Below are 41,537 nucleotides of genomic sequence, written 5' to 3' on the forward strand. Positions count from 1 at the left end.
GTTCCGTTGTTGGCTTCGGTGAATTTTTCCTGGCAATACTTGGCCATGGCTGGCTCCTTGAAGGATGCAACGTGTGGAACGGTGGACTTCACATCACGGTGAAATAGTCGCGCCAGGCGGCCTCCAGCGTGATCCGGGTAGGCATCGGCACGGCGGCGTTGTTGAACGTGGGCGGTTGGTTATTGCCGTAGTAGTAAGCGGTGCGGTCGTTCGTCGCCATATGGTCGCGCGTGGCATTGTCGACGCAACGGCTCATATGGATAGCCGGGAAGTTCGGATTCTCGTAGTACACCCAGACGCCTTGGCCGTTCGCGGGGTCGCGATACGCGCTGACTTTCCAGTCGTCCATCATGGTTGCTCTCCTTGAAAACGCTACTGCGATTGACGTGCCGGTGGGCGTGTTCCCGCCAGCGCTACGAAACCGGCTTGCTGATCACGCCCAGCAAGACCGGGACATCCGAGCCGCTGCCATCGAACGAGACTTCGGTACCGTTGCAGCCCCGGCATGCCACGGCGCCCGGGGCATCCTGGGCGGCGCCCTGAACGGCAAAGGGGCCGACCCGCGTCAGCGAAGCAGCGAGTGCCTGCGCCTGCTGCGGACTGCCCGCGCGCAGCGCGATGCGCGGCTGATAGCCGATGACCGCGCCTGTTGGCAACAACGCGAGCGCGCCGGCGGCCCCGAAGAAGTCGGGCGCGCCCGCCGGCAGCGCGGCCTGGCCGCCATCCAGCAGGCTGGCTTCGAACCAACTGCCAGGCGTCAGCGCGAAGACGCCGAACCCACCCAGCGACAAAGCCAATCCGTTGACGCCGTCAGGCAGGCCATTCGGCGCACCTTCGACCATGGCCGCTAGCGGCGCCGCGTTGATTGCACCCGCGACCGCCGCGCCGCCGGCGCCTTGCAGCCCCAGGAAGGAAGGCCAGTTTCCCGCCGCCGGCAAGGCAGCAGCAGGCGCGGCCCCGGCCAGAGCGGCCAGCGCCGGAGGCGGCAGGGACACCGACCAGGCCGTAGCGCCGCCGGCTGGCGCCGCGCGCCATGCGGCCAGCCCCGCAAGCCAGCCATCGAGCGCGTATCGCGGGCAGCGGAATTCCACGCCCGCCGCATAGAGGCTGGCGGCCATGTTCAGGTCCGAGGCCTCTTGTTGCGATGCCAGCAAGCAGCGATTCAGGGCTGCCGTGAGCGCCGGCACGCGTTCACCCAACGCCGCCAGCAGCGTTTGATGCGCTTGCGCAGGCGCAGGCGCAAGCGCGGCAGGCGCCACGGCGTTGGCCGCGGCGTTGACGCCCGCGGGCATGGGGGGGCCGGGCTGCCACGCCCGCACCGCCTGCCGGTAGCGCGCCAGGTCGGCCTGCAGGCTGCCCGCCCCGGCAGCCGCCTGCAACAGCGCGGGCTGCCCTGCGGCGCTTTCCACCAGGTAGCTCAGGCAAAGCCAGTAGGCGGCAAACAAGCCGCTGTAAGGCGCGTAGGCACCCGCGGCAGCGGGAATGCCGTCGCCCAGCTGGTAGGTGCACCAGTTGCCCACCTGCGCATCCGCGTTGCCCAGTCCGCTGAAGGTGGCGGCCCCCGCGACGGAGAACACGTCGTTGCCAGCCACGCCCGCATGGCTGGCAAGTGCCGCGGCATACATGCGCCAGAGCGCAAGGTCGGATAGCACGGCGAGACCTCCCGGCAGGATGGACAGGATGAACGGCTGGGCGGCGCAGCCCCTCGCCTGAGCGCGCGAGGGACTGCGATCGCGACGGCCTCAGGTGCCCAGCTGCTGGCTTACTACCGCAAGCAGGATCGGCAGGGTGCTGCTGACCGGCCCGATGGTGACCGTGGCCGATGCATCGTCCCACTTGATGTCCTGCTTGGTGCCGTTGGTCGACACCGTGGCCGAGCCGATGCGGAACGGGCCGATGCCGATCGACGCGGTCGCCTGCGCTTGCCAGGTGTTCTTGACGTTGCTGTAGTCGCTGGCCGCCATCTTCAGCTTCACGGTCGGCTGGAAGCCCACCACGATCTGCGTCGCCATCCGCGCCAGCGAGCCGCTGTCGGCGAAGAAGGCCGGCGCGCCGGATTTGAGCCGCTGATGGTAGGTCGACACCAGCCCGCCGTTGTCCCACCACAGCCCGGGGCTGACCGGGAAGGTGCCGAAGCCGGTGAAGTCCACGGTCAGGCTGAAGTCACTGCTGGTGGTATTGATGCTGGTCTTTTGCCCGCTGGCCGAACCGCTGCCGAAGAAGGAGAAGAAGTCGCCGAACAGGCTGGCGTTTACCGAGGTGCTCCAGCCGAACTCGTCGAAGTCGTAAGTCTTCGAAGCGGAAGTCACCGAGATCGACGCGCCGGCGTTGTTCTTGCCGGCGACGCTGGCCTGCTGCCACTCGGCGTACTTGGCGCTGAACGCCTGCAGGGAATAGGACGGCGCGAAGGCCGAGATCAGGTTGTTCACCGGCACCGGATTGGTGCCACCGATCACCACCGGCTGGCTGCCCGCGGGCGCCACGCTGCCCACCTTGACCGGCATGTTGTACGGGTTCTGCAGCGTCATGCTCTGCGCGCCGTTGATGCCCACCTTGGCCCGCGCCTGCTGCACCACGCTATAGCCGGCCCCGTAGGCCTTGATCATGATCTCGTCATACGCGCTGGCCGCGCCGATCAGCGCATTGTTGGCGCTCAGGTAGGACGGATAGCTCTGCTGCACCCAAGTCTGGAAGGGAGGCGGCGTGGGATTGACGTTCTTGTACGCCCCGTAAGCCGTATAGGCCGCTACCTGGACATTGTTGAATGCGGTCTGCGCGGTATTGAGCGCCGCCGCGGCCTGGTTGACCTGGCTGCCCAGGTTCGGATTGACCATGGCGCCAAGATCGATCCAGTCGAGGAAGGTCGCGTACGTGGCCAGAAGGCCGCCCGCCGGCGCATAGGCCGGACTGTTGGCAGGCACGACATCGCCGATGCCGTACACATAGGCATTGATGATGTCAGGGTCGGCGTTGCCCAGGTCCACGTTCAGGGTGGTTGAGCCGGCGCTGAACTGCTGCTGTGCGGACATGCCATTGGGGAAGGCGGTCGCCTGCAGGGCGCCCATCCACTGCTTCCACAGACCCACGGTATCGACGTTTGCCATTTTTTCTGCTCCAGATCGTTTGCCGAGAAGGGACGGTGGCGGCATCCAGGCCCCACCCTCCGCCGACGCGCCGTGCCCCGCCGCCATCGCGCATGCACCGTTCGTCTGGAGTTCATGGTCGGTTATCGCGGGCGCCGCCGAACTGTGCCGCGGCCTGATTCGCACCTTCAGGAATGCTGATTCGCGCATCGGCAGCATGGATAGCGCGGCCGGCGGCGGCGTAGCGCCTAGAAGAGGTCTTCGCGAATCGCGTAGCGCGTCAACTGGGCAATGCCCTTGACCTGAAGCTTGGCCATGATGTGCTCGCGATGGGTACCCACCGTCTTGCCGCTGATGTGCAGCCGTTCGGCGATCTCCCGGGTGGAGTGCCCCTCCACCAGCAACTGCAGGATCTGCCGCTCGCGCGTGCTGAGCTGCGCGCTCGGCTCGATCGAGCCGTGGTGCCGCGCGCGGCGCAGGCTGGCGACCATCGCGGTGGCTACCTCGGGACTGAGATAGGAACGCCCTCCCGCCACCGTGCGGATGGCCTTGCCGAGTTCGTCGCAGGCGCAATCCTTGAGCAGGTAGCCAAGCGCGCCGGCGTCCAGCGCGGCGGCGATCATGCGCTGCTCGCCATGCGCCGAGAGGCACAGGACGCGCGCCGAGGGCACGTCCGACACGATGCGGCAGAGCGCGTCGATGCCGTTGAGTATCGGCATGCCGAGATCGAGGGCGATCACGTCCGGGAGCAAGGCCTGCGCCATGCGCAAGGCTTCCATGCCGTCGCCGGCCTGGCCGATGACGGTCATGTCCGCTTCGCGCTCAAGCAAGGCGGCAAGTCCCTCCCGGAAGAGCGTGTGATCGTCGGCAAGCAAGACACGGGTGTGCGGCATGCTCAATCTCGCCGCATGGTGTGGATTCCGTCGCGGTGCACCGGGCCGCCGGCATCGCCGCCCGCCGCCCGCCAGTGCCCCGTGGGCATCACGATGCGCACGTGCGTGCCGCTGCCGTGCGCGGAGCCCACTTCGAGGCGTGCCCCCAGCGCGCGAAGCTGTGCCGCGCTGCTGGGCAGGCCAAAACCGCCCCCGGCACTTCCCTTGCCGGCAACTGAGCCCGGATCGAAGCCACAGCCGTCGTCCTCCACGCTGACCGTGACGTGGCCGTGCTCACAGGCCGTACGCACCCACACCTGGGATGCGCCGCTATGCTTGCGAACGTTGGCAAGCAACTCCTTCACCACGCGCAGCAACACCGCGGTGGCGGCTTGCTCAAGCGGCACCTGGGGGCCGCGCAGATCCAGCAGCAGGCGGGGAACCCCGCTCGATCCGTCCCCTGCGCGATGCGCCAGGCTACGCAGCGCATCGTCTAGCGGCCCCTGTGCCAGCAGGCCAAGGCCGAGATCGATCGTCGCCGCGCGTACGCTGGCGGCAGCCTCCGCCACCAGCGTACGCGCCTCGTCGATCAGCGCGCGTGCCTGCGGCGGGCATGCCAGCGTCTCCAACTGGCCCAGCCGCAATAGCGCGAGGGCAAGCGCCTGGCCCACTTCGTCGTGCAGGCTGCAGGCGATGCGCTGCCGCTCGCACTCCCGGGCCGCATGGCTGGCGTCGAGGATGGCCTGCTGTTGCTCGCGCCGCCGCCCGCGCACTGGACGATTGGCCTGGTACGCGGGCCTGCGCCCTGGGACAAGCCCGTCACTGCCCCCGGGCGCCGCCCCGGCATTCTTGTTTCGCAACATGCCTGCCCCCTTGAACCAACGAACTCACCCGCGCGCGAAAATCTCTTCTTAATATTATTCAATTGACATACAGTTCCATGAATCCCGCGCCAGCTCTGGCTTTCCGGACTTCGCGGTCAAGCCTTGCGCAGCATCATCCCGTCGCGCGCACGCGCCTTGCAATACTGCCAATGCCGTATCTCCGTTAGCACGGAGCCAGGGATTCACTCATGGCGCCAGCAGGCCATGACGCAGGAAATAGATCGCCACGCCGGCCGCATTGCCCACGCCGAGTTTCCGGTACAGGTTCTCCCGATGCTTCCGCACGGTCAGGTTGCTCAGGCCGAGTTCCCTGGCAATCTGCTTGCTGGTATGCCCCGCCGCTACCCGTTGCGCAATGTCACGCTCGCGCTGCGTCAGCACAGCCGGTGGCACGCCCGCCGGATGCGCCGCCATTGCCGTCTCGATGGGCCGCGCGAGATCGACGAAAGCCGTGCGCCACCGCGTAGGCGGCAAGCTGCGCCGCATTGCGCAAGCCCGTCTTGGCCAGCAAGTTGCTGCGATGCTTGCGGGCGGTCAGCACGCTGATCTGCAATTCAGCGGCGACAGCGCGGCAACTCATGCCGGATGCGATCAGCCCCAGGACTTCACGTTCGCGCTGCGTCAGCGTGGCGGAGAGAATGCGTTGAGCCTGCATGTGTTGCCTGGGACGGGATGAAGCTCGCAATTCTGGCAGATGGCAGCCCGCCGGGTGACGCGACGGACAGCGTCATGCCCGCGCGCCACCCGGCGGAAAAGCCGGTCGCAGGCCAAGGGCCGGGTGGGCGCGGCCACCATGCGGAACGGTTATGACCGCATCGCTACGAATCCAGTAACTGACGAGAAAATTGTCGTGCCCGGCAAAGCTGGGGATGTGTCCATGCTAGTCGATGGCCAGTGAGTCAAGTATTCCGATGGAGCCCTGTTGGCGTAAGTTTCAATGCTCCGAAAGAGACAACCGCAGGCAACCAACTGATGGTATTGGGACCCGCAGGTCCGGCCGGCGTGTGCGCCGGACATCGAGGACGGCAGTCGACGCCAGTGACCCTCCCATAAACGGCGGCGGACACCTGCCTTCTGCAAGCTCCCGGTCTTGTTGGACGTCACTGTCAAAGCAGTCGCAACAGCCGCGAGGCGACGGCCTTGGCACGCGTAGTTTCAGCGCCATGTTGTGTTGTTTCTTTCGCTGTGTACGTTTTGTAACCGGCAGTTACGAGTAGAATGCGCACCGCGGCGCGCCCCCAAGGCGGGCCGCCCGTGATTGCAGGTGCCAACGATTCTTTCATTGGTTAAACGGGAAACAGGTGCGCCGCCCTGAAGCGGCAATGCCTGTGCTGCCCCCGCAACGGTAAGCAGGTTAGGGAACTGTCATGCCGATCCATCGGATCGGCGGCCACTGCGCAGGATTCATTGGCGTGGGAAGGCGACGGATTTCCGGGAGCGCACGCTCCCGCCTGCCAGCCCGGATACCGGCCTGTCGTCAACATCGACATTTTCCGTCCGGGCGGGGTCGTCCGGCTTCACGATGAAATACAACCTGTCTGCGCATTCCGCTGGCCGCCCGCGCTCGGCTCAAACTTCGTCACGTGTGGCACGTGGAAGTCGGCCTCGTGTTCTGGCCGTATCTCTTGGCACCATTGCCAGCCTGAATCTTCCCAACGCTTTTGCCCAGGAGGCATCCGACAAGAAGGATGCGTCGCTGCCACCAGTGGTAGTCAGTGAGAACGCCCAGCCGGGCATGGCGTTGTCCAGGCCCGAATTCACCGGCAGCCGCATGGGCCTGACGCCGCTGGAAACGCCGGCGAGCGTGGAGGTCCTCAGCGGCGAGACGATTCGTGCGCGTGGCGATCAGACCGTGCGGGAAGCCGTCACCCGCGCCACCGGTATCACCGGTAACCCGGCCCCCGGCAATGGCGGCACGTCGCTGACCGCGCGCGGTTTCGCGGGCCAGGGCTCGGTCATGCAACTGCTGGACGGCACGCGCATGTACGTGGCGTCGGGCACGGTGACGTTCCCGTTCGATACCTGGTCCGTCGACCGCATCGAGGTGCTGCGCGGCCCGGCCTCCGTGATGTACGGCGAGGGGGCGATTGGCGGCGTGGTCAACGTCGTGCAGAAGAAGCCAATCCGAGGGCCGATCGAGAACGAACTGCAGATCACGGGCGGCACCGAGAAGACTGCGCGTGTGGCCTTCGACAGCGGTGGCAAGATCAACGACAACCTGTCATACCGCTTCGCCACCGCGGCCAACCGCTCGGCGGGCTGGGTGGACCGCGGCGATTCCAACAATCTGATGGTGTCGGCTTCGGTGCGGCTGGACGTGAATCCGGAATTCAACCTGACGTTGTCTTATGACGACGGCACCCAGCATCCGCAGCAATACCTGGGTACGCCGCTGGTCAATGGCAGCCTGGACACCTCGCTGCGCAAGAAGAACTACAACGTTGGCGATGCCGAAATCAGCTATCGCGACCGCTGGACGCGCCTGAATGCCGAATGGACGCCCAACGACCGCGTGAAGGTGCGCAACCAGTTCTATTACCTGACCAGCCATCGCCACTGGCGCGACAGCGAGACCTACACCTATCTGCCGGCGACGTCGCAGGTGCGCCGCACCGACTACCTGGAAATCCTGCATGACCAGGAGCAGGTGGGTGACCGCGCCGACGTGACCGTGCACAGCAAGCTGCTCGGGCTCGACAACACGACGACGGTTGGCTTTGACATCAACAAGATCAACTTCACGCATTCGAACAATTCGCCTTATGGTGGGACGTCGACCGTGAATGCACGCGATTTCGATCCGGGCCTGTTCTTCAGCCCGCCGGGTATCGTCACCTCGCCGCGTTTCCGTACCAACACCACGCAGTACGCGCTGTTCGGCGAACACCGCATCGCCTTCACGCCGCAGTGGTCGGTCATCGGCGGCGTGCGCTTCGATCACGCCGAACTGACACGCACCGATCTGCTGGCTGGCTCGGCCTGGGAAAAGACGTTTGCCAACACCACGTGGCGTGTGGGCACGGTCTATCAGTTCACACCGAGCCTGGCGGTCTATGCGCAGTACGCCACGGCCACGGATCCGCTGGGCGCGCTGATCACCACGTCGGACGCGCAACGCAACTTCAATCTCGCCACGGGTAAGCAGGTGGAAGTGGGCGTCAAGCAGGCGTTCTGGGGTAATCGTGGCGAATGGACCTTCGCGGCCTACGAGATCCGCAAGAACGACCTGCTGTCGCGCGATCCCGTGAACCCGGCTATCACGCAACAGGTCGGTGAACAGTCGTCGCGCGGTCTGGAGGCATCGGCCAGCGTGGAACTGCTGCGCGGCTTGCGTCTGGATATCAACGGTACCGTGCTGCGGGCGCGCTACGAGGACTTCAACGAGTCCGTGGGTGGCGTGCTGGTGTCGCGTGCCGGCAATGTGCCTGCCAGCGTGCCGCAGCAGGCGGCCAATGCATGGCTGACGTGGACCTTCCTGCCGCAATGGACGTTCGGCGCGGGCCTGCGCTATGTGGGCGGCCGCTATGCCGACACGGCGAACCGGGTGCGCGTGCCCAGCTATACAACGGTCGATACCGTACTGTCATGGCGCGTGACCAAACAAACGGCACTGACAGTGCGCGTCTACAACCTGTTCAACAAGGACTACGCCGAATCGGTTTCCAACGGCGGCCAGCAATGGCTGCTCGGCCGTCCGCGCGCGGCGGAGTTGTCGGCCAACTTCTACTTCTGAGGTGGAATCGTGTGGCGCAAGACCAAGCGCTGGCTGTACCTGATCCATCGCTGGATGGGGATCGCGGGTTGCCTGCTGATTGCGATGTGGTTCGGCTCGGGACTGGTCATGATGTACGTGGGCTTTCCCGCGCTGACCGACGCCGAACGGCTTGCGGCGCTGCCAGCGATCGATGCCAGCCGCGTCGTCGTCGCGCCCGATGCAGCCATGCAGGCTGCGGGTCTGGACCAGTATCCCCGCGGCCTGCGGCTTGAGATGGCGGGCGACCTGCCGGTCTATCGCATGATCGATGGCAAGGGCCAGCCTCACACGGTGTCGGCAGTCGATGGCCGCGTGATCGACCGCGTCGACGCGGATACGGCCCGGGCCACCGCGCAGCGGTTTGCCGGCAAGCCCGCGCGATGGCTGGAGACGGCGGAACGCGACCAGTGGACGGTGCCAAACGGGCTCAACGCCTGGCGGCCGCTCCATCGCATCGCCATCGACGACGACGCGGGCACCGAGCTGTATGTCTCCGCGAAAACGGGCGAGGTCATGCGCGACACGCACCGCGCCGAACGGCTCTGGAACTGGCTGGGCTCGGTCCCTCACTGGCTCTACTTCACGCCGATCCGCAAGGACCCGCCGCTGTGGCGGCAGGTGGTGTTGTGGACGTCCGGCCCGTGTGTCGTGGTGGCCATCACCGGTATCTGGATCGGCTGGCTGCGGCTGCGTGTGCGGCGCCGCTTCGCCCACGGCAGCATGGCGGGCGCGTCGCCGTATCACGGCTGGATGGCGTGGCATCACGTGGCCGGACTCATCGGCTCGCTGTTCTTGCTGTTCTGGCTGATCTCGGGATGGTTGTCCGTCAATCCGAACCAGTGGTTCAACGGGCGCGGATTCGATGGTGCGGCATTGCAGCGCTATGCCGGGCACCACGCGGCATCCTTCCCCGCTCCGGCGTGGCAAGCGATTCGACAGGGCGATGGAGCACGCGAGATTCGCATGAACTGGGTCGGAGGTGCCCCTGTACTGCTGGTGGCATCAGGCGAGGGCAATACTCAGGCGCTTGATCCGCGCAGTGGTCTTCCCTTGCAATGGGATCGTGGCGCACTGATTCGCTCTGCGGCCACGCTGCTACCCGCAGCCAGCATCGCATCCAGTGATGTGCAGACGGAACCGGACGCCTACTGGTACAGCCACCACAACCCGCGCCAACTACCTGTGCTGCGCGTCGGCTTCGACGATACGGACCATACGTGGGCCTATATTCACCCGACGACTGGCCAGGTGATTGGCCGAAGCGACGATAGCCGCCGCGCGTACCGCTGGCTGTTCAACGCAGTCCACAGCTATGACTTCGTGACGCTGACACACCATCGACCATGGTGGGATGCGGTGATGTGGGCGTTGTCGATCGTAGGTCTGGTGATGTCGGTCAGCGGCGTCGTGGTCGGCTGGCGGCGGTTGCGTCGCTGACTGGCTGGTTGATCAATCGTCGGCAAATCGGTATGACACCAGCGACTCCGTGTTGCTGTCCACAAGGATCGTCTTGCCGGCCGGCGGAAACGCCCGCTGCACACAGTTTTCCCGTGGGCACACACGGCAGCCGGGCCCGATTGGCACAACGTCGGATGGGTGTTCGATGTCAATGTGGTCTGCGTAGACGAGTTCGCGCGCGTGCGCCAGTTCGCAGCCAAGGCCGATGGCGAACAGCTTGCGTCGCGTGCGGTAGCCACCGCCGCCGCGTTCGATCGTTCTGGCAATGCCGAAGTAGCGGATGCCGTCGGGCATCTCCGCGATCTGCGTGAGAATCCGGCCTGGCTGCGCGAACGCCTCATGTACGTGCCAGAGCGGGCATGCGCCGCCGTGCCGGGCAAAGTGGAATGACGTCGCGCTCTGCCGCTTCGAAATGTTCCCTGCCTGATCCAGGCGTATGAAGTAGAACGGCACGCCCCGGGCGTTGGGGCGCTGCATCGTCGACAGGCGATGGCATATCGTCTCGATGCTCACCTGAAAGTGCTGCTGTAGCAATTCGATGTCATATCTCACGCGCCGGGCGGCATCGAGAAAGCCGCCATACGGTAGCAGCATGGCGCCGGCAAAGTAGTGCGAGAGCCCCTGTCGCGCGAGTTCCCGAGTGGAGGCGTCGGAGAACCCGGCACGCCCGATTTCGCCTTCGATGACGTCGCCATGCATCAGTAGCGCGTACTGTGTCGCAAGCTGGAATGCCTGTTGCGCGTCACTGAGTCCGGCACGCAGCGCGATCTGTCGGCGGGCGGGATCGAAGCGGCGCAGCCATCCGCCAGCGTCCTCCGCCTCGGTGACTGTGACGCCGAAGCCATCGCGCAGCAATTTCTGTAGCGGCGCGCTTCGGCCGCCCGGTGTCAGGTTCGCCGACGCCGCCAACTCTTCCGCGAGGACGTCGAGCGCATCCAGGTAGTTGTTTTCGCGATTGAAATGATCCCGCACTTCTTCGTGGGGGAGTGGCGCCGCAACCTCACGCAGCATGTCCGATCGGGCGTCCGGGCCAAGTTCGCCATAGAAGCGGTCGACGGCCTGCGCGTATTCGTCCCGCAGCCGCCCGTGCCGCGCATAGAGACTCAGGAACGCCTCGACCAGATCGGGTGCCTGCTCGGTCATCCTTTGCAGCGCGGCTGGTGCAATCGTGCTTGACCAGACCGTGCGATCCCGCAATGCGACGTCAAGCTCGGCAAGCTGGCGTTGGTCCTGCTCCTCCGAAAACTGCCCGACATCGCCGCCAAACACCTCGGCAAGTTTCAGCAACACCGCAGCCGTGACCGGGCGCTGGTTGTTTTCGATCTGGCTGATGTAGCTCAGTGACAGGGACAAGCGGCTTGCCAGCGTCACCTGACTCCATTCCCGCTGCTCGCGCAGTCTCCGTACGCGCGCGCCGACAAATATCTTTCTCGACTTCGTCATTTCACAACCTTCACAAAATTACGGGAGGGATTGCGAAGATCTTCACAGGTATTCTCTTTTACTTCAGTAAGTTGTGTGGGTTTGTGAAGATTGCGAGTAGATTTTCTCCGAGTTTGATGTCGATGTCGAGCCAACCGGAGACCCCATGCATTCCGCCGAAATTCCCAGCATTCCGCTGCTCATCAATGGTGAGTTCGTCCAGTCGCGCACGTCGGAGTGGCGTGATGTTGTAAACCCTGCGAACCAGCAGGTGCTGGCCCGCGTGCCGCTGGCGACCGCTGACGAAGTTGCCGCCGCCGTGGCAGCCGCGCAGACGGCTTTCGCTTCCTGGCGGAAGACGCCGATCGGCACGCGCGCACGGATCTTCCTCAAGTACCAGGAGCTCATTCGCGCCAATATGAAGTCGCTTGCCGCGACGCTGACCGCCGAGCAAGGCAAGACACTGGCCGATGCCGAAGGCGACGTATTCCGCGGACTCGAAGTCGTCGAGCATGCCGCGGCCATTGGCAATCTGCAGCTCGGAGAGCTGGCGCACAACGTGGCGTCCGGCGTGGACACCTATACGCGCCTGCAGCCGCTCGGTGTTTGTGCCGGCATCACGCCGTTCAATTTTCCGGCCATGATTCCCCTGTGGATGTTCCCGATGGCCATCGCCTGCGGCAATACATTCGTGCTCAAGCCGTCGGAGCAGGACCCGATGGTGACCATGCAACTGGTGGAGCTGGCATTGCAAGCGGGGATTCCAAAGGGTGTTCTCAACGTCGTGCACGGCGCGGCCGATGTGGTGAACATGATCTGCGATCACCCGGATATCAAGGCCATTTCGTTCGTCGGTTCGACGAAGGTCGGGACGCATGTGTATGAGCGCGCTTCGCTTGCGGGCAAGCGCGTGCAGTGCATGATGGGCGCAAAGAATCACGCCATCGTGCTGCCCGACGCGCACAAGGAGCAGACGCTCAATGCGCTGGCGGGCGCCGCGTTCGGCGCGGCCGGCCAACGATGCATGGCTGTCTCGGTGGTGGTGCTCGTCGGCGACGCCAATCGCTGGGTACCGGATCTCGTGGCGAAGACCAGGACGCTGAAGATCGGGCCGGGACAGAACAATCCCGATGTGGGGCCCGTGATCTCGCGCCATGCCAGGACACGGATCGAAGGCCTGATCGCGCAAGGCGTCGAGGAGGGCGCGACGCTGGAACTCGATGGGCGCATGCCGGAACTGCCCGGCGGCCTGGCGGAAGGCAATTTCATCGCGCCGACGATTTTCTCGGGAGTGCGCCCGGGAATGGCGATCTACGATCAGGAGGTGTTCGGTCCCGTGCTTGCGGTGGTGGGCGCCGATACGCTGGACGAAGCGATCGCACTCGTCAACGCCAATCCGAACGGCAACGGCGTCGCAGTATTCACGCAGTCCGGCGCGGCGGCGCGCAAGTTCGAGGAAGAGATCGACGTCGGACAGGTCGGCATCAACGTGCCGATCCCAGTGCCCGTGCCGATGTTTTCGTTCACCGGTTCGCGTGCGTCCAAGCTGGGCGATCTCGGGCCCTACGGCAAGCAGGCGGTGCTGTTCTATACGCAGACGAAGACCATCACATCGCGCTGGTTCGAGGACGACGTTTCCACCGGCGTCAACACAACCATCCGGCTGCAGTAGCAGGGAAGCCGGCGATGGACTTCGACCTGAACGAGGATCAGCTCGCCTTCCAGCACACGGCGCGCGAATTCGCCGAACACGAATTCGCGCCCTTTGCGGCCGAGTGGGACGAGGCTCGGCATTTTCCGCGCGATGCGATCCGCAAATCCGGTGAACTGGGCTTCTGCGGGCTCTATGTGCCGGCGGAATTTGGCGGCGTGGGATTGTCGAGGCTTGACGCGACCATTGTTTTCGAGGAGCTGGCGAGCATCTGCCCATCCACAACGGGATTCATCACGATCCACAACATGGCGACCTGGATGGTGACCACGTTCGGCTCGCAGGAGCTTGCGGCGTACTGGGGGCCACGTCTTGCCAGCGGCAGCGCACTGGCATCGTATTGCCTGACGGAGCCCGGGGCCGGGTCTGATGCGGCATCGCTGCGCACCACGGCGCGCATGGAACGCGATGGCTTTGTGGTGAATGGCAGCAAGTCGTTCATTTCGGGCGCAGGGGAGACGGACGTGCTGGTTCTCATGGCACGCACGGGCGGACCCGGCGCGCCGGGCGTTTCCGCGCTGCTGGTTCCGGCGGACAGCCCGGGTATCCAGTATGGAAAGAAGGAAACCAAGATGGGCTGGAACAGCCAGCCAACGCGCACCATCAGCTTTGACAACGTGCGCGTGCCGGCGGGCAATCTGCTTGGCGAGGCGGGCAGCGGCTTCAGGATAGCGATGAAGGGGCTCGATGGCGGGCGCATCAATATCGCCACCTGCTCGATCGGCGCCGCGCAAGGCGCATTGCGTGTGGCACATCGATACATGCATGAGCGGGAGCAGTTCGGCAAACCTCTGGCGGATTTCCAGGCGCTGCAGTTCAAGCTGGCCGATATGGCTACCGAACTGGTGGCGGCCAGGCAGATCGTGCGGCTTGCAGCGTCGAAGCTCGACGCTTGCGATGCCGAGGCTTCGGTCTACTGCGCCATGGCCAAGCGCCTGGCCACCGACGTGGGCTTCAACGTCTGCAACGAGGCCCTGCAGATTCACGGCGGCTACGGTTATCTCCGCGACTATCCGCTGGAGCGGTTGCTGCGTGATGCACGCGTGCATCAGATCCTTGAAGGCACGAATGAAATCATGCGCGTGATCGTCGCCCGCAGGCTGTTGCAGGACAACGCAACGGAGGTGATCCGATGAGCGACGCCATGGAACGCGATACGCCCGTAGTGATCTCGACAATCGAGACGGCCAGCGGTCATCTGTTCGGCCGCGTGACACTCAACGCCCCCGATAGTCTCAATGCGTTGACCATGGCGATGGTCGAGCGGATCGATCCTCAGATGGAGCGGTGGGCGGTTGACTCGCGCGTTGTCGGCGTCCTGCTGGACGGCGTGGGCGAAAAGGCATTCTGCGCTGGCGGCGACATTGTCGGGCTATATCGCTCGATCAAGGCCGTGGCGCCTGGTGAAGTGCCGCGCGAGGCAGCCGCATTCTTCGCGCGTGAATATCGCCTGGATTACCGCATCCATCGGTTTCCAAAGCCTGTTCTCTGTTGGGGAACGGGCATTGTGATGGGCGGCGGGATTGGCTTGCTGGCCGGTGCATCGCACCGCGTTGCGACGCAAACCACGCGCATGGCGATGCCGGAAGTCGCGATCGGGCTGTATCCGGACGTGGGCGGGAGCTGGGTGTTGTCGCGCATGCCCGGCAAGGCGGGCATGTTCCTTGGGCTGACCGGGATGTCGCTGAACGTCACTGACGCGCTATATGCGGGACTGGCAACGCACGCGGCACATTCCGGCCAACGAGGCATGCTGCTCGAAACGATTGCAGCCGCGCCATGGCACGGCGATGCCGATGCCGATGCAGCCCGATTGGACAGCTTGCTCGCGGCATTGCAGAACGGCCTGGAGCTACCCGAGTCCGCGCTGAAGACGCATGCTGCCCGGATCGACGCATTGATCGGCGACCACGACGATCTCCATCAGATCGTCAGGCGGCTGAAGGCCCTGAACGACGACACGGATCCATGGCTGGCGAAGGCTGCAAGCGCCGTTGCCAGTGCTTCGCCAACGTCTCTGGCACTCACGTATGCGATGCAACAACGCGCCCGCGACATGTCGCTGGCGGAAGTCTTCAGGCTGGAATGGCAGGCATCGCTCGGTTGCTGTACGCATCAGGATTTTCCGGAAGGGATTCGGGCCTTGCTGATCGACAAGGACAAGCGACCGCAGTGGAAGCCCGCCACGCTTGAAGCGGTGACACCAGAACACATTGCAAACCATCTCGCGCCGCTGCATGGCGGCGCGCATCCCCTGGCCGATCTGGCCTGAACGAGGAGACATCGATGTCCAGCAGCACCCGTATTGCCTTTATCGGACTCGGAAACATGGGCGCGCCCATGGCGGTGAACCTGCATCGCGCGGGATTCGACGTCACGGCATTCGACCTCGGTGCCGACGCGCTGGCCCGTGTTCGCTCGGAGGGCCTGAACACGGCAAGTTCGGCGCGAACCGCCGTGGATGGCGCTTCGATCGTGATCTCGATGCTGCCGAACAGCCGGCATGTGGAATCGCTCTACCTTGGGAGCGATGGACTGCTGCCGGTGCTCGAGGCCGGCACACTGATTGTCGATTGCAGCACGATCGCACCCGCATCCGCGAAGAAGGTCGCCATGGCCGCGGCGGAAAGTCGACTTGAGATGATCGATGCACCGGTCTCCGGGGGAACGGCCGGCGCGGCTGCGGGAACCCTGACGTTCATCGTCGGCGGCACCGAGGGCGCATTGGCAAGGGCCAGGCCAGCGCTCGACGCGATGGGCAAGAACATCTTCCATATGGGCGCATCGGGCGCCGGTCAGGTGGCAAAGCTCTGCAACAACATGGCGCTCGGCGTGATCATGGCCGTGACTGGCGAGGCCCTGGCACTGGGCACTTCACATGGGCTCGATGCGGGCACGCTGTCGCGGATGATCGCTGTCAGCACGGGACGAAGCTGGGCGACGGAAGTCTGCAACCCATGGCCCGGCGTGCTTGAGAACGCGCCGTCCTCGCGTGGCTACACAGGCGGCTTTGGCAACGACCTCATGCTGAAGGATCTGGGCCTGGCGGTGGAGGCGGCGATGTCAGTGGGCGCCACGGTTCCGCTTGGCGAGCTCGCACGTAACCTGTACTCGTTGAACCATCGCTCGGGGCGGGGCGGGCTGGATTTTTCCAGTGTAATCAGGCTGTACACGGAAGAGGCGGACGACGACCGGCGCGCCTGACGCCGCATTCGTCGCAAACTGGCAACACTTCGACCCCTTCCGTTACTTTTTCTTTCGCGCCGCACGCAAACGATAAGCATTAGCATTTACATTCTTGGCCTTCGCAGGTTTTTGCTACAAGGAAGGTCAGTCATGAAATCGAGCCGCTGCGGCGTTTCTCGCCCTGCTCCCAGGATCGCGCTTTGCGCAACAGCAGTGGCTGTTACCGCACTTTGCATGACGCCGCCTCGGGCCGAGGCGCAGCAGAGCGATGAGTCATCGGGGCAAAGCGGCAACGCCGAGCGTGTTCTGGAAACGGTCCAGGTGTCGGGAAACTGGCTCGGGACCGGGCTGCAGAACAGCGTGAAGACCTTCCCGGGCGCGCGCACGGTGGTCAGTGAGCAGCAGATCGAGCAGAGTGGCGCGCAGAGTATCGGCGACGTCATGCGCCGCATCCCGGGCGTGCAATCGACCGACAACTCCGGCACCGCCGGCAGCGCCGTTTCGCTCAATATCGGTGTGCGCGGGCTGACTGGTCGCTATACGCCGCGCTCCACGGTGCTTCTCGACGGCATTCCGATGGCCGTGGCGCCTTACGGCCAGCCGCAGCTGTCGTTCGCGCCGGTGAGCCTGGGCAATATCGAATCGATCGACGTGGTGCGCAGCGGCGGCGCGGTGCGCTACGGCCCGCAGAACGTTGGCGGCATCATCAACTTCAACACCAAGCCAATCCCGACCGGCCCCGGCATCACCGGCGAGGCCTCGGTCCGCGAGAACATTTACACCGAGGGCGGCGGCAGCAACACCCAGTACAACGCGTTCGTGGGCACCACGCTCGATAGCGGCCTGGGCCTGGCGCTGTTGTACTCGGGCATGACCGGCCGCGAATGGCGCAAGGGCAGCGACGACGACGTCCACGACCTGGCCGTGAAGTTCGCCTACGACATCACCCCGACCCAACAGGTCTACGGCAAGGTGAGCTACTACGACGTCAAGTCGCGCACGCCGGGCGGCCTGACCGTCGCGCAATTCAACGCCGATCCGTTCCAGAACACGCGGCCGAACGACTACTGGAGCGGCAACCGCTACGGCTTCGACCTCGGCTACGTGAACACGATTTCCGCGAATCAGGAATTCGAGATCCGCACGTTCTTCAACGACAGCTATCGCCAGAGCACGCTGCAGCAGAGCGCCACCGTGATCGCGCACCAGCCGCGCAACTACACCACGTTCGGCATCGAACCGCGCTTCACGCAACGCGTGGCGCTGGGCCCGACCACGCACGACATCACGGTCGGCTACCGCTACATCCGCGAGCGCGGCGACGACAACACGTACAACCAGAACCTCATCACCGGCGTGAAGGCCGCGACCACGACGTTCGACAATGCCACGGACGCCCACGCCGTCTACATCGACGACCGCATCGCGTATGGCAACTGGCGCATCGTGCCGGGCGTGCGCTTCGAGCATATCGACACCACACGCCAGCAGCGCGGCACCACGACGCAGTGGGATAGCCTGAACAACAAGGCGCTGCCGTCGGTCAACGTGTCGTACCTGGTGAACAATGCGTGGACCGTGTTTGCCGACTACAGCACGTCGTTTGGCCCGGTGCAGAATACCCAGCTGAATTCCCAGACGCCGAACAATCCGCTGCAGCCGGAAGTGGCGAAGACGTTCGAAGTGGGTACGCGCTGGACCGACAACAACATCAAGGCTGAACTGACGGCCTTCAAGATCAAGTTCGACAACCAGATTCTGCAGGTGCCGGGCCTGTTCCCGGCCACGTTCCAGAACATCGGCGCCACCGACCATGATGGCGTGGAAGCGGCGATCGACTACGCGTTCGACCGCGGCAGCCTGCTGGGCGGCCTGAACCTGTACGCCAACTACACATACACGCGCGCGATCCAGAAGTCGGGCACCACGGCGGGCCTGGATGTGCCGTTCTACTCGCGCACGACCGATACCATCGGCGCACGCTACGACTGGCACAGCTGGACGTTCAACGTCTCGACCACGCACCAGAGCAAGCAGTACGCGGATCTGGCCAACACGGTGGCGGAGTCCGCGGACGGCAGCAATGGGCTGATCCCGGGCTTCCGGACGTGGAACATCCAGGCGATGTTCAAGGTGCCGCAGCGCAAGAACACCGATATCGCGATCGGCATCAACAACCTGTTCGACAAGCGCTACTACACGCGTACGACCGACAGCAACGCCGGCCGACTGGTTGGCGCGCCGCGCATGGTCTACATCCAGGCGCGTGCTGCGTTCTGATGACCGTGTGAGTCGCTGAGGGGCGTCCATCTACCGTCCCTCGGCGCCGACTGCCGACAACTGCCCGGTCATTTCCCGGAAGGCATACCAACCCGCGCCCCTGTATTGGGCGCGGGTTTTGCGTTTCTGATGCGAGTGTTCACGGGTCTCGCTGCCGCCGTTTCACCGCATCGAGGAAAATCCGCGCCGGGGTTGTGACGGTAAACTGTCGCGACGAAGGCGACATCGCCGTGCCGTTTGGTGGCGACAAGGCGTCGGGATTCGGCAGGGCGGAATACCGGTCGTCACTTCGTCATTAGTCGTCAACTACTCTCATCGGGGAAGCAGGTGTTGCGTTCCCGTTCGATGAACAACTGTAAGTGCTGTCATGCAAGGCAAGAGAAAAGCAACGCTGATTGGGCTGACCGCAGTTCTGCTATGGAGCTCGATCGTCGGCCTGATTCGTGGTGTGAGCGAAAGCTTCGGCGCCACCGGCGGCGCCGCCCTGATTTACACAGTCGGCGCGATATTGCTGTCTTTCACCGTCGGATTCACGAAGGTTCGGCAATTCTCCGGGCGATACCTGTTCTGGGGCAGCATCCTGTTCGTTGCCTACGAGCTTTGCCTGTCCCTGTCGATCGGCTATGCGAACAGCGGCAGGCAAGCCATTGAGGTTGGGATGGTCAACTACCTGTGGCCGAGCTTCACGATGCTGGCCGCCATTGCGTTCAACAAGCAGAAGTCCAATCTGCTGATCGTGCCGGGCTTCGCGGTAGCCGTTGTCGGAATCTGTCTAGTACTCGGCGGAGATCAGGGCCTGGACATCGCAGGCATGGTCGGGAATATCAAGACGAATCCGCTCAGCTATGGACTAGCCTTCTTTGGTGCGTTGATCTGGGCAGCCTATTGCACGGTGACCAGCAGGATGGCTGGCGGCAAGAATGGCATCACGCTGTTCTTCACATTGACGGCGCTGGCATTGTGGCTGAAGTACTTCACGACGGAAGACGGCGCGATGGGAATGAGCTATCACGGGATCATCTATCTCGCGATGGCAGCGTCAGCCATGGGGTTCGGCTATGCCGCATGGAATGTGGGCATTCTGCATGGGAACGTGACCATTCTTGCCGGCGCGTCGTATTTCATCCCCGTGCTGTCCGCGGCCCTGGCGGCCGTGCTGTTGCAAGCACCGCTTTCGCTCGCATTCTGGAAGGGCGCCGCCATGGTTTGCGCCGGCTCCATTCTTTGCTGGTTTGCGACACGAGGGCAGAGTGCGAAGCCAGCACCGTCAGCACGTTCTCGCCAGAGTTAGCGACCCCGGCCGATCGAACGGAGCAAGCGCTCGCCGGCTGTGGTGATCTGTATCGCGTTGCGCTCGGCGTTCCGGGATTCAAGACGGACCAATTGGCGTTCGACCAGGGTGCCGATATCGTCTGGGTCCAGTTCTCCGTGCCGCTCTGAGTTGCTGAGAATCAGCAAGGCTGCGAATTCATGAGGACTTAGCATCTCGATTGCCCCTTGTGTTGCGTTGCCTGGCGTGGCTTGCGGCGCGGGCATGTGCATGCCGTGGTGGCCGCTCGTCTCCGAATCTTCTAGTTCGTTAAACGACTATAGTCACGCCGCCGGCGGCTGCGGGGGCCGAGACAGGCCCGGTTGAGCAGGGTCAATTTGTGATGTGGCGGCGTCGCCGTCCAACTCGTCTGCGTTGGGAGAATTCGCAGGAGGGAGACGCAAAAAAACGCGCCGGTGCGATCAGGCATCGGCGCGTCAGGAATCAAGGGACCCGCGAGAAGCAGGATTGGCCGCGCAGCCTAATCCGCGCGCTCGGAGCGCACCAGCAATACGGGTTTGTTGGTCTTTGCGATCACGCCTTCCGAGACGCTGCCCATGATCAGCCGCTTCATGCCGCGCCGGCCATGCGTACCCATGACGATGAGATCGGCGCTCCATTCGTCCGCCTGGGCGACGATCGTCGAGGAGATCTGCCCAGGTGCAACGGGCCTCTCGATCAGTTCGGTGATGCAGCGGATACCGGCCTCGTTCAGTTTCCGCGCCGCCGAGGCCAGCGCCTGCTGCCCGACGCTGATCAAGCCGCGCAGCACGTCATTGGGGTCGATATAGCTGGTTTCGAAGAACAGATCGCTGTCGTCCACGACAAAGATGGCCTTCACTTCGGCATTCGTGGCCCTGGCCATGTACTGCGCCTGCGAGATGGCGAGTTCCGAAGAGGGGCCGCCGTCAACGGCGAGAAGGATGCGCTGGTACATGAGAGTGTCCTCTGTCTGGATCGGGGGGCGGATGCGGTCGAAAACCCGAGAGGCATCCTTGATCTCAGGGTAGGCCGTTCGGGCGCGCCGCGTTTGCGTTACATCAAACGGGCATGGCCGCCGAGCTCAGAACAACAAGAGCCGCATACGCCATATATGTAGAGATCTCTACAGCATTGAAGATTAGTCTATGGGTTCCTATGATGTGCCCATGACCCCCGCCTCCGATGCCTGGAACCTGCTGATCGTCAGCCTGCCGACCTCCGGCGCCACCGCGCGCATGCGGATCTGGCGCGCCCTCAGAAACCTCGGCTGCGCCGCGCTGCGCGACGGCGCCTACCTGTTGCCGGCAGGTCAGGAGCACGTGGCACAGCTACGCAAGCTGGCCGACGAAACGCTGCAGGAAGGCGGTCAAGCCTGGCTGTTGCATGTGAACGCCCATGATCCGGACGAGGCCGCTGCCTACCGTGACCTGTTTGACCGGGGGGCCGACTACGGCGAACTGCTGGCGGCACTCTCTGAATCCCGCGCCACCCTGGCCGGGCTGAACGGGACCGAACTGAGCCGGCTGCTGCGCCGGCACGGGCGGGTGTACGAATCCATTCGGCATATCGACTTCTTTCCCAATGAGGCATCGGCCCGCGCCGAGGCGCAGTGGCAGGATTTCGCCGGCGCCATCGAGACCCTTCAATCCCCCGGGGAGCCGCATCCGCTGGCGGACGGCATCGCCCGACGGGACCCGATGCAGTATCAGGGCCGATTGTGGGCAACACGCCGCCGCCTGTGGGTGGACCGCGTGGCGAGTGCATGGCTGATCCAGCGATTCATCGACCCGCATGCCCGTTTCGTGTGGCTCGACACGCCGGCTGATTGCCCGGCCGACGCGCTCGGCTTCGACTTCGACGGCGCCACGTTCACACACGTCGGCGACCGGGTTTCCTTCGAGGTGTTGCTGGCGAGCTTCGGCCTGGAAACCGACCGCGGCCTGCGCCGCCTGGGCGCGATGGTGCATTCGCTCGACGTCGGCGGCGTGGCGGTGCCGGAAGCCAGCGGCTTCGAAGCCATGCTGGCGGGGGCTCGTGAACGGCTGGCCCACGATGACGCGCTGCTGGCCGAGACGGGGCAGGTGCTCGACTCCCTGTATACCCATTTCTCCGCAAGCGGAAGACCCTGATTCGAGTGTTCAAGGAACATCCATGTCCGATACGCAGCAAGCCGGTCTTCCCCAGGTGCCGACCGCCGAGCAGCCTGGCTACACGCTCTGGCACCTCGTGCTCTATTTCATTCGTCTTGGGACGTTCGGCTTCGGCGGCCCGGTGGCGCTGACGGGCTACATGCACCGCGACCTGGTGGACCGGCGCCAATGGATCACGGATGCCGACTACAAGGAAGGGCTGGCCCTCGCGCAACTGGCGCCCGGACCACTGGCTGCCCAGCTCGCGATCTATCTGGGCTACGTGCATTACCGCATTCGTGGCGCCACCCTTGTCGGAATCGGCTTTGTGCTGCCATCGTTCCTGATGGTCATCGCACTAGGCTGGGCCTATGTCCGCCTCGGCGGATTGTCGTGGATGCAGGCGGTGTTCTATGGCGTGGGCGCGGCGGTCATCGGCATCATCGCGATCAGCGCCTGGAAGCTCACCATGAAGAGCGTGGGCAAAGACAAGCTGCTTTGGGCGATCTACCTGATTCTCGTCGCCGTGACGGTTGTGACGGAATCGGAGGTCGCGTGGCTGTTCCTTGCGGCCGGCTTCGTGAACTGGTTCTGGCGCGCGCCGCCCAGGTGGCTGCACCAGGGCGGCGGGGTCAATGCGCTGGCCGCCGTTCAGTTGCCAGCGGCCGGCGGCATGTTCAGCACGATGGACTGGCCGCTGCTGACGCAGATCGGCGTGTTCTTTGCCAAGGCTGGGGCGTTCGTGTTCGGCTCGGGCCTGGCCATCGTGCCCTTCCTCTACGGCGGCGTTGTCACGGATTTCCACTGGCTAAACGACAAGCAGTTTGTCGATGCCGTAGCCGTGGCGATGATCACGCCCGGGCCTGTGGTGATCACCGTTGGCTTCATCGGCTACCTGGTCGCCGGTCTGCCGGGCGCTTGCGTTGCGGCGCTGGCGACATTCCTGCCGTGCTACCTGTTCACCATTCTGCCTGCACCGTACTTCAAGAAGTACGGCAAGCTGCCTGCCATCCTTGCCTTTGTCGATGGCGTCACCGCGGCCGCGGTCGGCGCCATCACCGGTGCGGTGATCGTGCTGGCCAAGCGTTCCATTGTCGATGTGCCGACGATATTGCTTGCGCTTGGCACCGCGGCACTGCTGCTCAGGTTCAGGAAGCTGCCGGAGCCCGTCATCGTCGCCGGGGCGGCGCTGATCGGACTGGCTGTATATCCCTTGCTGCATCAATAGGCTGGCAAGCGCTGGCGCGATGTCATGATGCGACGCCCCCACACGGATCCGATGGCCGCCCCGGGCCACGACTGGTTCGCGCGGCTCGTCTTGCCCGCCGGCGTTCGCCCGGACGCCTTGCTGCTGCTCGTCGGGCGTGCGCTACGCGGTGTCTGCGACGGCTTTACCGCGGTGCTGTTGCCGGCGTACCTGCTCGCGCTTGGCTTCGGCCCGTTGGCCGTCGGCATCATCAGCAGTGCCACGCTTGTGGGTTCGGCGCTGGCGACGATCCTGGTCGGCGTTGCCGGCCATCGCTACCCGCAGCGCCGCATGCTGATGCTGGCGGCGTGCATGATGGCGGCAACCGGCATGGGCTTTGCCGGACTCTCATCGCTGTGGCCGCTCTTGCTTGTCGCCTTTGTCGGCACGCTCAATCCTGGCTCCGGCGATGTCAGCCTGTTCCTGCCGCTGGAGCTGGCACGGCTGGCGGACTCTGCCACCCCTGCATCCCGGACGGCATTGTTCGCGCGCTACAGCCTGGTCGGCGGACTATCCGCTGCATTGGGAGCGCTGGCGGCGGCGTTGCCCGATCTGCTGGTGCTCCGTGCAGGCCTGTCATCCCTCACCGCCATGCGGTCGATGTTCGTCGTCTACGCGCTGACCGGTGCCGCGCTCTGGTTTCTCTATCTCCGGCTGCCAGCCCCGGATCAGCACGCAACGCCCGCGACGACGCCCCTCGGCCCATCGCGCGGGATTGTGATTCGGCTCGCGCTGCTTTTCAGCGTGGATGCCTTTGCCGGCGGCCTGGTGGTGAACGCGCTGCTATCGCTTTGGCTGATGCAGCGCTTTGGTCTTTCCCCGGGATCGGCGGGGCAGTTCTTTTTCTGGGCCGGGCTGCTGAGCGCCGCGTCGCAACTGGTTGCCGTGCCGCTGGCGCAGCGCTTCGGCTTGCTGAACACCATGGTGTTCACGCATATCCCATCCAGCCTCTGCCTGATCGCCGCCGCATTCTCGCCGACGCTGATACCCGCGCTCGCGCTACTGCTCGTGCGCAGCGCGCTATCTCAAATGGACGTACCGACGCGCACGGCCTATGTGATGGCGATTGTCACGCCAGCGGAGCGTCCGGCGGCAGCGAGCCTCACAGCGGTGCCCAGAAGCCTTGCCGCCGCGCTCGGGCCGACGATTGCCGGCGCGCTGCTCGTGATGGGCTGGCCTGCGGCGCCATTGGTGGCCTGTGGGGTGCTCAAGATTGCTTACGACCTCGCGTTGTTCCGCGCGTTTCGCCATATCGAGCCATCCGGTTGACCGGATGTCGACCCAAGGCCATGATAGCCACGACATTTTCAGGGGGGGAGAGCATGAAGAAGGCTTCGACCGGGGATCAGTCGGCATCCGGGCTGATTGACGAAAGAATTGCCGAGCTCGGGGACTGGCGCGGGGAGACCTTGAGCAGGATGCGCAAGCTCATCAGGGAAGCAGACCCGGACGTGGTGGAGGAGTGGAAGTGGATGGGCACTCCCACATGGTCACACGATGGGATCCTCTGCACTGGCGAGTCCTACAAGGAGAAAGTGAAGCTGACCTTCGCGAAGGGGGCGTCGTTGAAGGACCCGGCCAAGCTCTTCAACGCGAGCCTCGACGGGAACACAAGGCGCGCAATCGACATCCTCGAGGGGGAGGAGGTCGACGCGGACGCATTCAAGGCACTCATCCTTGCCGCCGTCGCCCTGAACGCATCCGGTGGCAAGGCAGGCCCGAAGCGAGCGAAGTAGGCTGCGGGGTGCCCGCGCGCTCTGGCCGAGGCGGCGGGAAAACAAGCGGCAAAACGGGGGGCGAGCTAGGGTTCGAGAATTTCGCTGATCCGGGCCAGCGCGGTCAGCGTGTGGTCAAGGTGTTCGCGCATGGCGCGGGACGCCTCGTCGTTGCGCTCCCGCTCCAGCAGCTCCAGGATGTGCAAATGCTGCTTCGCATGTTCCTCATACCGAACCCGGTCGCGCATGGAGCGGTAAGACAGCAGCCGGCGCACGCGATTGACTCGCCGGATGGTGTCGATGAAGAACGGATTGCCGGAGGCCTCGACCAGCGATTCATGAAACCGGACGCCACGATCGTGCAACTGGTCCACGGTATCCGTCTCGATGCCACCGTTGAGCAGGTGGAGTTCCGCGGCGCGCAGTCTTTCGATGGTGCGTGGTTCGAGTCGATAGCCAGGTTCAAGCAAGGCAGCCGGTTCCAGCGCCAGCCGCATCCGGTATGACTGGAGCAGCGAGTCGGGCGTGGTCAGCATGGTGGAGAATTCCCAGCCGTAGCCGGGTTTGCGTTCTCCCCAGCCTTCCTGCGCAATGCGCTTGAATACGGCGTTGAGCTGCGTGGTGGTCAGCCCGTAGCGGGACTTGATGGCCTGCTCCGATACCTCGGTCGGCAGCGTGCCTTTCAGGAGGTCCTCCGCAATCTGGAAGTAGGCGGCGCCGACCACATCCGGCTCCGTCAGGCCCAGTTGCGAGGCCAGCTCCGCTGCCGGCGTGGCGACCGGCTGAGCCAGGAAGAATCCACGATTCTTCTCGCGCGTGAGAATGCCCTTCTCGTGCAGCAGCGCGAGCGCTTCATTGACGGGGGAGCGCGAGACGCGCAGCTTGTCCGCAAGCATTTGCGCCGGAAGGTGGGCGCCCACCGGCAGCCGCTCGGTCTGGATCAGTTCGACGATCTGCGTCGCGATGGATCTGTCGTGATTCATGATGTCTGACCCGCTGGCGGAGGGGCCATCATGCCGTGGCAATCGCCCCCCCCTGTTGTGCCAGCGTCTTTTGCAAGATCGATGGGATGACGCCACCGCGCCGCAGCAGATCGACTTCAAGCCGGGTTTCCACGGCGGCGGTGGCCTCGAATTCCTCCACCGTGCCGTCCCGGCGCACAACGCTGACCGGCACCTTGCAGCGTGGCGAGAGGTCTTGCGCATCCGCGCGGATATGGACCTTGTCTCCAGGCTGGATGGCCAGTGCCTGCGGGTTGACGCCCGACGGCATGCGTAACGGCAGGATGCCCATGCCGATCAGGTTGGAGCGGTGGATTCTCTCGAAGCTTACCGCAATCACTGCGCGGATCCCCAAAAGGCGCTGACCCTTGGCGGCCCAGTCGCGCGACGAGCCGGTGCCATAGCGTTCGCCGGCGATCAGCACCACCGATTCGCCTTCCTGGCGGTAACGTTGCGCCACTTCGAAGATCGGCTGGATGTCGCCGCTCGGCACGTGCACGGTATGTGCGGTGGGCACATCCGGCCGCAGCAGGTTGACCAGCGTCTTGTTGTAGAACGCCGCGCGCATCATGACTTCCCAGTTGCCACGGCGCGATGCGAAGACGTTCAGGTCGTTCCGGTCGTCGCCCCGGCTGACGAGGAAGTCGGCCACGAAGCTGTCTTTCGGGATCGCACTGGCCGGGGAGATATGGTCGGTCGTGATGTCGTCACCGAGCACCAGCAGCGGCCACGCGTCGTAGTCACCCAGCTGCGAGCCCTGATCGAGCGCGGCAAACGGGGGCCGGCGCAACGCGGTCGATCGCTCGTTCCACGGATAGCGCGCCGCATCGGGCGACGGCAGGGCGGCCCACACCGGGTTGCGCGAAGCGACCGCAAATGCGCGGCGGTAGTCGGCAGGGTCCGATCCGGCGGCCACGGCTGCCGCCACTTCTTCGCGCGAGGGCCACAGGTCCTTGAGGAATACAGGGGTGCCATCGGCGGCAATCTGTACCGGGTCCCGGCTCAGGTCGCGCTCGGCGTCACCGGCCAGCGCAAAGGCCACCACGAGCGGCGGCGACATGATGAAGCCGAGGTTCAGGTCGGGATGGATGCGGCCCGGGAAATTGCGGTTGCCTGACAGCATGGCGACGGGCCACGCCGAACCCTCCGCCAGCGCGTCGCGGATCTCCGGCGTCAGCGGGCCCGAGTTTCCGATGCAGGTGGTGCAGCCGAAGCCGACGATGTCGAATCCTACCGCCGACAGGTCATCGATCAGGCCGCTCCGTTCCAGATAACTGGCTGCGGCGGGCGATCCGGGGGCCAGCGAGGTCTTGATCCACGGCGCCACCGACAGACCCAGCGCCCGCGCCTTGCGGGCCACGAGGCCGGCGGCCGTCAGCAGGGCCGGATCCGACGTGTTGGTGCAGCTCGTGATGGCGGCGATGGCCACGGGGTAGCGGGGCATATCGACGCGCTGCCGGCCTGCGAACGGAAACTTCGCCAACGCCGCGGCGGTATCGGCGTAGGAGAGCAGGTCTTGCGGCCGCCGGGGACCGGCCACATGCATGCCGATGCGGGCGAGATCCACGTCGATCACGCGCGTGTAGCGCGGCGTGGCGTGCGGGTCGAACCACAGGCCGGTGCGGCGCGCGTATTCGCCGGCAAGCGTCACGTTCTCCGCGCTGCGTCCCGTGGTCCGCAGGTAGGCCAGTGTCTGGTCGTCGATCGGGAAGAAGCCGGTGGTTGCGCCGTACTCGGGCGCCATGTTGGCCACCACGGACCGGTCGCCGGCCGAGAGCGTGGCAACGCCGGGCCCGAAGAATTCCACGAACTCGCCAGATACGCCGATGGCGCGCAGTCGCTGCGTGACCGTCAGCGCGAGATCCGTCGCCAGCACGCCCGGCGCCAGCGCATTGACGAGCCGGACGCCGATGACATCGGGAATCCGCTGCATGACGGGCATGCCGAACATCACCGTCTGGGCCTCAAGCCCGCCCACCCCCCAACCGAGCACGCCGATGCCGTTGATCATCGGCGTATGGCTGTCTGTGCCGATCAGCGTGTCCGGGACGGCCCAGCGCTCGCCGTCGCGCTGCTGCGTGGTGACCACCGTGGCAAGTTGCTCGAGGTTGATCGTATGCATGATGCCCGTGCCCGGCGGGTGAATGCGCACACCGCGAAGCGCCTTCGATGCCCAGCGCAGGAAGCTGTAGCGCTCGGCATTGCGCTGGCTTTCGATCTCCAGGTTCACACCTGCCGCGTCCGGCCGGGCAAACGCTTCCACGGCGAGCGAGTGATCGACAGACGAATCCACCGGCAACACCGGATTGAGCGCCGTGGCATCGGCCCCGGCTTCGGCAAGGGCGTCGCGCATCGCGGCGATGTCGACCAGCGCAGGGGTGCTCGTGGTGTCGTGCATCAGCACCCGGCCCGGCTGGAATGCGATTTCCGCCTCGCTGGTGCCCGCGTCCAGCCACGCAACGATGGTGGCGATGGCCTCCGCGCGCTCCTCGCCATCCATGTTCCGCGCCACATTTTCGATCAGCAGACGCAGGACCACGGGTAGCCGCGCGAGTGAGTTGCCCAGCATCGCCGGCAGATCCACGTAGCGATAAGTGACGCCGTCAGCGCAAAACTGACCTTCGATGGGGCGGTAGGTGTTTTCCATGGCTGAAGTTTGCATAAGTTTACGTAAAAATGCAATCAAGTGGAAGCCCTAATGATCCACGGAATACAAGGAGACAACCCGTGAATCCATCCGATCCCTCCCTCCCCCCGGCTGAACCAGCGCCGAACCTCCAGCGCCGCCGCCTGCTTGGCGGGGCGGTTGCCATGTCCGCTGTCTCGGCATTCGCACTGCCCGCGACTGCAGCGAACGCCGCCGCGCCGGGGAGCCAGACCATATCCAAAGGAAAGAACATGTACGCATACGTAGGATCGAGAACCACCCGTGAACGCAACGCGCGCGGCGACGGCATCAGCGTGTTCCGCGTCGACACGGAAACAGGCGCGCTGCAACTGACGCAGCTCGTCAAGGATCTCGTCAATCCGTCATTCCTGGCGTTGAGCCGCAATGGCGAGCGCCTTTACACCGTGCACGGCGACCTCAGCGACATCAGCGCCTTTGCTGTCGACAAGGCCACGGGCAAGCTCGAGTTCATCAATCGCCAGAGCACCCACGGCAAGAATCCGGTTCACCTGGCGATCGATCCGACCGGCAGGCACGTGGTGGTGTCCAACCACATTGGCGCGAGCCTCGCTGTGCTGCCGCTGCAGGCCGACGGGGCGCTCGGCGAAATGACGCAACTGGTCAAGCTCGACGGACCGATCGGCCCGCATCGCGTGGAGCAGAAGCAGGCCAAGCCTCACTTCAATCCGTTCGATCCGAGCGGCCAGTTCGTCGTGGTGCCGGACAAGGGGCTCGACCGGACCTTCACCTTCCGCTTTGCCGACGGCAAGCTTTCGCCGGCTTCGCCGGGCTTCGTGGAATCCCGCGAAACGGCCGGCCCGCGCCACATCGCCTTCCACCCCAATGGCCGCTTCGGCTACGTCGTCAACGAACTCGATTCGACGGTCACCACGTACGCCTATGACGCGAAGACCGGGGCGCTGACCCCGCGGCAGATCGTCTCCAGCCTGCCCGATACGTTTACGGGCAACAGCCGCGCGTCGGAGATCGAAGTCGATGCGAGCGGGCGATTTGTGTACGCCTCCAATCGCGGCGACGACAGCATCGCCGTGTTCCAGATCGACGCCGCCACGGGCCATCTGCGTTTCATCGGCGCCGATCCGTCGCAGGGCCGCACGCCGCGCTTCTTCGCCTCCGCCCCGGGCGGCCGCTTCATGTACGTGCTGAACGAGGACAGCGATTCGATCGTGGCCATGCACATCGACAAGACCAGCGGGCGACTCAAACCAACCGGCTTCAGTGTGCAATCCGGCAGCCCCGTCTGCATGGTCTTCTCGGTGTAGCCGCAAACACGGTACAGCCGGGCGCGAACCAGACCGGCGCGCTGCCCGGCATGCGCCACAAGTTCCAGATCCGACAGAAGGAGACACCATCATGCAACCTAGCGCTCAGCGGCCGTTGTTCAAGTGGCTCGCCGCCGCATCCATCGTTACCGCTTCCGGTGCCGCGTTCGCCCAGGCGGGCACCTACCCGACCAGGCCCGTGACGATTGTCGTGCCGTTCTCCGCAGGCGGAGGCGTCGACGCCATGGCCCGCGTGCTTGCGGAGAAGCTCAGGACCGTGCTCGGGCAATCCGTGGTGATCGAGAACAAGGGCGGTGGCAGCGGCATGATCGGCGCACAGGCCGTGGTCAAGGCTCCCGCCGATGGCTACACGTTGCTGATGGGTTCGGCTGGCGAGACGGCGGTCAATCCGTTCGTCTTCAAGAGTCGCATGCAATATGCGCCGCAGACGGACCTGATGCCAATCAGCCTGGTGGTCAAGGTGCCCAATGTCGTGGTGGTGAATCCGACGCTGCCGTACAAGACGGTGGATGAACTTATCGCGTACGCGAAGGCGAACCCGGGCAAGGTGCGGTATGGCACGAGTGGGGTGGGCAATCCCCAGCATTTGTCCGGCGAGCTGATGGCGCGGCAGGCGAATGTCGAGCTTACCCACGTGCCGTACCGTGGCGCATCGAACCAGTTGCTGGATGTCATCGGCGGCAATATCGAGATGACGTTCGTGAGTCTGGCGGGGGCACGGCAGTTCATCAAGGATGGCAAGGTCCGGGCCATTGGCATCACCTCTCCGGGAAAGAGCGCGCTGGCACCGGATATTCCGGCAGTCTTCGACTCCGCAAGCCTCAAGGGCTATAGCCTGGAGAACTGGTTCGGACTCTTTGCTCCCAAAGGAACGCCCGCGCCGATCGTCGCCCGCCTGAACGCCGCGGTGCTCGAGTCACTGAAAGATCCGACGCTGGCCGCAAAGCTGAAGGATTTGGGCGGAAGCCCGAGTCCGATGTCGCCGGAGCAGTTCAGGGATTTCATCAAGCAGGAGTCGGCGAAGTTTGGCCGCATCGTGGAAGAGGCGAAGATCACACCTGACAACTAAGCCAGGCGACCCGCCCGCTGCTCTGCAAGGCGGGTGCCGACGAGAGGGCTGGCGAGTGGTCGTCCACGACACAAGCCAGCCATTGGCCTCCGGATGACCCACGACACAAGATTGCCGGTTCACCGCCCGGCCGGTGGATAAATCTGCTGCCAGTCCCGCTTCATGCTCACGACGACCCAGCCTTTCGCGGGCGCGGCGTCGAGCGCCTTATCCAGCTTGCCGAAGTGGGACGCGCGGTCGTAGGCAAACTCCCGTTCGGCATCGTCATGGCGGATCAGCACGCCCATGCGCGCTCCGCTGCCACCCGTGGTGTATTCGAGCATCTGGAAGTCGCCGTCGGAGTTGCCGACGGCGAGAATGGGCTGCCGGCCGATATTGCGATAGATGCCGATTGGCTTGCCCGGTCCGTCATCGATGCGATACTGAAACCAATCGCGCGGTAGTTGATTACGTCAAATTCTGCAAAATTTATAAAAATAAAATCAGATTAGATATTTTGTACAAAATACATTTCATGGAGTTATCACTGAGATTGCACATATCCACTCAATTTACTACGCTGAATTTACAATTCAGAAAAATGCGGAGTCTCGAAATCTGCTGGCGACTGCGTGCAGCATAAGGCGTCATTGGCCGTAAGAGGAAGATCGCGATAGCGATGAAAGTTGTGAGGTGCTTCATTTTTTTTCACGGCCGTTGGGACGCCACTCATAACATTGCAGCCGTCTGCCTTCGCTTATTTTTTGCCATCAAGGCACTCCAAAGTCCGGGAAAGAATTTATAGTGCGACCGCCGTCACGGCAACGCGGCGCAATTCAAACAGCGCTGTCGAGGACAAGCAAGGACGGTTCGCGGGAGGGGGCGTCATGCAAAAGCCCAAGTACGTTGACTTTGACCTTCAGATTTGGAAATCCGGGGATCAGTACATTGCGGAAGTGAGAAATTCGCCAGCGGGTTCATCCGGACGGGAGGTCTTGCAGTGGCCCTATGAAATCAATGATGAACTGGTGAGCTTGCTAGGCAAGGCCATAGCCGAAGCGCGAAAGAGCGCGAACAGCAGGGGCCCCATGTCCGCTTCGGAACAACGCCTGCGGGATTTCGGCAGCGCAGTGTTCAGTACTGTTTTCAGGCGCGGCTATTCGATCGCCGAGAAATACAGCAAGAGCATCGACCTGGTTCAATCAAAACCTGATGTAGAGGGTTTGAGGTTGAAACTGAGCGTCGAATCGCCTGAACTGGCCATGCTGCCGTGGGAGTACATCTTCGACGAATCGGATCAAGCGGACAACGGCGCGCACAACTATATCTGCATGCAGTTCAGATCACCGCTGGTGCGCTTCCTGCAGGGCAAGCAGCACCAAATGCCGGCTATCAAGCGGCCGCTCCGGATTGCCGGCATGATCTGCAACCCGACCGACGACAAGGATCTCGCCATTGATATCGAACAGGAACGGCGTCTCATCGAGAAGGCATTGGAAGATGTGCCAAAGGACCTGGTGAGTTTCACCTGGCTCGATGGCACGACCATCGATGATCTGCGAGTCGCGATGCTTGGAAGCAACGCCCATGTCTTCCATTTCATCGGACATGGTGGTACGGACATCTGCCTCCCCGATCGGCAGGGCACCGTGAGGACGAACGGATTCATCGTCATGCAAAATGAGTTCGGCGAAGCGGAGAGGGTTTCGGCTGAGCGCCTGGCGCTGGCGCTCAACAATCAAGTGCGCCTTGTGGTGCTTAACTGTTGCGAAAGTGGCCGTGGCGGATCCTTTTCAAGCATCGGTGCTGACATGGTGCGCGCCGGGATTCCGCTGGCGGTGGCCATGCAGTTTCCGATTGCCAATGGCTCGGCATCATACTTTTCCAGCGAGTTTTATCGCGCATTAGGCCAAGGAAAGACCCCCGAATATGCCCTGACCTATGCGCGCCGTGCCATGCGCAGCAGAGTGGAGCTCGACTGGGGAATCCCCGTGTTATTTACGCGAGCCGAGTCCACCACTGCGCTATTCCCGGAGGTCGCTACGCAATCCGCTTCTCCCACGAAGACGAGATCGTCTTCGGTGCCACTCGCTACCAAGCGCAAATCGGCGCGGGAAGAGTTGCGGAAGCTATTCGCGTAGCGCGCTGCCCGCGCGTTGGAGTCTGATCATGGCGGACCCTTTCTGGATATTCTCTCTTATCCTGGCCGCAGGGCTGGCAGCCTTGTATGCTAGGCAGCTGTTCGCCCGTCCCGGTTGGGTCCGTAGCTTCACAAGCTTTACGCGGTTTCATCTCGCCGCTGCCGTGTTCGTCGTGACCTACGTCCTGATGTATCTCTTGATTTACCTGATTCTCAGGGGCGCCGTCGACCTTATTGCTGACGTGGGGCCGGAGGAGGTGTTGTCCCCTGTCTGGCTGGCGTTGGCGATCACGCTCTTGCTGCCGACCATACGCCCGGTTGCGGCATGGCTGCATACCCTGCGATGCCGGCTGGCCCATAGTCCCACCTATGCGCATCGGCTGGCCAAGGCGCTTCATGGCGCCGAATTCGAGATCGACGCGACTCTGGATGCTGACACGCGTGACATGCTGCGGACACGCGGCATCGACATCGATGTCGATGAAGATTGGATGCCTCCGGTTGCAGAGACTAACGAGCGGCTGCGCCGCGCCGCGGCCCTGTTCGTGCGGCTGAGTGGATGGATTGACGACCCGCAGTATGCTCCTTTCATGCGGGAGGCGCAAAACGATGTTTCCGTGCTGCGCAATCGTTTCGAATCGTTGACTGTCAATCTGGTCCGAACGTATGCCGTGCTCGAGCACCTTGGCGAAATCCGAGGGTTTTGTGTGGCTGCGGGGATGAAGAGTGGGATGGAGGATGTGCGTCAGTCGGAGGATGAGGAGACATCGCTGACGCTCACTGTCGACAATACCATCAGGAAGATTGCCGGTGCGTTGATTTCGGAGCGACGCGAGGAAATTCGCGCTTTTCATCACGAAGCTTGCCTGATGGTAGCGCGCTGTGCGTCTGCTTCCACCATCTCCTCCGAGAGACGGTTCGCGCGATTTCGCGATCTCGGCTTTGTCATGGAACATCCACCGGGCGGCGAGGGCTACAAGGTACTAGGTGTCGCCGCAGCAATTTTGTATCTCGGCCTACTGATCTTCTTCCTTTTGCTCGGGCCTCAGGGAAGTTCAATGCCGACGCACGCGCGCGTGGTGGTCATTACGCTGATCGTCTTCTGTGCTATTAGCGTAGCTGTGGTACCGAAGCTTCACTGGGCATTCGCCAGCGGAGGACTTCGCGCGCAAACGCCGGTGAAATTCGTGATCTGCGCTGCTGTCTGTGCACTGTTGATCAGTCTGATCATCAATTTGGTGGCCGGTGCGATCGTATTCGGTGGATGGCACGGCGACGTCTATACCGGACGGTGGGCCGGTGCACTGAAACGCCTGCATGAGTCCGTCGCATTTCTACCCGGGCCTGTTGCCACCGCTGCTGCTATGGCCTGGCTGGTCCAGGACCATCGTTGGCTGCAAGTAAATTCAGCGCGTGTCAGGCGAGTGATGGACGCCCTGACGCTTGGTGCAGTATGGGCCGGTCTGACGTTGATCGCCGTGGCCATTACATGGTACAGAGGCGTAAACGTCTTCAATGATTTGGAAGTGCGCGCCATCGTGAGCTATGTCTTTGGCGCCGTGCTTGGGTCCGTGGTTCCCGAAACCATCCGATCCGAGGCTGTCCGTGCCGTCGTGCGGAGGTCTGTCACCATGGTCTCCCGAACACCAGACCTTCAGGCCGAACCGGTACGGCAATCCATGGGAGGCTGAACATGCCAATGTATCTGCACCAATGGCGCTACAAGGATCAACAAGTCAAGCAGATGCTGCAGACGCCGCAGGACAGGGCAGAGATCGTACGTATAGCCACTGAAGCGTTCGGCGGCACCTTGCACTCGTTCTTCTATTGCTTCGGGGATTTCGATGGCGTTGCCATCTCGGAGTATCCGGACAACAAGGCCGCGATGGCAGCACTGATGACGATCGTGGCGCAGGGACGGATACTAACAGTGCGGACCACGCCATTGTTCTCCGCCGAGGAAGGACTTCAAGCCATGCTGTCCGGCAACGAAATTTTGTTCAAAGCCGATGGTGAGCCATCGCAGACCGCATACTCGGTCGCACGCTGACAGATGGGTAGATGGGGAATTTATGCCAGACCACCTTAGCGGCAAGTGGGAGGGGATATGCCGATTCAACGGATTCCTGGCACAGACATCGAATACTTCCTGATCCTGTTCGATGAGACTGGGCAGGAGCGCTTCGAGGCTGACGGCACGCGGCTCAGTGATTTGATTCGCGCTCGCCTGGCAGGCCAGACGGAGCCAGTGACCGATGTGTTCGTAGCTAGTCACGGCTGGCAAGGCGATGTGCCGGCGGCGATCGCGCAGTATGATGACTGGATTGGCGCCATGGCGGCATGTGATGCCGATCGACGTGACATGGCCAGGCGCCGTGCAGGCTTTCATCCGCTGCTCATTGGCCTGCACTGGCCGAGCCTGCCTTGGGGCATCGAAGACTTTGTACCCGATGATGCGGGGGTGTTGTCGGCCGATCACGATGCAGACGCGCGCGCGCTAGCGTTACAACTTAATGACAGGCCCGAAACGCTTGCCGCCATCTGCCGCATTCTCGATTATGCGGACACGGCGGGTACCTTGAAGTTGCCTCCCTCCATCGAGGCGGACTTCGCTGCCGTGTTCGATGCTTCCGGATTGCGTACAGGCAGCGCCGCCGGGCGACCGGGTGCGGATCAGGATGGCTTCGACCCTCAGGAAATCCTTACACAGTCTGCATCGAGCGAAGCGGCCGTCGGCAGCGGTCAAACGACCCAGGTGCTGGGCGTTGGAGACGCAATCCGGGATGCGATCCTCGCTCCTTTGCGTCAGCTTTCATTCTCGAAGATGAAGGACCGCGCACGCATGTTCGGCGAGACGGGCGCGCATGCATTACTGAACGCGATGCAGGATGCGGGGCCGCGAGCCCACTTCCATCTGATGGGGCATAGCTTCGGCTGCATCGTGGTCTCAGGCATGATCGCGGGCGGTTCTGGTATGCCTAGGCTGCGTCGCCCCGTGGATTCGCTGTTCCTGGTGCAAGGGGCATTGTCGCTGTGGGCGTACGCGAAAGACGTACCATACGCCCCTGGCACACCAGGCTACTTCAGGCGCATTCTCGAGCAGGATTTGGTTCAGGGGCCGCTGGTTACTACGCGCTCGAAGCATGACACCGCTCTGGGCAAGTTTTATCCGCTGGGCGTCACCGTCAAGGGAGAGTTCCTGCTTGGCGACGAACTGCCGAAGTATGGCGGCATTGGCGCCTTCGGCATTCAAGGCGAGTCCGCCACCGTTAACATGCTGATCGCGCAAGCCTATATACCGTACGATTTCAGTGAAGGACGCGTGTTCAATCTCGAGGCGAGCGAAGTCATCAAAAATGGCAGCGGCCTATCTGGCGCGCACAGTGATATTGCCCACTCAGAGGTGGCCCATGCATTCTGGGCTGCCGCCATCGCCAGCATAGCTAATCAGGCCAGTATCAGAAGCGCGGGCACTCGAAGCTGGGAAGCGCCAACCGATTTCAGCGGCGGACTGCTGGGAGGCGACGATCCTCCTGCATCGCTCCCGACCGCACCCATGCCTACGTCCGCGCCTGCGCGCGACGCGACGCAGGAGCCATCGCGATGGATCAACGCCGAATTTGACGAACTCCATGCGGATGCGACCCTCGAGCGAGGAGAATGGTACACACTCGCTTTCGATGTCGATCTCATGCAGCGAAGCACGGCCTCCGCTGCCAAGCCGATCCAGACGCGAGAATTGTTCGGTCCGGATGACCGGCAGATCGTCCTCACGGTACAGATCGATACGGAGGACTTCGACGTGTCGGGTCACATCGGGCAGATCCGTCTGCCGCGCACTGGTAAGAGCGTCACCAAGGCACGCTTCGACGTGTCGCCGCTCAAAAGCGGTCCGTGTTGCATGAAGGCCACGATTCTGAAGGACGGGCAGTTCATCCAGCAGATAGATCTGACGTTCACCGTTGGACAGCCAGGTACGACAGCAGAAGTCGCCACGCGAGGGAGGAGCATGGACTCCATCGCTGTACTGCAGCCGCGCGATCTCAGCCTGCAGATACGTCCTAGCCCTGAAAATGACTACGAGTGTGTAATGTGCGGGGCGGTGGCGACCTGTGTGCGCCTGCCAATCACGCGCGAGCGGCTCGAGAGCGCCGTCATGAGCGCGCGTGCGGAACTGTTGAGCGTGGTAATGCAGCGTGACACGCAGGGCAGATATCCGTTTCAGTGCGGCATTGACATTCCAGAGCAGGCCAATCAAACCGCTTTACAGGTCATGGCGCGCGCCGGAGCGCTTCTGATGAGGCGGCTGTTCGAGGGACCGGGAGCCGGTGAGGACGTGCGCGCAATGGGCAAGGTGTTGCGACGGCTTGCCACGAGTCCAAGGCGGCCCCTCAGAATCCAGATCGTTGCCAAGACAATGCCGATTCCCTGGTCGATCCTGTACATGGGCGACGCTAGCGGAGACGTGCCGCTCGACTGGAACAACTTCCTCGGCATGCGGCATATCGTCGAGCACATGCCATTTCAGAATCCGATGACAGTTACTGATCCAGAGATTGTCAGCAACGCGCCGCAGCTCAGCGTCAGCCTGAACGTTGACCCTAACATCGACATTCAGTTCAATGGAGATTTCGTAAAGTCACAGCAGGCGTATTGGGCAGACCGCGCGGCACGTAGCGGTTTGCAGGTGACTGCCCGCACAACATCCGATGCCCTCGTCACGGCACTGCGTGATGCACAGACGCCAGACCAGATCCTCTATTTCTATTGCCATGCGGTCTCCAGGGGGCTAACCGAGCCCGGCGGCCCGGGCGCATCGAGCTTGGCGCTGATCGGAAAATCGCTAACGCTGGACGATTTGAGTCTCCGCACGCAACGGGAAGCCCCGCTGGCCGGTAATCCGCTGGTGTTCATCAATGCCTGTGAATCGGCCGAAATGTCACCGATGTTCTACGACGGTTTCGTGCCTTATTTCATCGACCAAGGGGCCCGGGGAGTAATTGGTACGGAGTGCAAAACACCGGTGCTGTTTGCGCGCGAATGGGCAGAGCGTTTTTTTGATCGTTTTCTAGCCGGCATGCCATTGGGAAGTACAGTGCTTGAGCTACGACGCGAATTTCTCGAGCGACACCGAAATCCATTGGGGCTTCTTTATGCCATGTACTGCGATGCGGATACTATGATCCTTCCTGGACTGAGGTAGATTGCAGTGCGGCCGCTGGCTAGTACCACGGCTCGTTGGCCTACTCCTCGCCTTGCGTGCCGGGCTGCATCAGGCGGTGGAGGCGTCCATTGTCGGTTTCAGGCCGCTAGCACTTCGGCCGGTTCGATGAGGTGATAACGTCGGGGCGCTGTTCTTCTTCGCGCACAATTGCGACAGCATCCCTGAGGTTGGCGCGCAGCATCTCGACACCCCCGACGTAGCCGGCAAGAGCTTCTGTCGCTCGCGCCTCGATCTTGGTCAGGCCCCAACACAGCTCTCACAGAAGGATGCCTCACCCCGACTTCTGAGTGCCGAACCGTTGGCGCCCGGCCGGCAGGGGCGTTATTCCCGGCACAACCGGTCATGGCACAGTCCGTGCGGTATTGGGATACGAGCAAAGTTGATGGCTCGCATCCCGTGACACGAACCCATGAGGCCAAACATGCTTTCCACCCTGCTGATCCGAGATCTCGTCGCTTGCCAGGCGTTGAGCGCTGAACGGTTGAGCGCCATCCATGGCGGCACCAACTTCTCCCTTGGTGCCGCCATGATGGGCGGGGCGATTGCAGGGGCGGTTGGCGGCGTGCGTGGCACGCCCCCTCATTCTCCAAGCCTGAAAGACTATTTCACCCCTGTCCCGCAGCCTGGCAACAATGTCAACATGTAAGACGTAGTTGCCCAAGCAGCCGCGTCCGCTTTCAAACAGACAGGCAGACCTTGCCGAAATGCTTGCCTGCCGCCTGGTGGCGGAACGCATCGGCAATCTCGTCGAGCGCAAACGTGCGGTCGATCACAGGCTTGATGCCGTTTGCGTCGATCGCGCGGATCATGTCGACCTGATGCCGGCGATTGCCGACAATCAGCCCCTGCAGCTTCTGCTGACGGCGCATCAGGTCACCGGTCGGCACCTGCCCGGCAATGCCGGTTAGTACGCCGATCAGCGCGATATGGCCGCCGATCCGGCAGGCCCGGATCGACTGGCCGAGCGTCTCCGGACCGCCAACTTCGACAACATTGTCGACGCCGCGACCGTTCGTGAATTCGAGCACCTTCGCGGCCCAGTCGGTATCGCGCTTGTAGTTGATCAGGTGATCGGCCCCGAGCGCGCGGGCCTTCTCCAGTTTGTCGTCGGACGACGACGTTGCAATCACCGTCGCACCCATCTGCTTCGCAAACTGCAGCGCGAAGATCGAGACGCCCCCCGTGCCCTGAACGAGGACGGTGTCGCCAGCCTTCAGCGCGTCGTCGACAACCAGCGCACGCCACGCGGTCAGGCCCGCGGTGGTCAACGTCGCGGCCTCCGCGTGGCTGTAGCCTCGCGGCGCGTGCGTGAACCATTGCGTGGGGCGCACGACGATCTCGCGCGCGTACCCATCGACACCGTCGCCCGGCGTCGTCGAAAAATCGGCGAGCGTCGGGCCGCCGTCGAGCCAGTTGGGAAAGAACGTCGACACGACCGCGTCGCCGACCGCGAATTCGGTCACCCCGTCGCCGATCGCTTCGACAACGCCCGCGCCATCCGACATCGGAATCCGACCGTCATCGGTGCGCAGGCGTCCCATGACGACACCCAGGTCATGGAAGTTGAGCGAGCTCGCGTGGATGCGCACGCGGATTTCGCCCGGCGCCGGCGCACCGGGATCGGCGAGATCCACGTGTTTGAGGTTTTCCAGTCCGGCAGGCTGGCGCAAGGTAATGGCTTTCATCGAGGCAACTCCTGATGGTCGATGGACGGGCGCCCATGCGTGATGTGGCATGGCGCCGAAAGAAGCAATCGCGCGCGTTGCTACGTGCGCAAGGTCGCGGCAGGACCGCGCCCACGTCATGATTGTCCGGTCGCGCATCGAATATCGCAAGAACGTACAATTACCGCCGGTACTATCAATCATGTAGGTATAAAACCATGCGACCGAAACGCCTGGATAGCAGGAGCGGCTGCGCCGTCGAAGTCACGCTCTCCGTCATCGGCGGGTTGTGGAAGCCGGTGATCCTGTTTCATCTGATGCATGAGAAGAAGCGATTCATGGAGCTTACGCGCCTGTTGCCGAACACGACGCAACGCATGCTGACGCTGCAACTGCGCGAACTGGAGGCAGATGGCATCGTGGCGCGCCATGTCTATCCGCAGGTGCCGCCGAAGGTGGAGTACGAGCTGACGCCGTTCGGTGCGACGCTCGCACCGGTGCTGATCAGCCTCAGGGAATGGGGCGAGTCCTATCAGGCGCGTCGGACGAACGACGTCGCGCCGGACGCGGCAGAGGCGAAGACGGCGGGCACGCGCCGGCGCCGCACGGACGCAACCGGCCAAGCCGCCTGAGAGGCACGCTCAGCCCTCGCTGTTGGCGAGCGCCGTGTCAGCCATAATCCCGATGGCGCTGCGGTGGTCGCGGTGTATTCTGATTAGACGCCAGCTTTCGCAGCGCCAATGCTGCGGAAACGCCACGATGCAGATGGCTTTCTGAGCGCATCCTGGCCGATTGTGGCGGACCCATGTAGCGCCCTCTTCACCAAGCGAAGGGCAGCACCCTACAGCAGAATGCAGGATGAACCCTTCACATGGTTTCAGCATCGACGGGAACAGCCTAAGCCTTCAGATCTTGTGGGAGGACGGCGAGCGCGTCTTCTGCCGAGGCCGGCGCCCGGACAATGGCAGCGGCGCCGACAACGTCCTGATTGTCCGCCCCGCCGCCGACCATCCATCGTCCGCCAGCCTGGATCGCATCGCTCACGAATTCAGACTGAAGGATTTGCTCGATAGCGCGTGGGCGGCGCGGCCGCTAGACCTTCCGAGCGAAGACGGCCGGTCCTTCCTGGTGCTTGAGGATCCGGGCGGCGAGCCGCTCGAGTGGCAGCTCGGCGCGCCCATGGAGGTGGGAATTGTCTTGCGCTTTGCCGTTGGCATTGCGGCGGCGCTGGGCCAGCTCCATGAGCGCGGCCTCGTCCATAAGGACCTCAAGCCCGCCCATATCCTCGTGAACTGCACGGACGGGCGGGTGCGACTCACCGGCTTCGGCATCGCCTCGCGGCTGCCGCGCGAACACCAGGCGCCCGAGCCGCCCGAGACCATCGCCGGCACGCTCGCCTACATGGCGCCCGAACAGACCGGGCGGATGAATCGCTCCATCGATTCGCGCAGCGACCT

The 41,537-nt window shown here is 63.5% G+C and carries 35 protein-coding genes, 1 pseudogene and 1 riboswitch (1 of these 37 running past the window's edge); of the genes and pseudogenes, 22 read left to right on the forward strand and 14 right to left on the reverse strand.

Translation table 11 applies throughout. The annotated features are described in order from the left end of the window. The 8 genes from BLR29_RS25625 to BLR29_RS25660 all read right to left on the reverse strand — a co-directional run. Positions 1 to 47, reverse strand: partial view of a hypothetical protein gene (locus BLR29_RS25625; RefSeq protein ID WP_092140912.1) — the start only. It extends 169 nt beyond the left edge of the window; the window shows 47 of its 216 coding nt (coding positions 1–47); the start codon lies at positions 45 to 47; its stop codon lies off the left edge, out of view. Positions 48 to 88: 41 nt separating this feature from the next. Next, positions 89 to 352, reverse strand: coding sequence for a hypothetical protein (locus BLR29_RS25630; protein ID WP_092140914.1), 264 nt, complete (start codon positions 350 to 352; stop codon positions 89 to 91). A 61-nt stretch (positions 353 to 413) separates the two neighbouring features. Continuing rightward, on the reverse strand, positions 414 to 1,652 hold the full coding sequence (locus BLR29_RS25635; protein WP_092140916.1) for a hypothetical protein: 1,239 nt from the start codon (positions 1,650 to 1,652) through the stop codon (positions 414 to 416). A 90-nt stretch (positions 1,653 to 1,742) separates the two neighbouring features. Continuing rightward, positions 1,743 to 3,104 carry a hypothetical protein gene (locus BLR29_RS25640; RefSeq protein ID WP_255371439.1) on the reverse strand — a complete coding sequence of 454 codons (1,362 nt, stop codon included), beginning with the start codon at positions 3,102 to 3,104 and terminating at the stop codon, positions 1,743 to 1,745. Positions 3,105 to 3,331: 227 nt separating this feature from the next. After that, on the reverse strand, positions 3,332 to 3,976 hold the full coding sequence (locus tag BLR29_RS25645; RefSeq protein ID WP_092140918.1) for a response regulator: 645 nt from the start codon (positions 3,974 to 3,976) through the stop codon (positions 3,332 to 3,334). Positions 3,977 to 3,978: 2 nt separating this feature from the next. Continuing rightward, the gene (locus tag BLR29_RS25650; RefSeq protein WP_092140920.1) at positions 3,979 to 4,818 is read right to left on the reverse strand and encodes a sensor histidine kinase; all 840 of its coding nucleotides are present in this window, start codon (positions 4,816 to 4,818) and stop codon (positions 3,979 to 3,981) included. Between the two features lie 207 nt (positions 4,819 to 5,025). Continuing rightward, positions 5,026 to 5,253 (reverse strand): response regulator transcription factor, encoded by a 228-nt coding sequence (locus tag BLR29_RS25655; RefSeq protein ID WP_255371440.1) that lies wholly within the window; start codon positions 5,251 to 5,253, stop codon positions 5,026 to 5,028. Continuing rightward, positions 5,198 to 5,494: a response regulator transcription factor gene (locus BLR29_RS25660; RefSeq protein ID WP_092140922.1), complete on the reverse strand. Its 297-nt coding sequence runs from the start codon at positions 5,492 to 5,494 to the stop codon at positions 5,198 to 5,200. The genes BLR29_RS25655 and BLR29_RS25660 overlap by 56 nt, the downstream gene beginning before the upstream one ends. A gap of 590 nt (positions 5,495 to 6,084) precedes the next feature. Continuing rightward, positions 6,085 to 6,329, forward strand: a riboswitch (cobalamin riboswitch). 245 nt (positions 6,330 to 6,574) lie between these two features. Here BLR29_RS25660 and BLR29_RS25665 point away from each other — a divergent pair. Together BLR29_RS25665 and BLR29_RS25670 are read left to right on the forward strand one after the other, a co-directional pair. After that, complete coding sequence (locus BLR29_RS25665) at positions 6,575 to 8,572, forward strand: TonB-dependent receptor (RefSeq protein WP_255371441.1); 1,998 nt, start codon at positions 6,575 to 6,577, stop codon at positions 8,570 to 8,572. Between the two features lie 9 nt (positions 8,573 to 8,581). After that, positions 8,582 to 10,030: a PepSY-associated TM helix domain-containing protein gene (locus BLR29_RS25670; RefSeq protein WP_255371442.1), complete on the forward strand. Its 1,449-nt coding sequence runs from the start codon at positions 8,582 to 8,584 to the stop codon at positions 10,028 to 10,030. A 12-nt stretch (positions 10,031 to 10,042) separates the two neighbouring features. Here BLR29_RS25670 and BLR29_RS25675 read toward each other — a convergent pair whose 3' ends face one another. Continuing rightward, positions 10,043 to 11,494 (reverse strand): short-chain fatty acyl-CoA regulator family protein, encoded by a 1,452-nt coding sequence (locus BLR29_RS25675; RefSeq protein WP_092140926.1) that lies wholly within the window; start codon positions 11,492 to 11,494, stop codon positions 10,043 to 10,045. A 145-nt stretch (positions 11,495 to 11,639) separates the two neighbouring features. On the opposite strand from BLR29_RS25675, the gene BLR29_RS25680 reads away from it, so the two are divergent. The 7 genes from BLR29_RS25680 to yddG all read left to right on the forward strand — a co-directional run bounded on the left by BLR29_RS25680 (position 11,640) and on the right by yddG (position 19,941). Further along, on the forward strand, positions 11,640 to 13,145 hold the full coding sequence (locus BLR29_RS25680; RefSeq protein WP_092140928.1) for a CoA-acylating methylmalonate-semialdehyde dehydrogenase: 1,506 nt from the start codon (positions 11,640 to 11,642) through the stop codon (positions 13,143 to 13,145). A gap of 14 nt (positions 13,146 to 13,159) precedes the next feature. Beyond that, the gene (locus BLR29_RS25685) at positions 13,160 to 14,320 is read left to right on the forward strand and encodes an acyl-CoA dehydrogenase family protein (RefSeq protein ID WP_092140930.1); all 1,161 of its coding nucleotides are present in this window, start codon (positions 13,160 to 13,162) and stop codon (positions 14,318 to 14,320) included. Beyond that, a complete protein-coding gene (locus tag BLR29_RS25690; RefSeq protein ID WP_255371443.1) occupies positions 14,317 to 15,456 on the forward strand; it encodes an enoyl-CoA hydratase/isomerase family protein in 1,140 nt (379 codons plus the stop codon). Before BLR29_RS25685 ends, BLR29_RS25690 begins: the two co-directional genes overlap by 4 nt. Positions 15,457 to 15,470: 14 nt before the next feature. Further along, positions 15,471 to 16,388, forward strand: a complete 918-nt coding sequence (gene mmsB, locus BLR29_RS25695) for a 3-hydroxyisobutyrate dehydrogenase (RefSeq protein ID WP_092140932.1) — start codon at positions 15,471 to 15,473, stop codon at positions 16,386 to 16,388. Positions 16,389 to 16,520: 132 nt separating this feature from the next. Continuing rightward, entirely contained in the window at positions 16,521 to 18,650 is a 2,130-nt protein-coding gene (locus tag BLR29_RS25700) for a TonB-dependent receptor family protein (protein WP_092140934.1), read from the forward strand. Between the two features lie 104 nt (positions 18,651 to 18,754). Then, positions 18,755 to 18,949, forward strand: coding sequence for an aldehyde dehydrogenase family protein (locus BLR29_RS32145; RefSeq protein ID WP_255371446.1), 195 nt, complete (start codon positions 18,755 to 18,757; stop codon positions 18,947 to 18,949). A gap of 68 nt (positions 18,950 to 19,017) precedes the next feature. Next, on the forward strand, positions 19,018 to 19,941 hold the full coding sequence (gene yddG, locus BLR29_RS25705; protein ID WP_092140936.1) for an aromatic amino acid DMT transporter YddG: 924 nt from the start codon (positions 19,018 to 19,020) through the stop codon (positions 19,939 to 19,941). A gap of 499 nt (positions 19,942 to 20,440) precedes the next feature. Here yddG and BLR29_RS25715 read toward each other — a convergent pair whose 3' ends face one another. After that, the gene (locus BLR29_RS25715) at positions 20,441 to 20,896 is read right to left on the reverse strand and encodes a universal stress protein (RefSeq protein WP_092140938.1); all 456 of its coding nucleotides are present in this window, start codon (positions 20,894 to 20,896) and stop codon (positions 20,441 to 20,443) included. Between the two features lie 211 nt (positions 20,897 to 21,107). On the opposite strand from BLR29_RS25715, the gene BLR29_RS25720 reads away from it, so the two are divergent. The 4 genes from BLR29_RS25720 to BLR29_RS25735 are packed head-to-tail and all read left to right on the forward strand — an operon-like array spanning position 21,108 to position 25,052. Further along, the gene (locus tag BLR29_RS25720; RefSeq protein ID WP_092140994.1) at positions 21,108 to 22,070 is read left to right on the forward strand and encodes a chromate resistance protein ChrB domain-containing protein; all 963 of its coding nucleotides are present in this window, start codon (positions 21,108 to 21,110) and stop codon (positions 22,068 to 22,070) included. A 22-nt stretch (positions 22,071 to 22,092) separates the two neighbouring features. Next, the gene (locus BLR29_RS25725; RefSeq protein WP_092140940.1) at positions 22,093 to 23,298 is read left to right on the forward strand and encodes a chromate transporter; all 1,206 of its coding nucleotides are present in this window, start codon (positions 22,093 to 22,095) and stop codon (positions 23,296 to 23,298) included. 27 nt (positions 23,299 to 23,325) lie between these two features. Beyond that, a complete protein-coding gene (locus tag BLR29_RS25730; RefSeq protein ID WP_092140996.1) occupies positions 23,326 to 24,585 on the forward strand; it encodes an MFS transporter in 1,260 nt (419 codons plus the stop codon). A gap of 53 nt (positions 24,586 to 24,638) precedes the next feature. After that, complete coding sequence (locus BLR29_RS25735; RefSeq protein ID WP_092140942.1) at positions 24,639 to 25,052, forward strand: DUF1801 domain-containing protein; 414 nt, start codon at positions 24,639 to 24,641, stop codon at positions 25,050 to 25,052. Between the two features lie 65 nt (positions 25,053 to 25,117). Here the strand turns inward: BLR29_RS25735 and BLR29_RS25740 are convergent, their stop codons facing one another. Together BLR29_RS25740 and acnA are read right to left on the reverse strand one after the other, a co-directional pair. Then, positions 25,118 to 26,014: a GntR family transcriptional regulator gene (locus BLR29_RS25740; protein WP_092140944.1), complete on the reverse strand. Its 897-nt coding sequence runs from the start codon at positions 26,012 to 26,014 to the stop codon at positions 25,118 to 25,120. Positions 26,015 to 26,042: 28 nt separating this feature from the next. Next, on the reverse strand, positions 26,043 to 28,679 hold the full coding sequence (gene acnA, locus BLR29_RS25745) for an aconitate hydratase AcnA (protein ID WP_092140946.1): 2,637 nt from the start codon (positions 28,677 to 28,679) through the stop codon (positions 26,043 to 26,045). 251 nt (positions 28,680 to 28,930) lie between these two features. On the opposite strand from acnA, the gene BLR29_RS25750 reads away from it, so the two are divergent. Together BLR29_RS25750 and BLR29_RS25755 are read left to right on the forward strand one after the other, a co-directional pair. Then, a complete protein-coding gene (locus BLR29_RS25750; RefSeq protein WP_092140948.1) occupies positions 28,931 to 29,983 on the forward strand; it encodes a lactonase family protein in 1,053 nt (350 codons plus the stop codon). A gap of 91 nt (positions 29,984 to 30,074) precedes the next feature. Further along, complete coding sequence (locus tag BLR29_RS25755; RefSeq protein ID WP_092140950.1) at positions 30,075 to 31,073, forward strand: Bug family tripartite tricarboxylate transporter substrate binding protein; 999 nt, start codon at positions 30,075 to 30,077, stop codon at positions 31,071 to 31,073. 119 nt (positions 31,074 to 31,192) lie between these two features. Here the strand turns inward: BLR29_RS25755 and BLR29_RS25760 are convergent. Further along, a pseudogene (locus tag BLR29_RS25760) lies at positions 31,193 to 31,489 on the reverse strand (haloacid dehalogenase-like hydrolase); the annotation flags it as partial. A 450-nt stretch (positions 31,490 to 31,939) separates the two neighbouring features. On the opposite strand from BLR29_RS25760, the gene BLR29_RS25765 reads away from it, so the two are divergent. From BLR29_RS25765 to BLR29_RS25785, 5 genes are all read left to right on the forward strand, one after another. Further along, entirely contained in the window at positions 31,940 to 33,193 is a 1,254-nt protein-coding gene (locus tag BLR29_RS25765) for a CHAT domain-containing protein (RefSeq protein WP_092140952.1), read from the forward strand. Between the two features lie 28 nt (positions 33,194 to 33,221). Beyond that, complete coding sequence (locus BLR29_RS25770; RefSeq protein ID WP_092140954.1) at positions 33,222 to 34,883, forward strand: hypothetical protein; 1,662 nt, start codon at positions 33,222 to 33,224, stop codon at positions 34,881 to 34,883. Between the two features lie 2 nt (positions 34,884 to 34,885). Continuing rightward, entirely contained in the window at positions 34,886 to 35,242 is a 357-nt protein-coding gene (locus BLR29_RS25775; protein ID WP_092140956.1) for a GYD domain-containing protein, read from the forward strand. 57 nt (positions 35,243 to 35,299) lie between these two features. Next, a complete protein-coding gene (locus tag BLR29_RS25780; protein WP_092140958.1) occupies positions 35,300 to 38,395 on the forward strand; it encodes a CHAT domain-containing protein in 3,096 nt (1,031 codons plus the stop codon). A 442-nt stretch (positions 38,396 to 38,837) separates the two neighbouring features. After that, complete coding sequence (locus BLR29_RS25785; protein WP_092140960.1) at positions 38,838 to 39,062, forward strand: hypothetical protein; 225 nt, start codon at positions 38,838 to 38,840, stop codon at positions 39,060 to 39,062. 31 nt (positions 39,063 to 39,093) lie between these two features. Here BLR29_RS25785 and BLR29_RS25790 read toward each other — a convergent pair whose 3' ends face one another. Beyond that, entirely contained in the window at positions 39,094 to 40,101 is a 1,008-nt protein-coding gene (locus tag BLR29_RS25790; RefSeq protein ID WP_092140962.1) for a zinc-dependent alcohol dehydrogenase family protein, read from the reverse strand. 197 nt (positions 40,102 to 40,298) lie between these two features. Here BLR29_RS25790 and BLR29_RS25795 point away from each other — a divergent pair, with 197 nt between their 5' ends. Continuing rightward, on the forward strand, positions 40,299 to 40,712 hold the full coding sequence (locus tag BLR29_RS25795) for a winged helix-turn-helix transcriptional regulator (RefSeq protein WP_092140964.1): 414 nt from the start codon (positions 40,299 to 40,301) through the stop codon (positions 40,710 to 40,712). Between the two features lie 226 nt (positions 40,713 to 40,938). After that, positions 40,939 to 41,537 (forward strand): serine/threonine protein kinase (locus BLR29_RS25800; RefSeq protein WP_176861061.1); only part of this gene is annotated, 599 nt, incomplete at its 3' end.

This window comes from Cupriavidus sp. YR651, from assembly GCF_900101625.1.
Taxonomy (GTDB): Bacteria; Pseudomonadota; Gammaproteobacteria; order Burkholderiales; family Burkholderiaceae; genus Cupriavidus.

Excerpts from the sequence above, each read along its gene's own strand:
- BLR29_RS25785 (WP_092140960.1), top strand. The coding sequence starts at position 38,838 with ATGCTTTCCACCCTGCTGATCCGAGATCTCGTCGCTTGCCAGGCGTTG.
- BLR29_RS25690 (WP_255371443.1), top strand. The coding sequence starts at position 14,317 with ATGAGCGACGCCATGGAACGCGATACGCCCGTAGTGATCTCGACAATC.
- BLR29_RS25675 (WP_092140926.1), bottom strand. The coding sequence starts at position 11,494 with ATGACGAAGTCGAGAAAGATATTTGTCGGCGCGCGCGTACGGAGACTG.
- mmsB (WP_092140932.1), top strand. The coding sequence starts at position 15,471 with ATGTCCAGCAGCACCCGTATTGCCTTTATCGGACTCGGAAACATGGGC.
- BLR29_RS25665 (WP_255371441.1), top strand. The coding sequence starts at position 6,575 with ATGGCGTTGTCCAGGCCCGAATTCACCGGCAGCCGCATGGGCCTGACG.
- BLR29_RS25715 (WP_092140938.1), bottom strand. The coding sequence starts at position 20,896 with ATGTACCAGCGCATCCTTCTCGCCGTTGACGGCGGCCCCTCTTCGGAA.
- BLR29_RS25640 (WP_255371439.1), bottom strand. The coding sequence starts at position 3,104 with ATGGCAAACGTCGATACCGTGGGTCTGTGGAAGCAGTGGATGGGCGCC.
- BLR29_RS25770 (WP_092140954.1), top strand. The coding sequence starts at position 33,222 with ATGGCGGACCCTTTCTGGATATTCTCTCTTATCCTGGCCGCAGGGCTG.
- BLR29_RS25750 (WP_092140948.1), top strand. The coding sequence starts at position 28,931 with ATGTACGCATACGTAGGATCGAGAACCACCCGTGAACGCAACGCGCGC.
- BLR29_RS25650 (WP_092140920.1), bottom strand. The coding sequence starts at position 4,818 with ATGTTGCGAAACAAGAATGCCGGGGCGGCGCCCGGGGGCAGTGACGGG.
- BLR29_RS25645 (WP_092140918.1), bottom strand. The coding sequence starts at position 3,976 with ATGCCGCACACCCGTGTCTTGCTTGCCGACGATCACACGCTCTTCCGG.
- BLR29_RS25735 (WP_092140942.1), top strand. The coding sequence starts at position 24,639 with ATGAAGAAGGCTTCGACCGGGGATCAGTCGGCATCCGGGCTGATTGAC.
- BLR29_RS25720 (WP_092140994.1), top strand. The coding sequence starts at position 21,108 with ATGACCCCCGCCTCCGATGCCTGGAACCTGCTGATCGTCAGCCTGCCG.
- yddG (WP_092140936.1), top strand. The coding sequence starts at position 19,018 with ATGCAAGGCAAGAGAAAAGCAACGCTGATTGGGCTGACCGCAGTTCTG.
- BLR29_RS25725 (WP_092140940.1), top strand. The coding sequence starts at position 22,093 with ATGTCCGATACGCAGCAAGCCGGTCTTCCCCAGGTGCCGACCGCCGAG.
- BLR29_RS25660 (WP_092140922.1), bottom strand. The coding sequence starts at position 5,494 with ATGCAGGCTCAACGCATTCTCTCCGCCACGCTGACGCAGCGCGAACGT.
- BLR29_RS25680 (WP_092140928.1), top strand. The coding sequence starts at position 11,640 with ATGCATTCCGCCGAAATTCCCAGCATTCCGCTGCTCATCAATGGTGAG.
- BLR29_RS25655 (WP_255371440.1), bottom strand. The coding sequence starts at position 5,253 with ATGGCGGCGCATCCGGCGGGCGTGCCACCGGCTGTGCTGACGCAGCGC.
- BLR29_RS25790 (WP_092140962.1), bottom strand. The coding sequence starts at position 40,101 with ATGAAAGCCATTACCTTGCGCCAGCCTGCCGGACTGGAAAACCTCAAA.
- BLR29_RS25630 (WP_092140914.1), bottom strand. The coding sequence starts at position 352 with ATGATGGACGACTGGAAAGTCAGCGCGTATCGCGACCCCGCGAACGGC.
- BLR29_RS25765 (WP_092140952.1), top strand. The coding sequence starts at position 31,940 with ATGCAAAAGCCCAAGTACGTTGACTTTGACCTTCAGATTTGGAAATCC.
- BLR29_RS25780 (WP_092140958.1), top strand. The coding sequence starts at position 35,300 with ATGCCGATTCAACGGATTCCTGGCACAGACATCGAATACTTCCTGATC.
- BLR29_RS25740 (WP_092140944.1), bottom strand. The coding sequence starts at position 26,014 with ATGAATCACGACAGATCCATCGCGACGCAGATCGTCGAACTGATCCAG.
- BLR29_RS25685 (WP_092140930.1), top strand. The coding sequence starts at position 13,160 with ATGGACTTCGACCTGAACGAGGATCAGCTCGCCTTCCAGCACACGGCG.
- acnA (WP_092140946.1), bottom strand. The coding sequence starts at position 28,679 with ATGGAAAACACCTACCGCCCCATCGAAGGTCAGTTTTGCGCTGACGGC.
- BLR29_RS25795 (WP_092140964.1), top strand. The coding sequence starts at position 40,299 with ATGCGACCGAAACGCCTGGATAGCAGGAGCGGCTGCGCCGTCGAAGTC.
- BLR29_RS25730 (WP_092140996.1), top strand. The coding sequence starts at position 23,326 with ATGCGACGCCCCCACACGGATCCGATGGCCGCCCCGGGCCACGACTGG.
- BLR29_RS25755 (WP_092140950.1), top strand. The coding sequence starts at position 30,075 with ATGCAACCTAGCGCTCAGCGGCCGTTGTTCAAGTGGCTCGCCGCCGCA.
- BLR29_RS25700 (WP_092140934.1), top strand. The coding sequence starts at position 16,521 with ATGAAATCGAGCCGCTGCGGCGTTTCTCGCCCTGCTCCCAGGATCGCG.
- BLR29_RS25775 (WP_092140956.1), top strand. The coding sequence starts at position 34,886 with ATGCCAATGTATCTGCACCAATGGCGCTACAAGGATCAACAAGTCAAG.